General features: G+C 71.3%; 45 protein-coding genes and 5 tRNA genes (1 of these 50 running past the window's edge). 10 read left to right on the top strand and 40 right to left on the bottom strand.

Annotated features, from left to right (window positions below):
• Window positions 1–102: 102 nt before the first annotated feature.
• From tuf to ACWDCZ_RS06655, 7 genes are all read right to left on the bottom strand, one after another.
• A complete protein-coding gene (tuf, locus tag ACWDCZ_RS06625) occupies window positions 103–1,296 on the bottom strand; it encodes an elongation factor Tu (RefSeq protein ID WP_049649031.1) in 1,194 nt (397 codons plus the stop codon).
• Window positions 1,297–1,496: 200 nt separating this feature from the next.
• Window positions 1,497–3,602: an elongation factor G gene (gene fusA / locus ACWDCZ_RS06630; protein ID WP_049649030.1), complete on the bottom strand. Its 2,106-nt coding sequence runs from the start codon at window positions 3,600–3,602 to the stop codon at window positions 1,497–1,499.
• A gap of 39 nt (window positions 3,603–3,641) precedes the next feature.
• The gene (gene rpsG / locus ACWDCZ_RS06635; RefSeq protein ID WP_030055803.1) at window positions 3,642–4,112 is read right to left on the bottom strand and encodes a 30S ribosomal protein S7; all 471 of its coding nucleotides are present in this window, start codon (window positions 4,110–4,112) and stop codon (window positions 3,642–3,644) included.
• Between the two features lie 2 nt (window positions 4,113–4,114).
• The gene (rpsL, locus tag ACWDCZ_RS06640; RefSeq protein ID WP_014144289.1) at window positions 4,115–4,486 is read right to left on the bottom strand and encodes a 30S ribosomal protein S12; all 372 of its coding nucleotides are present in this window, start codon (window positions 4,484–4,486) and stop codon (window positions 4,115–4,117) included.
• Window positions 4,487–4,863: 377 nt separating this feature from the next.
• On the bottom strand, window positions 4,864–6,465 hold the full coding sequence (locus ACWDCZ_RS06645) for a DUF2142 domain-containing protein (protein ID WP_449815381.1): 1,602 nt from the start codon (window positions 6,463–6,465) through the stop codon (window positions 4,864–4,866).
• A gap of 47 nt (window positions 6,466–6,512) precedes the next feature.
• A complete protein-coding gene (locus ACWDCZ_RS06650; RefSeq protein WP_449815382.1) occupies window positions 6,513–8,201 on the bottom strand; it encodes a hypothetical protein in 1,689 nt (562 codons plus the stop codon).
• Window positions 8,202–8,387: 186 nt separating this feature from the next.
• On the bottom strand, window positions 8,388–8,939 hold the full coding sequence (locus ACWDCZ_RS06655) for a DUF1707 and DUF4190 domain-containing protein (RefSeq protein ID WP_375876152.1): 552 nt from the start codon (window positions 8,937–8,939) through the stop codon (window positions 8,388–8,390).
• A gap of 260 nt (window positions 8,940–9,199) precedes the next feature.
• On the opposite strand from ACWDCZ_RS06655, the gene ACWDCZ_RS06660 reads away from it, so the two are divergent.
• The 4 genes from ACWDCZ_RS06660 (at window position 9,200) to ACWDCZ_RS06675 (ending at window position 14,221) form a co-directional block, all read left to right on the top strand.
• Window positions 9,200–10,021 (top strand): ABC transporter ATP-binding protein, encoded by an 822-nt coding sequence (locus ACWDCZ_RS06660; protein ID WP_074003968.1) that lies wholly within the window; start codon window positions 9,200–9,202, stop codon window positions 10,019–10,021.
• 11 nt (window positions 10,022–10,032) lie between these two features.
• Entirely contained in the window at window positions 10,033–11,631 is a 1,599-nt protein-coding gene (locus ACWDCZ_RS06665; protein WP_387967123.1) for a transporter, read from the top strand.
• 92 nt (window positions 11,632–11,723) lie between these two features.
• Window positions 11,724–12,995, top strand: coding sequence for a DUF2786 domain-containing protein (locus ACWDCZ_RS06670; protein WP_449815383.1), 1,272 nt, complete (start codon window positions 11,724–11,726; stop codon window positions 12,993–12,995).
• Window positions 12,996–13,108: 113 nt separating this feature from the next.
• Window positions 13,109–14,221: an ADP-ribosylglycohydrolase family protein gene (locus ACWDCZ_RS06675; RefSeq protein ID WP_049660394.1), complete on the top strand. Its 1,113-nt coding sequence runs from the start codon at window positions 13,109–13,111 to the stop codon at window positions 14,219–14,221.
• Window positions 14,222–14,257: 36 nt separating this feature from the next.
• Here ACWDCZ_RS06675 and ACWDCZ_RS06680 read toward each other — a convergent pair whose 3' ends face one another.
• The 17 genes from ACWDCZ_RS06680 to ACWDCZ_RS06760 form a co-directional block, all read right to left on the bottom strand.
• Entirely contained in the window at window positions 14,258–15,577 is a 1,320-nt protein-coding gene (locus tag ACWDCZ_RS06680) for a serpin family protein (protein ID WP_449815384.1), read from the bottom strand.
• A gap of 47 nt (window positions 15,578–15,624) precedes the next feature.
• Window positions 15,625–16,647 carry an ADP-ribosylglycohydrolase family protein gene (locus tag ACWDCZ_RS06685; protein ID WP_449815414.1) on the bottom strand — a complete coding sequence of 341 codons (1,023 nt, stop codon included), beginning with the start codon at window positions 16,645–16,647 and terminating at the stop codon, window positions 15,625–15,627.
• Entirely contained in the window at window positions 16,644–17,858 is a 1,215-nt protein-coding gene (locus tag ACWDCZ_RS06690) for a cytochrome P450 (RefSeq protein WP_449815385.1), read from the bottom strand. Before ACWDCZ_RS06690 ends, ACWDCZ_RS06685 begins: the two co-directional genes overlap by 4 nt.
• Window positions 17,859–17,948: 90 nt before the next feature.
• Complete coding sequence (locus tag ACWDCZ_RS06695) at window positions 17,949–18,689, bottom strand: SIR2 family NAD-dependent protein deacylase (protein WP_375876148.1); 741 nt, start codon at window positions 18,687–18,689, stop codon at window positions 17,949–17,951.
• A gap of 130 nt (window positions 18,690–18,819) precedes the next feature.
• Window positions 18,820–18,893, bottom strand: a tRNA-Met gene (locus tag ACWDCZ_RS06700).
• A 190-nt stretch (window positions 18,894–19,083) separates the two neighbouring features.
• A complete protein-coding gene (locus ACWDCZ_RS06705) occupies window positions 19,084–22,977 on the bottom strand; it encodes a DNA-directed RNA polymerase subunit beta' (RefSeq protein ID WP_074003974.1) in 3,894 nt (1,297 codons plus the stop codon).
• Between the two features lie 98 nt (window positions 22,978–23,075).
• The gene (gene rpoB, locus ACWDCZ_RS06710) at window positions 23,076–26,552 is read right to left on the bottom strand and encodes a DNA-directed RNA polymerase subunit beta (RefSeq protein ID WP_074003975.1); all 3,477 of its coding nucleotides are present in this window, start codon (window positions 26,550–26,552) and stop codon (window positions 23,076–23,078) included.
• A gap of 699 nt (window positions 26,553–27,251) precedes the next feature.
• Entirely contained in the window at window positions 27,252–27,635 is a 384-nt protein-coding gene (gene rplL, locus ACWDCZ_RS06715; protein WP_198959424.1) for a 50S ribosomal protein L7/L12, read from the bottom strand.
• 85 nt (window positions 27,636–27,720) lie between these two features.
• A complete protein-coding gene (gene rplJ / locus ACWDCZ_RS06720; protein ID WP_045693068.1) occupies window positions 27,721–28,284 on the bottom strand; it encodes a 50S ribosomal protein L10 in 564 nt (187 codons plus the stop codon).
• Window positions 28,285–28,683: 399 nt separating this feature from the next.
• The gene (locus tag ACWDCZ_RS06725; protein WP_049651980.1) at window positions 28,684–29,562 is read right to left on the bottom strand and encodes a hypothetical protein; all 879 of its coding nucleotides are present in this window, start codon (window positions 29,560–29,562) and stop codon (window positions 28,684–28,686) included.
• Between the two features lie 163 nt (window positions 29,563–29,725).
• On the bottom strand, window positions 29,726–30,643 hold the full coding sequence (locus ACWDCZ_RS06730; protein ID WP_387967132.1) for a LolA-like protein: 918 nt from the start codon (window positions 30,641–30,643) through the stop codon (window positions 29,726–29,728).
• A gap of 104 nt (window positions 30,644–30,747) precedes the next feature.
• Window positions 30,748–31,527 carry a hypothetical protein gene (locus ACWDCZ_RS06735; RefSeq protein WP_049651982.1) on the bottom strand — a complete coding sequence of 260 codons (780 nt, stop codon included), beginning with the start codon at window positions 31,525–31,527 and terminating at the stop codon, window positions 30,748–30,750.
• 234 nt (window positions 31,528–31,761) lie between these two features.
• A complete protein-coding gene (gene rplA / locus ACWDCZ_RS06740; RefSeq protein ID WP_049651983.1) occupies window positions 31,762–32,484 on the bottom strand; it encodes a 50S ribosomal protein L1 in 723 nt (240 codons plus the stop codon).
• A gap of 77 nt (window positions 32,485–32,561) precedes the next feature.
• Window positions 32,562–32,996, bottom strand: a complete 435-nt coding sequence (gene rplK, locus ACWDCZ_RS06745; protein WP_049651984.1) for a 50S ribosomal protein L11 — start codon at window positions 32,994–32,996, stop codon at window positions 32,562–32,564.
• Between the two features lie 167 nt (window positions 32,997–33,163).
• Entirely contained in the window at window positions 33,164–34,057 is an 894-nt protein-coding gene (gene nusG / locus ACWDCZ_RS06750) for a transcription termination/antitermination protein NusG (protein WP_416873603.1), read from the bottom strand.
• Between the two features lie 209 nt (window positions 34,058–34,266).
• On the bottom strand, window positions 34,267–34,593 hold the full coding sequence (secE, locus tag ACWDCZ_RS06755) for a preprotein translocase subunit SecE (RefSeq protein ID WP_049651985.1): 327 nt from the start codon (window positions 34,591–34,593) through the stop codon (window positions 34,267–34,269).
• A 145-nt stretch (window positions 34,594–34,738) separates the two neighbouring features.
• Window positions 34,739–34,811 (bottom strand) — tRNA-Trp (locus ACWDCZ_RS06760).
• Between the two features lie 292 nt (window positions 34,812–35,103).
• Here ACWDCZ_RS06760 and ACWDCZ_RS06765 point away from each other — a divergent pair.
• Both ACWDCZ_RS06765 and ACWDCZ_RS06770 read left to right on the top strand, forming a co-directional pair.
• Complete coding sequence (locus ACWDCZ_RS06765; RefSeq protein ID WP_375876145.1) at window positions 35,104–36,351, top strand: pyridoxal phosphate-dependent aminotransferase; 1,248 nt, start codon at window positions 35,104–35,106, stop codon at window positions 36,349–36,351.
• 128 nt (window positions 36,352–36,479) lie between these two features.
• Window positions 36,480–37,544 carry an adenosine deaminase gene (locus tag ACWDCZ_RS06770; protein ID WP_049651987.1) on the top strand — a complete coding sequence of 355 codons (1,065 nt, stop codon included), beginning with the start codon at window positions 36,480–36,482 and terminating at the stop codon, window positions 37,542–37,544.
• Between the two features lie 5 nt (window positions 37,545–37,549).
• Here the strand turns inward: ACWDCZ_RS06770 and ACWDCZ_RS06775 are convergent, their stop codons facing one another.
• From ACWDCZ_RS06775 to ACWDCZ_RS06810, 8 genes are all read right to left on the bottom strand, one after another.
• Window positions 37,550–38,593, bottom strand: a complete 1,044-nt coding sequence (locus ACWDCZ_RS06775) for a UDP-N-acetylmuramate dehydrogenase (protein WP_449815386.1) — start codon at window positions 38,591–38,593, stop codon at window positions 37,550–37,552.
• A 77-nt stretch (window positions 38,594–38,670) separates the two neighbouring features.
• Window positions 38,671–40,116 (bottom strand): MFS transporter, encoded by a 1,446-nt coding sequence (locus ACWDCZ_RS06780; protein WP_449815387.1) that lies wholly within the window; start codon window positions 40,114–40,116, stop codon window positions 38,671–38,673.
• A 103-nt stretch (window positions 40,117–40,219) separates the two neighbouring features.
• Entirely contained in the window at window positions 40,220–40,783 is a 564-nt protein-coding gene (locus ACWDCZ_RS06785) for a TetR/AcrR family transcriptional regulator (RefSeq protein ID WP_234348396.1), read from the bottom strand.
• A gap of 98 nt (window positions 40,784–40,881) precedes the next feature.
• A complete protein-coding gene (locus ACWDCZ_RS06790; protein WP_049651990.1) occupies window positions 40,882–41,304 on the bottom strand; it encodes a MaoC family dehydratase in 423 nt (140 codons plus the stop codon).
• 5 nt (window positions 41,305–41,309) lie between these two features.
• Window positions 41,310–41,768 (bottom strand): MaoC family dehydratase N-terminal domain-containing protein, encoded by a 459-nt coding sequence (locus ACWDCZ_RS06795; RefSeq protein ID WP_117488252.1) that lies wholly within the window; start codon window positions 41,766–41,768, stop codon window positions 41,310–41,312.
• Window positions 41,769–41,885: 117 nt separating this feature from the next.
• The gene (rpmG, locus tag ACWDCZ_RS06800; RefSeq protein ID WP_006604855.1) at window positions 41,886–42,050 is read right to left on the bottom strand and encodes a 50S ribosomal protein L33; all 165 of its coding nucleotides are present in this window, start codon (window positions 42,048–42,050) and stop codon (window positions 41,886–41,888) included.
• A gap of 83 nt (window positions 42,051–42,133) precedes the next feature.
• Window positions 42,134–42,206 (bottom strand) — tRNA-Met (locus ACWDCZ_RS06805).
• 43 nt (window positions 42,207–42,249) lie between these two features.
• Window positions 42,250–42,322 (bottom strand) — tRNA-Thr (locus ACWDCZ_RS06810).
• A 279-nt stretch (window positions 42,323–42,601) separates the two neighbouring features.
• Here ACWDCZ_RS06810 and ACWDCZ_RS06815 point away from each other — a divergent pair.
• Window positions 42,602–43,870, top strand: coding sequence for an amidohydrolase family protein (locus ACWDCZ_RS06815; protein ID WP_074003979.1), 1,269 nt, complete (start codon window positions 42,602–42,604; stop codon window positions 43,868–43,870).
• A 269-nt stretch (window positions 43,871–44,139) separates the two neighbouring features.
• Here ACWDCZ_RS06815 and ACWDCZ_RS06820 read toward each other — a convergent pair whose 3' ends face one another.
• The 8 genes from ACWDCZ_RS06820 to ACWDCZ_RS06855 all read right to left on the bottom strand — a co-directional run bounded on the left by ACWDCZ_RS06820 (window position 44,140) and on the right by ACWDCZ_RS06855 (window position 54,908).
• Window positions 44,140–44,814, bottom strand: a complete 675-nt coding sequence (locus tag ACWDCZ_RS06820; protein ID WP_049652081.1) for a response regulator — start codon at window positions 44,812–44,814, stop codon at window positions 44,140–44,142.
• A gap of 69 nt (window positions 44,815–44,883) precedes the next feature.
• Window positions 44,884–47,490: an ATP-binding protein gene (locus tag ACWDCZ_RS06825; protein WP_449815388.1), complete on the bottom strand. Its 2,607-nt coding sequence runs from the start codon at window positions 47,488–47,490 to the stop codon at window positions 44,884–44,886.
• A gap of 122 nt (window positions 47,491–47,612) precedes the next feature.
• Window positions 47,613–48,248 (bottom strand): potassium-transporting ATPase subunit KdpC, encoded by a 636-nt coding sequence (gene kdpC, locus ACWDCZ_RS06830; protein WP_449815389.1) that lies wholly within the window; start codon window positions 48,246–48,248, stop codon window positions 47,613–47,615.
• Between the two features lie 20 nt (window positions 48,249–48,268).
• On the bottom strand, window positions 48,269–50,434 hold the full coding sequence (gene kdpB / locus ACWDCZ_RS06835) for a potassium-transporting ATPase subunit KdpB (protein ID WP_375877792.1): 2,166 nt from the start codon (window positions 50,432–50,434) through the stop codon (window positions 48,269–48,271).
• Window positions 50,434–52,098 carry a potassium-transporting ATPase subunit KdpA gene (gene kdpA, locus ACWDCZ_RS06840; protein WP_387822865.1) on the bottom strand — a complete coding sequence of 555 codons (1,665 nt, stop codon included), beginning with the start codon at window positions 52,096–52,098 and terminating at the stop codon, window positions 50,434–50,436. The genes kdpB and kdpA overlap by 1 nt, the downstream gene beginning before the upstream one ends.
• A gap of 1 nt (window position 52,099) precedes the next feature.
• Entirely contained in the window at window positions 52,100–52,189 is a 90-nt protein-coding gene (gene kdpF, locus ACWDCZ_RS06845) for a K(+)-transporting ATPase subunit F (RefSeq protein ID WP_045693083.1), read from the bottom strand.
• Window positions 52,190–52,588: 399 nt separating this feature from the next.
• Window positions 52,589–54,421, bottom strand: a complete 1,833-nt coding sequence (locus tag ACWDCZ_RS06850) for an APC family permease (RefSeq protein WP_449815390.1) — start codon at window positions 54,419–54,421, stop codon at window positions 52,589–52,591.
• A gap of 406 nt (window positions 54,422–54,827) precedes the next feature.
• Window positions 54,828–54,908, bottom strand: a tRNA-Tyr gene (locus ACWDCZ_RS06855).
• A 220-nt stretch (window positions 54,909–55,128) separates the two neighbouring features.
• Here ACWDCZ_RS06855 and ACWDCZ_RS06860 point away from each other — a divergent pair.
• The 3 genes from ACWDCZ_RS06860 to ACWDCZ_RS06870 form a co-directional block, all read left to right on the top strand.
• Window positions 55,129–55,617: a YajQ family cyclic di-GMP-binding protein gene (locus ACWDCZ_RS06860; protein WP_049652087.1), complete on the top strand. Its 489-nt coding sequence runs from the start codon at window positions 55,129–55,131 to the stop codon at window positions 55,615–55,617.
• A 298-nt stretch (window positions 55,618–55,915) separates the two neighbouring features.
• Complete coding sequence (locus ACWDCZ_RS06865; RefSeq protein ID WP_449815391.1) at window positions 55,916–56,326, top strand: hypothetical protein; 411 nt, start codon at window positions 55,916–55,918, stop codon at window positions 56,324–56,326.
• On the top strand, window positions 56,323–57,671 hold the start of the coding sequence (locus ACWDCZ_RS06870; protein ID WP_449815392.1) for an AAA domain-containing protein. The gene runs 2,386 nt beyond the window's last position; the window shows 1,349 of its 3,735 coding nt (coding positions 1–1,349); it begins with the start codon at window positions 56,323–56,325; its stop codon lies beyond the right edge, outside the window. Before ACWDCZ_RS06865 ends, ACWDCZ_RS06870 begins: the two co-directional genes overlap by 4 nt.

The following is a 57,671-nucleotide window of genomic DNA, read 5'->3' on the forward strand; positions in this document are numbered from 1 at the left end:
GGCGGGGGCTCGGCGGAGCCCATCACCGCGTCGGTGAGCAGGTCGAGGAGTTCCTGTTTGGTGCGGACGAGCCTGTACGAGGCAGGCAGGTCAGATCGTCAATTACTTGATGATCTTGGTGACCTGGCCGGCGCCGACGGTGCGGCCACCCTCACGGATGGCGAACTTCAGGCCCTCCTCCATGGCGATCGGCTGGATCAGCGCGACCGTCATGGCGGTGTTGTCGCCCGGCATGACCATCTCGGTGCCCTCGGGGAGGGTCACGACGCCGGTCACGTCCGTGGTACGGAAGTAGAACTGCGGGCGGTAGTTGTTGAAGAAGGGGGTGTGACGGCCACCCTCGTCCTTCGACAGGATGTACGACTGGGCCTCGAAGTCGGTGTGCGGCGTGACCGAACCCGGCTTGATGATGACCTGGCCGCGCTCGACGTCCTCGCGCTTGATGCCACGGAGCAGCAGACCGACGTTCTCACCGGCCTGGCCCTCGTCGAGCAGCTTGCGGAACATCTCGATGCCGGTGACCGTGGTGGTGGTCTTGGTCTCCTTGATGCCGATGATGTCGACAGTCTCGTTGACCTTGAGGATGCCGCGCTCGATGCGACCGGTGACGACGGTGCCACGACCGGTGATCGTGAAGACGTCCTCGATCGGCATCAGGAACGGCTGGTCCACGGCGCGGGCCGGGGTCGGGATGCTCTCGTCGACAGCCTTCATCAGGCCGAGGAGCTTCTGGCCCCACTCGGCGTCGCCCTCGAGGGCCTTCAGCGCGGAGACGCGGACGACCGGCAGGTCGTCGCCCGGGAACTCGTACTCGGAGAGCAGCTCACGGACCTCGAGCTCGACGAGCTCCAGGATCTCCTCGTCGTCCACCATGTCGGCCTTGTTCAGGGCGACAACGATGTACGGAACGCCGACCTGGCGGGCCAGGAGGACGTGCTCCTTGGTCTGCGGCATCGGGCCGTCGGTGGCGGCGACCACCAGGATGGCGCCGTCCATCTGGGCGGCACCGGTGATCATGTTCTTGATGTAGTCGGCGTGACCCGGGCAGTCAACGTGCGCGTAGTGACGGTCCTCGGTCTGGTACTCGACGTGCGCGATCGAGATGGTGATACCGCGCTGACGCTCCTCCGGGGCCTTGTCGATCTGGTCGAACGGCGTGAAGGGGTTCAGGTCCGGGTACGCGTCGTGCAGCACCTTGGTGATGGCCGCGGTCAGCGTGGTCTTGCCGTGGTCGATGTGACCGATGGTGCCGATGTTGACGTGGGGCTTCGTCCGCTCGAACTTCGCCTTCGCCACTGAGTCCTCCTGAGGACAGTTCCTGTACGCCGTGCTGACGCCAGTTGGTCTTTGATCGGTTTTGGTGCGGGTTGCCCGGAGGACATCCCGTGCCGTCCCGCTGGTGGGGGGGCCGGAGGCTCCCGGGAGGATCCGACCGGATCCTCCCGGGACGCCTCCGAATAGCCTAAGGCTTCGTAATCGTCCCGATTATCGGGACGTCACTCGCCCTTGGCCTTGGCGATGATGTCGTCCGCCACGTTCTTCGGAACCTCGGCGTACGAGTCGAACTGCATCGAGTAGCTCGCGCGACCAGAGGTCTTGCTGCGCAGGTCACCGACGTAGCCGAACATCTCGGAGAGGGGCACCAGCGCCGTGACGACGCGGGCACCGTGACGCTCGTCCATGGACCGGATCTGGCCACGGCGAGAGTTGATGTCGCCGATCACGTCGCCCATGTAGTCCTCGGGCGTGGTGACCTCGACGGCCATCATCGGCTCGAGGAGGACCGGCTTGGCCTTCCTCGCGCCTTCCTTGAAGGCCATCGAACCGGCGATCTTGAACGCGAGCTCGGAGGAGTCGACGTCGTGCGACTGGCCGTCCAGCAGGCTCACGCGGACACCCTGCAGCGGGTAGCCGGCGAGGATGCCGAACTCCATGGCCTCCTGGCAACCGGCGTCGACCGACGGGATGTACTCCCGCGGAACGCGGCCACCGGTGACCTTGTTGACGAACTCGTAGCCCTCGGCCTGCTCGAGCGGCTCGATCGCGATCTGCACCTTGGCGAACTGACCGGAACCACCGGTCTGCTTCTTGTGGGTGTAGTCGATGCGCTCGACCGCCTGGCGGATGGTCTCGCGGTACGCGACCTGCGGCTTGCCGACGTTGGCCTCGACCTTGAACTCACGGCGCATACGGTCGACCAGCACCTCGAGGTGCAGCTCGCCCATACCCGCGATGATGGTCTGGCCGGTCTCCTCGTCCGTGTTGACCTGGAAGGACGGGTCCTCCTCGGCGAGACGCTGGATGGCAACACCCAGCTTCTCCTGGTCACCCTTGGACTTGGGCTCGATCGCGACGCGGATGACCGGGGCCGGGAAGTCCATGGACTCCAGGATGACCGGGTTCTTCTCGTCGGACAGCGTCTCACCGGTGGTGGTCTGCTTCAGGCCCATGACGGCGATGATGTCGCCGGCGCCCACCGAGTCGATCTCCTCACGCTTGTTCGCGTGCATGCGGTAGATCTTGCCGATGCGCTCCTTCTTGCCCTTGACGGCGTTCAGCACCGAGGTGCCGGACTCCAGGCGGCCCGAGTAGACCCGGACGAAGGTGAGCTTGCCGAGGTGCGGGTCCGACATGATCTTGAACGCGAGCGCGGCGAGCGGCTCGTCGTCCGAGGCCTTGCGGGAGATCTTGACGCTGTCGTCGCCCGGCTTGGTGCCCTCGATGGACTCGATGTCCAGCGGGGACGGCAGGTACTTGACGACCGCGTCGAGCAGGGGCTGGACGCCCTTGTTCTTGAAGGCGGTACCGCAGAAGATCGGGGTGAAGTCCGAGTTCAGGGTGCCCTTGCGGATCGCGGCCTGCAGCAGCTCGACCGGGATCTCCTCGCCCTCGAGGGCGAGCTCCATGATCTCGTCGCTGACGTTCGAGACCGTGTCGATGAGCGCCTCGCGGTACTCGTCGGCCTGCTCCTGCAGCTCGGCCGGGATGTCGACGATGTCGTACATCTCGCCCTTGGCGGCCTCGGCGGACCAGACCAGCGCCTTCATGCGGACCAGGTCGACAACGCCCTGGAAGTCCGACTCGGCACCGATCGGGAGCTGCATGACCAGCGGGGTGGCGCCGAGGCGGTCCACGATGGTCTTGACGCAGAAGAAGAAGTTCGCGCCCGTGCGGTCCAGCTTGTTGATGAAGCAGATGCGCGGGACGCCGTAGCGGTCAGCCTGCCGCCACACGGTCTCGGACTGGGGCTCGACACCGGCGACACCGTCGAACACCGTCACGGCACCGTCGAGGACGCGCAGCGAACGCTCCACCTCGACGGTGAAGTCGACGTGACCCGGGGTGTCGATGATGTTGATGGTGTGGTCGGCGTCGTCGACCGTCCAGTGACAGGTCGTCGCGGCCGACGTGATCGTGATGCCGCGCTCCTGCTCCTGCTCCATCCAGTCCATGGTGGCAGCGCCATCGTGGACCTCACCGATCTTGTACGACACACCGGTGTAGAACAGGATCCGCTCGGTGGTGGTGGTCTTGCCCGCGTCGATGTGCGCCATGATCCCGATGTTGCGGACCTTGGCGAGGTCAAGGGAGGTTGCAGCCATTGTGGCTCGTTCTCTCTCTGTCTAGTGACGGGGTACGGACTACCAGCGGTAGTGCGCGAAGGCCTTGTTGGACTCGGCCATCTTGTGGGTGTCCTCGCGACGCTTCACGGAAGCGCCCAGGCCGTTGCTGGCGTCGAGGATCTCGTTCATCAGGCGCTCGGTCATGGTCTTCTCGCGACGGGCGCGGGAGTACCCGACCATCCAGCGCAGCGCCAGGGTGCTGGCGCGGCCCGGACGGACCTCGACCGGAACCTGGTAGGTCGCGCCACCGACACGGCGGGACTTGACCTCGAGGGCCGGCTTGACGTTCTCCAGCGCGCGCTTCAGCGTCACGACGGGGTCCGAGCCGGTCTTCTCACGGACGCCCTCGAGGGCGCCGTAGACGATCCGCTCAGCGGTGGAACGCTTGCCGTGCAGCAGGATCTTGTTGACCAGCTGGGTGACGACCGGGGAGCCGTAAACCGGGTCGATGATGACCGGGCGCTTCGGGGCGGGGCCCTTACGAGGCATTCTTACTTCTCCTTCTTGGCGCCGTAGCGGCTGCGAGCCTGCTTGCGGTTCTTGACACCCTGGGTGTCAAGCGAACCGCGGATGATCTTGTAGCGGACACCAGGAAGGTCCTTCACACGACCACCGCGCACCAGCACGATGGAGTGCTCCTGCAGGTTGTGGCCCTCGCCCGGGATGTAAGCGGTGACCTCGATCCCGCTGGTGAGGCGCACACGGGCGACCTTGCGGAGAGCCGAGTTCGGCTTCTTCGGGGTGGTCGTGTACACACGCGTGCAGACCCCACGGCGCTGCGGGGAACCCTTCAGCGCGGGAGTCTTGTTCTTCTCGACCTTGTCCTGCCGGCCCTTTCGGACCAGCTGCTGGATCGTAGGCACCGTTTCTCCGTTTTCTGTGTGCCAAGGCTTGGTGGAACTAACCTGCGGTGTCTCCCCTCACACACGGCCCCGTGGTCGACCCACGCGGTCGGGTGTGTTGGGCTTGTTACGACACGGAATCCCATGGCTGCTGTACAGCGACGGCGCTCTACGCGCGGGACGCTGGGAAGCGCTCCGGCTCGGCGCGGCGACCGGTGTGCATGCACGCACAAGGACCCGGGGACACCCCAGGCACAAGGTCAGAGCGTACCTAGCGCATCGGGCTCGGTCAAAACAAATGCAACGCCGCAGGTCGCGGGGCCGGCACCGGAAGCGGCCCGGGAACCGGGCCGGGGCGGGGCTCCCTACCACAACCGGGCAGCCCCCGCACCGCGACCCTACGCCTCCGCGTGGGCCCCGGCGAGCCGGGGCGGATCCTGCGCGGCACCGCCGTCGGCCGCCCCGGCCGACTGCGGCAGCGGACGGTCCCGGTTGTCCGACACCGCCGCGAACAGCCCCAGCGCGAACGCGGCCAGGGTGTACACGGCCAGCCACAGCATCCAGGTGCCGGGCGGGGACCAGTGGGCCGGGTTGATCAGCAGCGGGCCGGTGCTGCCGACCGTGTTGCGGCGCAGCGCCCAGAGGAAGGCCGCGGCGTTGACCAGGGACAGCGAGAAGCCGGAGATCACCAGCAGCCGGCGCCAGGCGAAGCCGCCCCAGGGCAGCCGCTCGTGGCAGATCGCGGCGCACAGGATCGGCAGCCCGACGGCGAACGGCAGCAGGTAGCGGCCCTGCCAGATCATGCCCAGCTTGGCCGCCTGCATGGCCTGCGCCACTATCGGTATCACCACGATGCCGACCATCACACCGACGATCGCCAGGGCGTCCCGGAACCGGGCGTAGCACAGGGCGAACATCGCCAGGGCGAGCACCACCCCGCACCAGACCAGCAGCGTCGCGGCCGGCGCCTCCGCGTCCAGCCAGCCGAAGTAGCCGATCATCTGCTTCATGTACAGCAGCCCGAAGTCGAAGGTCTTCCGGGCCGCGACCAGCGGGGTGAGGTCGCTCGGGGTGTTGATGATCGAGTTGTCCGGGTGGCTCGACGACCAGGCCAGGGCCCCGACGGCGGACAGGGCGCCCAGGCCGCCCCAGAGCCAGGTCACCTTGCGGCGGAGCACTTCGCGCACCGCGCCCTTCTGGCTCAGCAGCAGCGCGAAGAACAGGGCTCCGGCGAACCAGATCAGGCCCAGCGGGCGGATGCTGATCAGCACCAGCGCGCCGATGCCCAGCCGGGCCACCCGGCGGTTCAGCAGCTGCGGGTCCGGGTTCATCAGCATCGGCAGCCCGGCGCTCCAGACCAGGATGCCCGCCGCGATCTCCAGGCTGTTCGGGTTGACCATGCCGAACAGGAACAGCGCCATCGGCGTGGCCGCGGTGACCGTGCCCAGCAGGGTGAAGGACCGCCGCCGCCACTCGGCCGCCGAGACCACCGCGCTCGCCACCAGGGCGGAGCAGATCAGCGCCGACATCAGGCGCATCAGGTAGAAGCCCTTCGCCCCCGGGACCAGGAGGCTGGGCCAGCCCACCGCGAAGTAGTACGCCGGGTGGTAGCGGCCGGCCGCGGTGGTCACCAGGGCCTCGCCCGGCCGGTCGATGAGCCGCGGCGCGCAGGAGGCCGGGGTCTCGGGCTTGAAGACGTAGCAGGAGTTGACGTCCTTGAGCTCCTGGTAGATCCGCGGGAGCTCGACCCCGGTCTCGGCGAACTGGCCCTCGATGCCGCCCACCAGGTGCGGGACCATGACCTCGCGGCCCTCGACCTGCCCCCGGGCGACGGCCGCGGCCCGGATGAGGTGGGCGTGCTCGTCCGGCGAGGCGCCGATCGGGGTGGCGATCGACCAGGACGCACTCAGGGCGAACAGGATCGCGAAAGCCACTGCCCACAGACGCCTCGGCGAGGAGGCGAGCCGGTCGGCGAGGCTCTTGACGGCGGTGATCATCATCAGGATTGGGCCTTCGGGGTCAGTTCGGGCTCATGGGCGGGAACTGGTTACTTGATCATGCTGAGCCATGACTGGTCACCGGTCTTGGAGCAGTGCCCACCCGGCGCGAACTTCGGGCAGGTGCCGTCGAGGTTCTGCACGGTGTGCGACACCCACGGCAGGATGCGGTAGGTGTTCTCCTTGGCCGGCAGGTAGCGGTCCGACATCGACGACGAGACCGTACCGAACAGGAAGAGGAGAGCGAACAGCGTACCGACGACAGCCGCCTGCGGGCCCGGCAGGGGCGTTCCGGCGAGTCCCCCGGTCCCGGCGGCCTCCCCGGTCCCGTCGGCCCCCGCGACCCGGCGGTGCTCGGCCAGCCGGAGCGACACCAGGTGGACCAGCAGGGCGCACAGCAGCAGGCCGCAGTACAGCAGCTGGTTGTTGGTCCGGGTGTAGAGCTGGACCGTCTGCGTCTCGTACATGTGCGAGGCGATGTACATCCGCATCACCCAGGCGCTCGCGAACATGCAGCTGATGGTGACGACCACCGGCTTGCGGATGCCCAGCCAGAGGGCGGCGCCCAGTGCGACGAACATCACCACGGCGAACAGGTCCATGCCGCCGAACTCGCCGGGGATCGGCCAGTCCCCCACCTTGCCCGGCATGTCCGTGCGCCACATCAGGAAGTACGCCGGGTCGGTGAAGTTGTCGAAGCGGAAGTTGGGGTCCTTGGTGTCCTGGCCGTCGGTCAGCATGGTCACCAGGTAGCTGCCGCAGACCAGCAGGAACGCGGCCACGGTGGCGGCCAGGTAGACCAGGCCCTTGAGCCGGCTGCCACGCCAGGGGAAGTACGCCAGCGCCGCGACCACCACGCCGATGGCGCTCCACAGGAACCACCCGGAGTAGGTGAGGAACAGCAGGCCCAGCAGCGCGCCGAAGCCGACCGCCTTCAGCAGCAGCAGCCGCCAGCCGTCCGTCCCGCTCCGGCGCAGGTGCACCACCACGGCGACCAGGACGGGCACCAGGACGACCAGCACGGTCTGGCTGTACGGCTTGTAGGCGTCGATCAGGGCGAAGGCCGGCAGCACGCCGAAGGCGAGCGCCCGGACCGGGCTGAGCAGCATCCGCCACGAGAGGTAGACCAGCGGGCCGAACGCGGCGGCGCCGAGGATCTGGAGGTCCTTGAAGGCGTACGCGGTGTTGCCGCCGCGGAACCACTCGGCGTAGTAGCCCAGGGTGTAGAGCGGCGCCGGCGGGTAGACCGCCGAGCCCGAGGGCTGGCCGTTCGCCAGGGCGTGGGCCCACTCGACGATGCGCCCGCTGTCGCCGTTCAGGCCGAACATCGGCCAGGGCGTGCCGAGCAGCGCCATCACCGCGCCGGCCGCCACGAAGCCGCTGGCGAGGCCCGCGATGGCGGCCGCGGAGAACCGGGCCACCAGGCCGAAGTGCCGGCCCGAGCGGAAGCGCATCGCGAGCACGACCGCGCCGAGCAGGAGGAAGCCGATGACCGCGAACCGCAGCTGCAGCGCGGCGAGACCGCTCACCTGGGCGATCCGGTCCAGCGGGTCCATGTGGAACTTGCTCGCCATCACGGGGAGCACCAGGGCGGCCAGGAAGGCGATCAGGGCCTCACCCGCGAGCAGTGCCGGGGCCGACGTCCAGAGCCGAGCCGCGGAGCGGCGCGCGGATCCCGGGATCAGCGGACGCCCTCCGATCGGCGGGATCCTGGAGGCCTCTTGGGCACTGACTGTCACTGGTAACGGTCCTCAGCTCGTGGTCGCTCGCTCGGCCCGCCCCGCCCTTCGGCGTCGGCCGGTGACGGAGACCGTACTGCTTCCGGGCGCACGGCGGCAGCCCCGGGCATCATAGGTCCTACGCCTGAGGAAGACCCCATCGGGAAGATGGACGAACCGCCCCCGGGCCGCCCGGGCGGGCCCGCCTCAGGCGATGCCGATCAGGATCATCAGGGTCCAGAACGCGCAGCCCAGGTAGCCGATGACCAGGCCGAGGACGGCCGCCCAGTCGCCGTCCATGTTGCGGCGGCGGATCTCCGCGCGGGCGATGTGGCCGGTGACCACGGCGGGGGCGGAGAGGCCGACCAGGCCGGCCACCAGGGAGACCACGGCGAGCACGTTGGTCTGGCGGGCCTGGGGCGGCGGCGGGACCGGCATGAAGGTGGCCGGAACGGGCGTGGCCGCGGTGGGCGGCGGCGCCGTCATCGGCCCCGAGGGCAGGTCGGCCACCAGCACGGCCAGCTGGCCGTAGGTCTGCGCGGCGGCCACCGCCTCGTGGCGCTGCTCGTACTCCTGGACGGTGAGCCGCCCCTCGGCGAACGCGGCCTTGAGCACGTCCAGCGTGCGGTCCCGGTCCGCGTGGCCCGCCCGCATCGCGGCCTGCGACGCCACCGCGGGCGCGGGCGCCGGCTGCCAGCCACCCGCCGGCCTGCCGGGCGGATAGCCGGAACCAGGCTCGCCCCATGGTTGTACGGACATCCGCCACCTCCCGGTAGCGCGGCACCCCCGCGCACGTCACTGCTCCCTCATAGTGCAGGACGAACAGCCGAACTGAGTAGTTGCCAAATCGGCCCAGTAGTCGCCCGGACGAGGAAAACGGGCGGCGTGCCTCACCCGTTCGGCGGACACTCTCAGGGGATGCTCAACTCGGGCGACAGCCGGTCCGCACGGTGACAGGCTGAGCCCGGAGAGACCCCGCACCACGACGACGTCCACCACCACGAGCAGAGAAGGCCGCCATGCAGGCGTCAGCGCCGCCGTCCCCCGACCTCTCCGGGCCGGGAACCCCGTCCGCCGTCAGCATCCAGGGGCTCTGGAAGCACTTCGGCCCCCAGGCCGCGGTGGCCGGGCTGAGCCTGGAGCTGCCGGCCGGGGCGTTCATCGGCCTGGTCGGGCCGAACGGTGCCGGCAAGACCACCACGCTGTCGATGGTCACCGGGCTGCTCCGGCCCGACCAGGGCACCGTCCTGGTGCACGGCGCCGACGTGTGGGCGGACCCGGTCACGGTCAAGGCCCGGATCGGCATCCTGCCCGAGGGCCTGCGGATGTTCGAGCGGCTCAGCGGGCGCGAGCTGCTCCAGTACACCGGGCGGCTGCGCGGCCTGCCCGGCGCCGAGGTGGACCGGCGGGCCGAGGAGCTGCTGGCCGTCCTGGACCTCGGCCGGGACGCCGACAAGCTGGTCGCCGACTACTCCACCGGCATGCGCAAGAAGATCGGCCTGGCCGCCGCGCTGCTGCACAACCCGGACGTGCTGTTCCTGGACGAGCCCTTCGAGGGCGTCGACCCGGTCTCCGCCCAGACCATCCGCGGCGTGCTCAAGCGGTACGCCGCGGCCGGCTCCACGGTGATCTTCTCCAGCCACGTGATGGAGCTGGTCGAGCAGCTCTGCGACTGGGTCGCGGTGGTCAACGCCGGCCAGGTGATAGCCCAGGGGCCGCTGGACTCCGTCCGGGGCGGGCGCAGCCTGCACGAGGCCTTCCTGGAGCTGATCGGCGTCCGCGAGGACGACGGGCAGGCGCTCGGCTGGCTCGGCGGCGGGCAGGCCGGGGGCACCCTGTGAACAATGCCCCGGTGCCCGACGGGCGGACGGTGGTCCGTGCCCTGGTGGCGCTCAAGCTGCGGCTGCTGCGCAACGGGCTGCGGCGCAGCCCCGGCCGGACCACCGTCTACGTGATCGGCGGCGTCGCGGGCCTGGCCCTCGCGGCCGGTGTCGCCGTCGCCATGACCGCGCTGAACGGGCGCTACGCGGGCTCCGGGGACGCCGGGGTGGTGCTGCTCGGCGTGCTGACCCTGAGCTGGGCCGCGCTGCCGCTGTTCCTCTTCTCCAGCGACGAGAGCGCCGACCCGACCCGGCTGACCATGCTGCCGCTGCGCCCCGGCCCGCTGCTGCGCGGCACCCTGCTGGCCGCGCTGATCGGACCGGGGCCGCTGGTCAGCCTGGTGCTGGTGACCGCCGCGGTGCTGGCCGGCGCGACCGGCGGCGCCTCGGCCGCGGTCGCGGTGCTCGGCGTGCCGCTCGCGCTGCTCTGCCTGGTCACGCTCTCCCGGGCGGTCGCGGCGGGCAACGCCCGGATGCTCTCCAGCCGGCGCGGCAAGGACTTCGCGATCTTCGGCGGCCTGGCCTTCGCCCTCCTGGTGCAGGTCGCCAACGTCGGCTCGCAGAGCATCCTCGGCCGCCGGGGCGGGCCGATCGACCTCAGCCCGCTCAAGCCGATCGCCTCCGTGCTGCGCTGGATCCCGCCGATCAGCGCGGCGGACGCGCCGCGCACCGCCGGCGAGGGCCGGTACGGGCTGGCGCTGCTCCAGCTCGCCGCGGCCGCCGCGCTGCTGGCGCTGCTGCTGCGCTGGTGGCGGCGGAGCCTGCAGGAGCTGATGGTGACCGCCGACTCCTCCACCCTGGAGGTCGCCCGCGGGGTGCAGGACTCGCGCGGCTGGCGGTTCCTGCCCCAGGGCCGGACCGGCGCGGTGATGCAGCGGCACCTGCGGTACGCCTGGCGCGAGCCGCGGGCCAAGGCGGCGCTGTTCACCAGCATCGGGATGACGCTGGTGATCTGCGTGCTGTCGATGGTCCAGGGCTGGGCGAGCGTCTACCTGCTGGCGATGACCGGGGTGTTCCTCGGGCTGCAGATGCTCAACCTGTTCGGCATGGACGGCTCGGCGTTCTGGATGGTCGCCGCCACCCTGCGCACCCCGGCCGACGCCCGCTCCGAGCTGCGCGGCCGGGCGTACGCGGTGCTGTCGTACGCCGTCCCCGTGACGCTGCTGCTCGGGCTGGTCCTGGCGGCCGTCACCGGCCGGTGGAGCGAGCTGCCGTCCGCGCTCGGCCTGGCGCTGACGCTGCTCGGCTGCGGGATCGCGCTGGGCGCGATGTTCAGCGTCCTGGCGCCGTACACCATGCCGGCCGACAGCAACCCGATGCGCAACGCCGCCCCGGGCCAGGGCGGGCTGATCCTGCTCAACCAGTTCGGCTCGATGCTCGGCGTCGCCCTGCTGGCGCTGCCGGTCGGCGGCTACCTCGCCTGGGCCCTGGTCTCCGACGGCCCGAGCTGGCCGGTGCTGCTGGTCGGCCCGCTGTACGGCGCCCTGGTCGCGGCCCTCGGCGTCCGCCTCGCGGCGGCCCGCCTGCTGGACCGCACCCCGGAGATCCTCGCCAAGGCCGTCGAGCGCTGAACCGCTCTCCCGTCGGTCCCGCCGCTGCTCCGGCATCATGGGCAGGAGGAGCCGGGCCGTCGTGGCACCGTCGAGGAGAGCAGGGACACACCGTGGGCGAGCGCGCGCAGCAGGCCGGGACCGCCGGACCGCTGCTGGAGCAGGCGGTGCGGTCGGTGGTGACGGCCCCGGAGGAGGCGCTGGACCTCGCCCTGGACACCGGGGCCTCGCTGCTGGCCGCCTCGGCCGGGCAGTGGCCGGAGGTCGGCCGGGCGCTGCTCGGGTACGCGGACACGGCCGTCGGCCGCTGCTGGTCCGCCGGGTGGCGGCCGGCCGACCTGGCCCGGGTGGTGCGGCGCGAGCTGAAGCCCGTCCACCTGGCCCTCGCGGTGGACCTGATCGCCGCCGAGGGCCGCCGCCACCCCGCGGCCGCCCTGGACCGGCGCTGGCTGGAGCAGCTGCGCGAGCTGGAGGCCGAGGTGTGGTGGTCCGGCGACGACGAGTACCTCGGCGCCTTCGCCGACCGGCACCGGCTGGACCGCTTCGCGCTCGCCACCGCCGCCCTGGAGCTGCTGCGCACCTGGGGCCGGCTGCCGCCGATCGCCCCGGTGGGGCCCGCCCCCGGGCAGGCGGTGCGGCCGCAGCACGCGGGGCCGGTGAGCGGCGAGCCGCGGATGCTGGCGCGGATCCGGGCGCTGCTGGCCAAGGCCGAGTCCACCGAGTTCCCGGAGGAGGCCGAGGCGCTGACCGCCAAGGCCCAGCAGCTGATGGCCCAGCACAGCATCGACGACGCGCTGCTGGCCGCGTCCGGTGCCGACCGCGACACCCCGGCGGCGCTGCGGATCGGGGTGGACAACCCGTACGAGGGCCCCAAGACGATGCTGCTGGACGCGGTCGCGGCGGCCAACCGGTGCCGGGTGGTGTGGGCGAAGGAGTTCGGCTTCTGCACCGTGGTCGGCTTCGACGGCGACCTGGACGGCGTCGAGCTGCTCTACACCTCGCTGCTGGTGCAGGCCACCCACGCGCTCAACAAGGCGGGCTCCCGCAAGGACTCGCGCAGCAAGGCGTTCCGGCAGTCCTTCCTGGTCGCGTACGCGGCGCGGATCCGCGAGCGGCTGACCGCCGCGACCGAGCGCGCCACCAGCGCCGCCGCGGCCGGACGGCACCTGCGCGAGGACGGCACCGAGGAGCAGCTGCTGCCCGACGCGCGGCTGCTGCCCGCGCTCGCCGCCCGCTCCGAGGCGGTGGACCAGGAGATCGGCCGGCTGTTCCCGAAGCTGGTCTCGCAGCGGGTGCGGGTCAGCGACGGCGTGGGCTGGGCGGCCGGACGCGCCGCCGCCGACCGGGCCGCGCTGCACGGGCGCGCCGGGGCGATCCGCCGGTAGGCGGTCACGCCCCGGCGGTCCCCCGGCCGACCCGCGCAAGATCCACAGGAGTCGCCCCGCCTCCCGGGGGACCTGATAGAACGTAGTCCGCCACGAACAAAGGGGGGCTCGACGTGACGGAACCGGCGGCGGAGTCGGGGTACCGGGACCGGGTGCGCGGAACGCTGCTCGGCGGAGCGATCGGCGACGCGCTGGGCTGGCCGGTGGAGTTCCAGCAGCTCCACCAGATCCAGGACCGGTACGGGCCGCAGGGCGTGACCACACTGCCGGCCGGGTCCGGGCCGGTCGAGGTCACCGACGACACCCAGATGACGCTGTTCACCGCCGAGGGCCTGATCCGCGGCTTCGTCCGCGGCTGGACGGGCGGCGGCGGCTCGGTGCCGGAGGCCGTGCACGGCGCCTACCGGCGCTGGCTGCGCACCCAGTTCCAGGACGCGCCGGACACCGGGCCGCAGCCCCGCCCGTACGACGGCTGGCTGCTGAGCCGGCCCTTCCTGTACGCGCGGCGGGCGCCGGGCAACGCCTGCCTGAGCGGGGTGTCCGAGCACCCGGTGTTCGAGGCGCCGTCCGCGATCGGGCTGACCGGGCCGATCAACCCGGGTTCCAAGGGCTGCGGCACGGTGATGCGCTCGGCGCCGTTCGGGCTGGCCCGGCTGGGCGTCGAGCAGTCCTTCGGGCTGGCGGTGCAGTGCGCCCAGCTCACCCACGGCCACCCGACCGGCTACCTCGCCGCAGGCGCCTTCGCGGCGCTGGTCGAGCGGCTCGCGCACGGCACCGAGCCGTGGGCGGCGGTCGGCGAGACGGTGGAGCAGATCCGCGAGCTGCCGAGCTCCAAGGAGACCGTCCAGGCGCTGGCCCGGGCGGTGCGGCTGGCCCAGGAGGCCGAGCCCGCGGCGGAGACGGTGGAGCGGGTCGGGCTCGGCTGGATCGCCGAGGAGTGCCTGGCCATCGCCGTGTACTCGCTGCTGGCGGCCACCCTGGACCCCGACCCGGTGCGCACCGCGCTGCTGCTGTCGGTGAACCACTCCGGGGACAGCGACTCGACCGGCGCGGTCTGCGGCAACCTGGTCGGGGCGGCGTACGGCGCCGCGGCGCTGCCCGCCGAGTGGGCCGGGGCGGTCGAGGGCCGGGCGGAGCTGCGGCAGGTCGCGGACGACCTGCTGGTGCTGTTCGGCAGCCGCGACCCCCGGCACCCGGCGCTCGGCGGGCGCTACCCGGCCTGGTGAGCCCGGGGCCCCTCGGAGGCCGCCCCGGCCCGTCGGCTACTTCGCCAGCGGGTCGGTGACCTGGCCGAGGAACAGCGGCGCCCCGCCCCGGGCGTCCCGGATCAGGAACAGGAACGGCCGGTCCAGGTACAGCTGGACCGGCCGGTCGGCGTTCGGCGCCGCCGCCGCCTCGACCCCGGCACCGCTGCCGGCCGCCGCGACCGTCCCCTCCTCGTCGACCTCGACGGTGGCCTTCTGCACCACCGTGCCGACGACCAGCGGCTCCTTGGCGATGCCGGTGAGATCGGCCTTGTCGAAGGCCGAGGAGACGCCGAGCGAGCGCAGCGCGGGGGTGAGCTCCTTCGAGGTGCCGAAGCGGAAGCGCGGCAGCCGGAGGTCGACCGGCCGCTCGGCGAGGGCGCCGAGGACGCGGTCGAGCTGGGGCTGGTCCAGGCCCTTGGCGAAGGCGGCGAAGCCTCCCTGCGCGGGGACGATCAGGTCCATCACCAGTCCGCCGTCCGCGTACGGCAGCTCGACGGCCTGCCAGGGCTCGCCGAGGATCCCGCCGGAGCCGTCGGCGTACTTGAACTCCCCGGTCTGCGCCATCGTGGGGACGGCCGGGGTGGAGCCGTCGAGCTTGTGGAACGGGCGGTCGGCGGTGTGCGAGGGCTTGAAGGCGGCGGCCCACCGGGCCTTCAGGTAGAGCGCGTCGGTGAGCACCAGCCGGGTGCTCGGGGTGATCGCGTCCCGGCCGAACAGGTCCTTGATCCGGCCGTCGGTGGCCTTCTCCACGGCCGCGTTGACGGTCTTGCGGGCCCCGTCCGGGTCCTTGGCGAAGTCGGCCTGGTGCACGCCGGTGTCGAAGGCGGCGGCCAGGTCGGCCAGGTAGCCCGGCTCGACGGCCAGGCCCTGCTGCGTCCAGAGGTCGTCGCTGCGGCGCAGGGTGAGCCGGTCGGTGGCCGGGACCGGCCGGTTCAGCGCGCCGGTGGCGAGCGCGTACTGCAGCGGGTCGAGCTCGGTGTGCAGGGCCTTGGCCAGTTCCCCGGCGGTGGCGCCGCGGGCGCCGGGCAGCAGCATCGCGAGCAGGGTGGCCAGGCCGGACGGCGAGACCACGAGGTTGCCGCCGGCGGCGTCCGGCTGGGCGGTCAGGGCGTGCAGGAGGTCGAGGCCGAAGGCGTCGGTGGCGGCCGCGGTGGCGGCCACCTGCGCCGGGTCGACGGCCGGGCGGCTCGCGGGCGCGGCCGCCCGGAGCTCCACGGGCGCGGCGGCTCCGGTGCCGCCGCAGCCGGCGAGCAGCGGCGTGGCGAGCGCGGCGGCGAGGAGCAGCGCCGCCGGGCGGCGGAGGGTGCGACGGGTTCCGGTGCTGCGGTTCGTCATGGCCCTTCGACGCGCCGCCCCCGGATCGGGTTCCGGCCCGTACGGCGTCAGTCCCAGAGCGCCCCGAGCTCCAGCAGTTCGTCCCGGTGCTCGATCCGCTCCACCCAGTCGGCCGGCCAGGCCGCCTCGCCGTGGTGGGCGCCCGCGAAGGCGCCGGCCAGGCAGGCGAGGGAGTCGGAGTCGCCGCTGGAGTAGGCGGCCCGGCGGACGGCGGCGACCGGGTCGTCGGGCAGCAGCAGGAAGCAGAGCAGGCCGGTGCCGAAGGCCTCCTCGGCGACCCAGCCCTCGCCGGTGGCCAGGCAGGGGTCGGCCTCGACGTCGGGGGCGGCGAGGGCGGCCTCCAGCTGGTCGAGCACCGTGAGGCAGTCGTCCCAGCCGCGGGCGATGACGGCCTGCGGGGAGCTGCCGTACCAGCGGTCGGCGAGGTCGCCGAGCCAGAACTCGTCGTAGCGCTCGCGGCTCGCCAGCGCGTACGCCCGCAGCACCGCCGGCAGCCCGGCGGGCGGGACGCCCTCGGCCAGCTTGCGGACGGCGTACGCGGTGAGGTCGCCGGCGGCGAGCGCGGTCGGGTGGCCGTGGGTGAGCGCGGACTGCAGCTGGGCGGCGCCGGAGAGCTGCCGGGCGTCCAGTTCGCGGATCAGCCCGATCGGGGCGACCCGCATGTTGGCGCCGCAGCCCTTGGAGCCGACGTCGCTGGCCTGCTGCCAGCGGTACTCGTCGTGGCTGAGCCGCTCGCAGGCGCGCAGGCAGGTCATGCCGGGGGCGCGGTTGTTCTGCGGGGAGCGCCACCAGTCGACGAACTCCTCGCGGACGGGCCGCACCAGCCGGAGGGGGGTGAGCGGCCCGCGCGCCAAGGCAGTGCGCAGGCCGCGGCCGAGGGCGAGGGTCATCTGGGTGTCGTCGGTGACCAACGCCCGCTGCGGCAACGGGAGCTGCCGCCAGTCCGGCTGGTCGGCAGCGATCACCTCGACGCTCTTGAACTCGGTCGGCCGACCGATCGCGTCCCCGATCGCCAGCCCCAGCAGCGCCCCTGTCGCCTTGCCCACGGCCCTCTCCCCCTCAGTCGTCAGACCTCGACCAGCAGCTCCTTGAGCCCCCGGATCACGTAGCCCGGGTTCCACTCGGGCTCGCGGACCAGCCGCAGGCCCGGCGCCCGGCGCAGCAGGGTGCCGTAGGACTCGGTGAGCTCCAGTCTGGCAAGCGGGGCGCCGAGACAGAAGTGGATTCCGGCGCCGAAGGTGATGTGCGGGTTGTCGGTGCGGCCGAGGTCGAGGCGGTCCGGGTCGGCGAAGCGCTCGGGGTCACGGTTGGCGGAGCCGAAGAGCAGGGCGATCTCGGCGCCGCGCGGGACGGTGACGCCGCGCACCTCGATGTCCTCCAGCACCCAGCGCTCGAACATCTGCAGCGGGGTGTCCCAGCGCATCAGTTCCTCGACGGCGGTGGGCAGCAGTTCGTCCACCGAGCCGCGCAGCCGGGCGAGCTCCCCGGGGTTGCGGAACAGCGCCCACCAGCCGTTGCCGGTGGTGTTGACGGTCGCCTCGTGGCCGGCGTTGAGCAGCAGCACGCAGGTGGAGATCATCTCCTGCTCGCTGAGCGCGTCGGAGCCCTCCTGGGCCTGGATCAGCGCGCTGATCAGGTCCGTGCCCGGGTCCGCCCGGCGCTCGCGGATCAGGGTGCGCAGGTAGTCGGAGAACTCGGTGCTGGCGGTGACGGCCCGGCGGGCGGCCTCCTCGCCGGGGTTGAGCTCGAACATCCCGGTGATGTCGGCGGACCACGGCCGCAGCAGGTGCCGGTCGCCCTCCGGCACGCCGAGCATCTCGGCGATCACGGCGACCGGCAGCGGCTCGGCGACGGTGGCGATCAGGTCGCCGCCGCCGGCCGCGAGCAGCTCGTCGACCAGCTCGCCGGCCAGCCGCCGCACGGTGGGGCGCAGGCCCTCGACCATGCGCGGGGTGAAGGCCTTGGAGACCAGCCGGCGGATCCGGGTGTGGTCGGGGGCCTCCAGGTCCAGCAGCCCGTTGTCGTTGAGGGTGTGGAAGGGCTCGTGCGCCGGGTCGGGCTCGGGGCGGCCGAACTCCGCGTGGCTGAAGCGGTGGGTGTAGGTGCGGCCCAGCCGGCGGTCGCGCAGCAGGGCGCTGACGTCCTCGTGGCGGGAGACGAGCCACTGGTTCGTCGGCTCGAAGTACGTCACCGGCGCGTGCTCGCGCAGCTCGGCGTACGCGTCGTACGGGTGGGCCACGAACGCCGCCGACCAGGGGTCGAACTTCGCCGTCGTCGTCATCGGTCGATCACTCCAGGCCAGAGGGGGGAAGCCGGAAGGATCATCGTACGCACGCGGTACGTCCGGGAATATGACCCTTCCGGCCCCTGCTCAGGCCCGCTCCAGGACAAGTCGGCGCACCAGCTCCGGGAGCGCCCGGGAGATCGGCTCCCGGATCACCTCGGCCGCGGCCCCGTCGTACGGCGTCGGCTCGCCGTTCACGATGATCAGCTCCGCCCCGCTCCTCACCGCGTCGAGCGGCAGCGCCGCCACCGGGAACACCTGGAGGCTGGTGCCGACCGCGATGAACACGTCGCAGGCCCGAACGATCGCGTCGGCCTGCCCGAGCACCTCCGGGTCGAGGTTCTCGCCGAACATCACCACGCGCGGCTTCAGGATCCCCCCGCAGGCCCGGCACGCCGGGTCCGGCTCCCCCGCCTCGACCCGCGCCAGCGCCTCCGCCATCGGCCCGACCACCCGGCAGCGCAGGCACTGCGTCTCCCGGGCCGTGCCGTGCAGTTCGAGCACCTTGCGGGCGGGCAGCCCGGACTTCTGGTGCAGCCCGTCGATGTTCTGGGTGAGCACCCGCAGCGGCAGACCGGAGCGCTCCAGGTCGACCAGCGCCCGGTGCCCGGCGTTCGGCTCGGCGGCCAGCGCGCCCGTCTCCAGCCGCATCCGCCAGGCCCTCCGGCGCACCTGCGGATCGTCCCGGTACGGCCCGATGGTGACCAGCTCCTCGGCCGACGGGTCCTTCTGCCACAGGCCCTGCGGGCCGCGGTAGTCGGGGATGCCGGAGTCCGTCGAGATGCCCGCGCCGGTGAGCACGGCGATCAGGGGACGCTTCGCGTTCATACCCCGGACGGTACGGGCGGCGGCCCGGCCCCGGCCACCGAAATTCCGGGGGCGCCGGCCCCGCGAACGCCCCGGCCCGGGAAACGCCGAAGGGCCCGGAGGCTTGATGCCTCCGGGCCCTTCTTCTTTGTAGCGGGGACAGGATTTGAACCTGCGACCTCTGGGTTATGAGCCCAGCGAGCTACCGAGCTGCTCCACCCCGCGTCGGTAAACACGACTCTACGCGACTTCCGCCGAATGACCTAATCGGCTTCCGTCCGCCCCCTGAAGGCTCCCCGCCGCCCCCGGCGGGTCCGGCTGCCCGGCCCGCCCCGAAGGCCCCTGAGGGCCCCCGGGAACGCCGCAGGGCGGCCACCCCGTGAGGGGTGACCGCCCTGCGTCAGTGACGCGCGACTCAGCCGGTGTACGGGCCGTAGTCGTAGTCGTCCAGCGGGACCGCCTGGCCGGAGCCGGCGCCGAAGGGCGACAGGTCGTAGTCGTCGTAGCCGACGGCCGAGTACATCGCGGCCTTGGCCTCCTCGGTCGGCTCGACCCGGATGTTGCGGTAGCGGGGCAGACCCGTACCGGCCGGGATGAGCTTACCGAGGATGACGTTCTCCTTGAGGCCCAGCAGCGGGTCCGACTTGGCGTGGATCGCCGCGTCGGTGAGGACCCGGGTCGTCTCCTGGAAGGAGGCGGCCGACAGCCAGGACTCGGTGGCCAGCGAGGCCTTGGTGATACCCATCAGCTGCGGACGGCCGGAGGCGGGGTGACCGCCCTCGGCGACGACGCGGCGGTTCTCCTGCTCGAAGCGGCCGCGCTCGACCAGCTCGCCGGGCAGCAGCTCGGCGTCGCCCGACTCGATGATCGTCACGCGGCGGAGCATCTGCCGGATGATGATCTCGATGTGCTTGTCGTGGATCGACACACCCTGCGAGTTGTAGACCTTCTGGACCTCGGCGACCAGGTGGACCTGGACGGCACGCTGGCCCATGATGCGCAGGACGTCGTGCGGGTTGGTGGCACCCATGGTCAGCTTCTGGCCGACCTCGACCGCCTCGCCCTCGCTGACCAGCAGCTTCACGCGCTTCGAGACCGGGTAGGCGATCTCGTCGCTGCCGTCGTCCGGGGTGACGACCAGCTTGCGGGTCTTCTCGGTGTCCTCGATCCGGACCCGGCCCTGCGCCTCCGAGATCGGGGCCACACCCTTGGGGGTACGGGCCTCGAAGAGCTCGACGACACGCGGCAGACCCTGGGTGATGTCGTCACCGGCCACACCACCGGTGTGGAAGGTACGCATGGTCAGCTGGGTACCGGGCTCACCGATGGACTGGGCGGCGATGATGCCGACCGCCTCACCGATGTCGACCAGCTTGCCGGTGGCCAGCGAGCGCCCGTAGCACATGGCGCAGGTGCCGACGGCCGACTCACAGGTCAGGATCGAGCGGGTCTTGACCTCGCCGATGCCGTGGCGGATCAGCTCGTCGATCAGGACGTCGCCGAGGTCCGTGTTGGCGGTGGCGAGGAGCTTGCCGTCCACCGTGATGTCCTCGGCCAGCATGCGGGCGTAGACGCTGGTCTCGACGTCGTCGGCCTTGCGCAGCACGCCGTCCGGGCCCACGGAGCCGATCGCCAGCTTCAGGCCGCGCTCGGTGCCGCAGTCCTCCTCGCGAATGATGACGTCCTGGGAGACGTCGACCAGACGACGGGTGAGGTAGCCGGAGTCGGCGGTACGGAGGGCGGTGTCGGCCAGACCCTTACGGGCACCGTGGGTGGAGATGAAGTACTCCAGCACGGACAGACCCTCACGGAACGACGCCTTGATGGGTCGCGGGATGGTCTCGTTCTTGGCGTTCGACACCAGACCACGCATACCGGCGATCTGGCGCATCTGCATCATGTTTCCACGAGCACCCGAGTCGACCATCATGAAGATGGGGTTCGTCTTCGGGAAGTTCTCGTTCATGGCCTCGGCGACCTCGTTGGTCGCCTGGGTCCAGATGCCGATGAGCTCCTGCTTGCGCTCGTCGTTGGTGATCAGGCCGCGCTCGTACTGACGCTGGACCTTCTCCGCCTTCGCCTCGTAGCCCTCCAGGATCTGGGGCTTGTTCGGCGGGACGACGACGTCCGAGATCGAGACGGTGACGCCCGAGCGGGTCGACCAGTGGAAGCCGGCCGCCTTCAGGTTGTCCAGCGTCGCCGCGACGACGACCTTGGGGTAGCGCTCCGCCAGGTCGTTGACGATCGCGGAGAGCTGCTTCTTGCCCACCTCGTAGTCGACGAACGGGTAGTCCTCGGGCAGCAGCTCGTTGAAGAGCGCGCGGCCCAGGGTGGTGGTCAGGCGGAACGGCTCGCCGTCGAACCAGCCGGACTGGCCCTCCTCGTCCACCGGCGGGGTCCAGCCGCGCGGCGGGACGGTGCCGGCCGGCAGGCGCAGCTCGATCGGGGCCTGGACGTCCAGGTCGCGGGCGTCGAAGGCCATGATCGCCTCGGCGGTCGACGAGAAGGTGCGGCCGGCGCCCTTCACGTTGTCGCGGTCCGAGGTCAGGAAGAACAGACCGAGCACCATGTCCTGGGTCGGCATGGTGACGGGGCGACCGTCGGCCGGCTTCAGGATGTTGTTCGAGGACAGCATCAGGATGCGGGCCTCGGCCTGCGCCTCCGCGGAGAGCGGCAGGTGGACGGCCATCTGGTCACCGTCGAAGTCCGCGTTGAACGCGGTGCAGACGAGCGGGTGGATCTGGATGGCCTTGCCCTCGACCAGCTGCGGCTCGAAGGCCTGGATGCCGAGGCGGTGCAGGGTGGGCGCACGGTTCAGCAGGACCGGGTGCTCGGCGATGACCTCTTCGAGGACGTCCCACACGACCGGACGGGCGCGCTCGACCATGCGCTTGGCCGACTTGATGTTCTGCGCGTGGTTCAGGTCCACCAGGCGCTTCATCACGAACGGCTTGAAGAGCTCCAGCGCCATGGCCTTCGGCAGACCGCACTGGTGCAGCTTGAGCTGCGGGCCGACGACGATGACCGAACGGGCCGAGTAGTCGACTCGCTTGCCGAGGAGGTTCTGACGGAAACGACCCTGCTTGCCCTTCAGCATGTCGCTGAGGGACTTCAGCGGGCGGTTGCCCGGGCCGGTGACCGGACGGCCGCGGCGGCCGTTGTCGAACAGCGCGTCGACGGCCTCCTGGAGCATGCGCTTCTCGTTGTTCACGATGATCTCGGGGGCACCGAGGTCGAGCAGGCGCTTCAGGCGGTTGTTGCGGTTGATGACGCGGCGGTACAGGTCGTTCAGGTCGGAGGTCGCGAAGCGGCCACCGTCCAGCTGCACCATCGGACGCAGGTCCGGCGGGATGACCGGGACGCAGTCCAGCACCATGCCGTTGGGCTTGTTGGTGGTCTGCAGGAACGCGGAGACGACCTTGAGGCGCTTGAGCGCACGGGTCTTCTTCTGGCCCTTGCCGGTGCGGATGATCTCGCGCAGGCGCTCGGACTCCTCCGCCAGGTCGAAGGTCTCGAGGCGGTCCTTGAGGGCCGCCGCGCCCATCGAGCCGGAGAAGTAGGTGCCGAAGCGGTCGCGCAGCTCGCGGTAGAGCAGCTCGTCGCCCTCGAGGTCCTGGACCTTGAGGTTCTTGAAGCGGGCCCACACCTCGTCGAGGCGGTCGAGCTCGCGCTGCGCGCGGTCGCGCAGCTGCTTCATCTCGCGCTCGGCGCCCTCGCGCACCTTGCGGCGCACGTCGGCCTTGGCGCCCTCGGCCTCCAGCTCGGCCAGGTCGGTCTCGGCCTTCTTGGCGCGGGCCTCGAGGTCGGAGTCGCGGCGGTTCTCGATCTGCTGGCGCTCGACCGAGACGTGCGCCTCCAGGGACGGCAGGTCGCGCTGGCGGCGCTCGTCGTCGACCCAGGTGATCATGTAGGCGGCGAAGTAGATGACCTTCTCGAGGTCCTTCGGCGCCAGGTCCAGCAGGTAGCCCAGGCGGGACGGCACGCCCTTGAAGTACCAGATGTGGGTGACCGGGGCGGCCAGCTCGATGTGGCCCATCCGCTCGCGGCGCACCTTGGCGCGGGTCACCTCGACGCCGCAGCGCTCGCAGATGATGCCCTTGAAGCGGACGCGCTTGTACTTACCGCAGTAGCACTCCCAGTCCCGGGTGGGGCCGAAGATCTTCTCGCAGAAGAGCCCGTCCTTTTCCGGCTTCAGGGTGCGGTAGTTGATGGTCTCCGGCTTCTTGACCTCGCCGTGCGACCACTGGCGGATGTCGTCGGCGGTGGCCAGGCCGATGCGGAGCTCGTCGAAGAAGTTGACGTCAAGCACTGGTCGTCAAGCCCTCTTTCGTAAGTCGAGAGTCGTTCATGTGGTCTGAGGGGGGCCTGGGGGCGGGCCGGCCGCTGCTGCGGCCGGCCCAACCTCCGTCAGACCTCTTCGACGCTGCTGGGCTCGCGCCGGGACAGGTCGATGCCGAGCTCCTCGGCGGCGCGGAACACGTCCTCGTCGGAGTCCCGCATCTCGATGGACTGGCCGTCCGAGGACAGCACCTCCACGTTGAGGCAGAGCGACTGCATTTCCTTGATGAGGACCTTGAAGGACTCGGGAATGCCGGGCTCGGGGATGTTCTCGCCCTTGACGATGGCCTCGTAGACCTTGACGCGGCCGAGGACGTCGTCGGACTTGATGGTGAGCAGCTCCTGGAGCGCGTAGGCGGCGCCGTACGCCTCGAGGGCCCACACCTCCATCTCACCGAAGCGCTGACCACCGAACTGCGCCTTACCACCGAGCGGCTGCTGGGTGATCATCGAGTACGGACCGGTCGAGCGGGCGTGCAGCTTGTCGTCGACCAGGTGGTGCAGCTTGAGGATGTACATGTAGCCGACCGAGACCGGCATCGGGAACGGCTCGCCGGAGCGGCCGTCGAACAGCCGGGCCTTGCCGGTGGAGTTCACCAGGCGCTCACCGTCACGGGTGAGGGTGGTGTTGTCCAGCAGGCCGGTGATCTCGTCCTCGCGGGCGCCGTCGAAGACCGGGGTGGCGAGGTTGGTGCCGCCCTCGACCGTGTCGGCGCCGATCGCCTGGAGGCGCTGGGCCCACTCGTCGGCGAGGCCGGAGACGTCCCAGCCCTGCTTGGCGAGCCACCCGAGGTGGATCTCCAGGACCTGTCCCGGGTTCATTCGGGACGGGACACCCAGCGGGTTGAGGATGATGTCGACCGGGGTGCCGTCCTCCAGGAACGGCATGTCCTCGACCGGCAGGATCTTCGAGATGACGCCCTTGTTGCCGTGACGGCCGGCGAGCTTGTCACCGTTGGTGATCTTGCGCTTCTGGGCCACGTAGACGCGGACCAGCTGGTTGACGCCCGGGGGCAGCTCGTCGCCCTCTTCGCGGTCGAAGACGCGGACGCCGATGACCTTGCCGGACTCACCGTGCGGCACCTTCAGCGAGGTGTCGCGGACCTCACGGGCCTTCTCGCCGAAGATCGCGCGGAGCAGGCGCTCCTCCGGGGTCAGCTCGGTCTCGCCCTTGGGCGTGACCTTGCCGACCAGGATGTCGCCGGTGACGACGTCGGCGCCGATGCGGATGATGCCGCGCTCGTCGAGGTCGGCCAGGACCTCCTCGGAGACGTTCGGGATGTCCCGGGTGATCTCCTCGGGGCCGAGCTTGGTGTCACGGGCGTCGACCTCGTGCTCCTCGATGTGGATCGAGGAGAGGACGTCGTCCTGCACGAGGCGCTGCGACAGGATGATCGCGTCCTCGTAGTTGTGACCCTCCCACGACATGAACGCCACGAGCAGGTTCTTGCCGAGGGCCATCTCGCCCTCGTCGGTGCACGGGCCGTCGGCCAGCACCTGGTTGACCTCGACCCGGGCGCCCTCGTCCACGAGCACCTTCTGGTTGAAGGCGGTGCCCTGGTTGGAGCGGGTGAACTTGGCGGCGCGGTACGTGGTGTACGTGCCGTCGTCGTTGGCCACGGTGACGTAGTCGGCCGAGACCTCCTGGACGACACCGGCCTTCTCGGCGGTGATGACGTCCGCGGCGTCGACGGCGCAGCGGTACTCCATGCCGGTACCGACCAGCGGGGCCTCGCTCTTCAGCAGCGGCACCGCCTGGCGCATCATGTTCGAGCCCATGAGCGCGCGGTTGGCGTCGTCGTGCTCGAGGAACGGGATCATGGCGGTCGCGACCGACACCATCTGGCGCGGCGAGACGTCCATGTAGTCGATCTCGGAGCCCGGGATGTAGTCGATCTCGCCGCCACGGCGGCGGACCAGGACACGCGGCTCGGCGAAGTGCAGGTCCGCGGTCAGCGGGGCGTTCGCCTGGGCGATGACGTAGCGGTCCTCCTCGTCGGCCGTCAGGTAGTCGACCTTCTCGGTGACCACACCGTCGACGACCTTGCGGTACGGCGTCTCGATGAAGCCGAACGCGTTGACCCGGCCGTACGAGGCCAGCGAGCCGATCAGACCGATGTTCGGGCCTTCGGGCGTCTCGATCGGACACATGCGGCCGTAGTGCGAGGGGTGCACGTCACGGACCTCGAAGCCGGCGCGCTCACGGGAGAGACCGCCGGGGCCGAGCGCGGACAGACGACGCTTGTGGGTCAGGCCCGACAGCGGGTTCGTCTGGTCCATGAACTGCGACAGCTGGCTGGTGCCGAAGAACTCCTTGATGGAGGCGACGACCGGCCGGATGTTGATCAGGGTCTGCGGCGTGATCGCCTCGACGTCCTGGGTGGTCATGCGCTCGCGCACGACGCGCTCCATACGGGCGAGACCCGTACGGACCTGGTTCTGGATGAGCTCGCCGACGTTGCGCAGGCGGCGGTTGCCGAAGTGGTCGATGTCGTCGACCTCGACCACGATGTCGCGGCCCTCGTCGTCACGCCACTCGGTCTCGCCCGCGTGCAGCTTCACCAGGTACTTGATCGCACCGATGATGTCGGGCTCGGTGAGCACGCCGGAGTCCAGCGACTCGGCGTTGCCCAGCTTGCGGTTGACCTTGTAACGGCCGACCTTCGCGAGGTCGTAGCGCTTCGGGTTGAAGTAGAGGTTCTCCAGAAGCGTCTGCGCGGCCTCGCGCGTGGGCGGCTCGCCCGGGCGCAGCTTGCGGTAGATGTCCAGCAGCGCGTCGTCCTGGCCCTGGGTGTGGTCCTTCTCCAGGGTGGCGCGCATCGACTCGTACTCGCCGAACTCCTCGAGAATCATCTCGTTGGTCCAGCCGAGCGCCTTGAGCAGCACGGTGACGGACTGCTTGCGCTTGCGGTCGATGCGGACGCCGACCATGTCGCGCTTGTCGATCTCCATCTCCAGCCAGGCACCACGCGAGGGGATGACCTTGCAGGAGTAGATGTCCTTGTCGGACACCTTGTCCAGGGTGGAGTCGAAGTACACACCCGGGGAGCGGACCAGCTGCGACACGACGACACGCTCGGTGCCGTTGATCACGAACGTGCCCTTGTGGGTCATGAGCGGGAAGTCGCCCATGAAGACCGTCTGAGACTTGATCTCACCGGTCTCGTTGTTGGTGAACTCGGCGGTGACGAAGAGCGGGGCCGCGAACGTGAAGTCGCGGTCCTTGCACTCGTCAATGGAGTTCTTCGGCGGCTCGAAACGGTGGTCGCGGAAGGTCAGCGACATCGACCCGCTGAAGTCCTCGATCGGGGAGATCTCCTCGAAGATCTCCTCCAGACCGGACTTCGTGGGGACGTCCTGACCACTCTCCAGGGCCGCCTCGACCCGGGACTTCCAGGCCGCGTTGCCGAGCAGCCAGTCAAAGCTCTCGGTCTGCAGGGCCAGGAGGTTGGGGACCTCGAGGGGCTCCTTGATCTTCGCGAACGAGACGCGGAGCGGGGCGGTGGATGCGGCGGAATTGTTCGAGGCGTTGCGCGGCGCGGCCAAGAGGGGGGTCCTTCCGAGGGCTCGGAGCTCACTACGCGCGTACCAGCCGGGCCTTCACGGGCTTGGTCCCGCCTCCTCGCCACTGGCCTCCGCCGGGATCGAAGTCCCAGGTCAGAGCCGCTTTGCGGAGGCGATGCCAGACCCCTTCAGGGCAACGCAAACTCCGGGCGACGAGTCACGGAGCAGCTAACAGGCAGCGCAAAGGGACAGTGTAGCCAATGGCCACACTGCTGTCCAGCTCTGATTCGGAGACCGAATCGGAGACTCCTCCCGGTAGCCGGCGAGCGCGGACGCCCACCGGGTACTGCTCTAACTCACGTGGAGTCATTTCCCGCCGGAGCCACTGGTTATGCATCCAGTAGCGGACCAACCGGGCGGACTCGCGCCTTGAGAATCGCGCGCCCCGCCGGGTTCGTCAAGGGCCCGCCGACGGTGCGGGCCTCGACCGGTCTATCGACCGCGACCCCCTCGGCGTTACAGAAGCCGTGGTGGGGCCGCCCTCGACGACGGTGATCACCATACCGTCCGGCACCGACGGTGCCGAGTGGGCGTTCGGCCACACCGGTGGACCGGGCCGGCCGGGGGCGGCGGAACGGGGCCCCGCGCCCGGCCCAGGGGCCCGGGAACGCGAAAAAGCCGGGCCGACCACCCGCAAGGGTGATCGGCCCGGCTTCAGGCCCCCTCAGAGGGGGCGAGAAGTCACTTGACGGTGACCTTGGCGCCGGCACCCTCGAGGGCGGCCTTGGCCTTCTCGGCAACGTCCTTGGCAACCTTCTCCAGGACCTTGGCACCAGCGGTGTCAACGAGGTCCTTGGCCTCCTTCAGGCCGAGGGAGGTCAGGGTGCGCACCTCCTTGATGACCTGGATCTTCTTGTCGCCGGCACCATCGAGGATGACGTCGAACTCGTCCTGCTCCTCGACGGCCTCAACGGCGGCCGGGCCACCGGCGGCGGCAACGGCGACCGGGGCGGCAGCGGTGACGTCGAACTTCTCCTCGAAGGCCTTCACGAAGGCAGCGAGCTCGATGAGGGTGAGCTCCTCGAACTGCGCGAGCAGCTCGTCCTGGGTCAGCTTCGCCATGATGGCGTCCTTCCACTAAATCGGCAGGTGGTGCCGTATGTACGGGTTGGGCGGGCACGGGCCCGCAGCGAGGCGTGAGCCTGCCGAATTACTCGGCGGCCGCGTCCTCGGCGGCGGGAGCCGGCGTACCGGCACCGCCCTGCTCGACCTTGTCGCGCAGCGCGTCCACAGTGCGGACGAGCTTCGACGGCAGGGCCTGGAAGAGCGCGGCAGCCTGGGACTGCTTGGCCTTCAGGGCACCCGCCAGCTTGGCGAGCAGCACCTCGCGGGACTCGAGGTCCGCGAGCTTCTTGATCTCATCGGCGGACAGCGCCTTACCGTCAAGGACACCGCCCTTGATGATGAGAGCGGGGTTCTCCTTGGCGAAGTCACGCAGAGCCTTCGCCGACTCCACCGGGTCACCGGTGACGAAGGCGACAGCCGTCGGACCGTTGAACAGGTCGTCGAGCTCCGTGATCCCGACCTCATTGGCCGCAATCTTGGTCAGCGTGTTCTTCACCACGGCGTACTCGGCGTTGTCGCCGAGCGAGCGACGCAGGGTCTTGACCTGCTTCACCGAGAGACCGCGGTACTCGGTCAGCAGCGCCGCGGAGGAGCCACGGAACTTGTCCGTGATCTCGGCGACGGCGGCAGCCTTGTCGGGCCTGGCCATAGGCTTACGCCTCCTTCCGTGATGTCGAAGTCGGGCCGACCGCAAAAGTCGACCTGGGTCGCCGCGGACCGACTGGAGGGAAGGAAAGCTCCTGCGAAAACGCAATGAGCCCCGGTGCGCAGGCGCACGGGGCTCGTGACGACCTCGACGGGCGATCGCGCGAACGCGGACCCGGAAGTCGAAGCTCCAGACACACCTGCGCGGGCTGCCTGCGACGAAGCGCAGATCCTTCGGCCACCGATCCCTGACGGGCGCGGCGACAACCAGCGGTCTTTGGCTTCGGCAACAGTAACCGGAGCCCCTCACCAGGTGCAAATCGCCCTCGGACGGGGCGTCCCCCGGGGTCGCCGCGGCACGGGTCGTCAGTGCGGCGGGCCGATGGGCCGGCGGGCCGGCGGCTCAGCGGGCCAGCGGGGAGACCGTCCGGACGCCGGTGTCCACGGTGTCCGACTCGGCCGGCGCCTGCGCCGAGAGCAGCGCCCCGGCGAGGTCGGTGTAGAGCACCGAGTCGTCCTGCCGGCCGCTGTCCCCGGTGCCGGTCCGCTGGAGCCGGACCAGCTGGTCCTTGTCGTTGAGCCAGAGGTCCAGGGTGAGCGAGGCCGAGCCGCCGGGCGAGAGCGCGGCCCGCAGGCCGTCCCGGCGGGCCGCGGTCAGCTGGGCCTGGGCGGCCGCGTACTTCTCGGCGGTGGTGGCGACCCGGTAGTGCTCGACGGTCGAGTCCTCGAACTTCTCCTCGCCGACGAAGACCGGGTCCGTCCCCTCGGCGGTGGCCGCGGTCAGCGCCTCGACCGGGTTCAGCAGGTCGATCAGCCCGGCGTACGGGACCTCCTTGTGGCCGTCCGCGTCCGGCGGGACGGTGAAGCGCTCCCAGTGCCGGCCGCCCTGCCTGGCCGCGGTGGCGGCGTCCCCGCCCTGGTAGGCGACGGTGTCCACGACGATCAGCTGCTCGGCCTCGGCGGGGGTGGAGCGCTTGATCTGGAGCGCGGTCTTGGGCTGCCAGAACAGCGGGCCGGACCCGGCGTCCGGGCCCAGCCGGTAGCTGACCTTGGCCCGCCGGGCGGTCTGCATGGCCAGCTGGGCGGAGAGCAGCACCCCGTGCGGCGAGCGGTCGGTGGGCTTGGCCTGGGCGCTCGGGGAGGCGGTGGACGGCGAGGCGCTGCTCAGGCTCGGGCTGCCGGACGGCGTGGCGGACGTCTCCCCGCCCCCGCCGCACCCGCTCAGCCCGCTGGTCAGCAGGGCGACGACGGCCACCGCCGCCAAGCGCTGCCGTGCCGCCATCGTCCGTTCCCCTCTCGTCCGCCCCCGTCCGACGGCGGCCCCGTTCCGGCCACCTTGCCACCCGTCTCCGACCGGCCCGGTGGCGGCCCCCCTCGGGCGGGCGGGTCCACCGGGTCGGCCGAGCCCGGACCGGCGCCGGGGCTCCGGTCCGGGGCGGCGGGGATCAGCTGCCGGCGGCGGCCTTCTGGAGGTCGGCGAGGTCGATGTAGTCCACCGGGGTGGCGGCGATCACCGGGGTGCCGTAGTCCGAGTAGCTGACGGAGACGTTCACCGCGCCGACCTTGCTCTCGGCCTGCTCGGTCCGCTTGACCACGAGCTTGTCGGCGTCGACCCAGACGTCGACCTGCTCGCTGGCGATGCCGGCCGCGTCCAGGCCCTTCTTGATCCGGTCGGCCTGCGCCTGGGTGATGCCCTGGGTGGAGGCGATGGCCAGGTCCGCGGCGCTGATCACGCCGGAGTAGTGGGTGGTCGCCTTGCCGTTCACCGTCTCCGGGCCGACCTCGGTGACCTTGCCGCCGGCGATCAGCGTCCGGACGCCCTGCACCGGGTCCGCGCTCTGCAGCTGGTCGGTCGCACCGCCGGAGGCCTTGGCCATGTCGGCCATGGTGTAGCGCACCCAGCGCGGGCCGCTGTTCTGCAGCAGCTCCCCGCCGAGGCCCAGGAACACCGCGTCCTTGGTGTACAGGTAGTGCGCCTTCGGCCCGCCGGTGATCGGCGCCAGGACCTTGCCCAGCGGGGAGCCCGACAGGTCCATCGCGAGGTCGGCCTCCAGGCCGTCGGCCCAGGACAGCGCGCCCTGGCCCTTCATGGTGATCTCGCCGACCTGGATCAGCTCGTCGACCTTCGCCGACTTGGCCGCACCGGTCTTCTGGGTGACCTGCTCCAGGAAGACCGCCGGGCTGACCTTCTCCGGCTTCGCGCCGGTCGGGGCGGCGGCCGACGGGGTGGCCGGGGCGGCGGCCGTGGTCGGCGCGGCCGGGGCGGCGTTCTTGTCCGCCGGCTTGTCGTTGTTGCACGCGGTCGCGGTCAGCGCCAGGGCGGCGAGGACGACGGTGACGGCGGCCTTGCGGGTTCCAGCCATGACTTCCCCCCTCGAAGAGCTGATTGTCAGCTCTTCTCATGCGTTTCTCATCCGGACTCTAACGGATCGCCGGAAGCCCCACGCGCCGGATATCCGCTCCCCCGTCACCCGCCGGCGGCGGGCGTCGCGTCCGCCGCTCCGGGAGCCGAGACATCGGTCGTGGTGACCGTGGTTCCCGCGCTCCCCCGGACCGTCTCGCGCAGCCGCAGCAGCTGCATGCCGGGGCCGACCCAGACGTCGTAGCCGATCGCCGTCACCCCGTGCCGCTGGTACCAGTCCAGCGTGGCGGCCCGCCGCTGCGGGCTCAACTCGTCGTCCTTGCCGAACAGTTCGGCCACCGGCGCGGAGCCCCGGTAGTGCGCCACGGTCACCCCGGCCAGCTGCTCGCCGCCGAGCGAGGTGAGCTTGACGCCCTGCGCGACCTCGTACGCCCGGCTGCCCGGGTTGGTGATCAGCGCGGTCGTCCAGCCGCCCGCGAAGCCCTCCGGGTCGGGGCCCGCCGCGGGGTCGACCGACTCGGCGGTGCTCCGCTCCGCGTGCTTGGCCGCGCCGCCCTGGTAGACGAGGTCGAGCGCGCCGTCCTTCACGGTCAGCCGTCCGGTGCCCAGCTCGTCGGTGACGGCCAGCCCGGCCTCGTCCGCGGCGCCCCAGACCAGGGAGCCGCTCGCGGTGCGCCGGCCGGCCGGGCCCTCCTGGACCACGTCGATCCGGGCGCCGCCGGCGTCGTCCAGCCCCTGCGCGGCCGAGAGCACCACCTGCTTGGGCGGCACCGGCGCGGGGCCCCCGGGGGTGCGGGTGGTCGGGACGGCCAGCAGGCTGCACCCGGTGGTGGTGAGCAGCAGCAGGGCCGCCACGAGAACGGTGGGGCGAGGGGCGGGCAGCACGGCACACTCCGGCGGTCACAGGTGCTCCACATGGTCTGACCGGCAGAGCGTACGACGGTTCGGCCCGTCGTTCCCATCCGCCGGTGTCCCGATCCGGCAACCGTTCCGGCCCCTCGGCCCGACCGGCCCGCGCCGGGCCCCGTACCGGCTCCCTCCCCGGGAACGACGGCGGGCCCGCACCCCCGGTGAAGGGGGTACGGGCCCGTCGTACGGACTGCTCTAGAGCACTGGGGCTCAGACCGCGGCCGGGTCCTCCTCGGCGAGGAGGTTGCGGGTGCGGTTCGGGTCCACCAGGACGCCGGGGCCCATGGTGGTCGAGAACGCGGTCTTCTTGATGTAGCGGCCCTTGGCGGCGGACGGCTTGGCGCGGAGCACCTCGTCCAGCGCGGCGGCGTAGTTCTCGACCAGCTGCTCGTCGGTGAAGGAGGCCTTACCGATGATGAAGTGCAGGTTCGAGTGCTTGTCGACGCGGAACTCGATCTTGCCGCCCTTGATCTCGTTCACGGCCTTGGCCACGTCCGGGGTCACGGTGCCGGTCTTCGGGTTCGGCATCAGGCCACGGGGACCGAGCACGCGGCCGAGGCGGCCGACCTTGCCCATGAGGTCCGGGGTGGCGACGACGGCGTCGAAGTCGAGGCGGCCCTTGGCGACCTCGTCGATGAGCTCGTCGGAGCCGACGATGTCGGCGCCCGCAGCACGCGCGGCCTCGGCACGCTCGCCGGTCGCGAAGACCAGGACCCGAGCGGTCTTACCGGTGCCGTGCGGGAGGATCACGGTGCTGCGGACCATCTGGTCGGCCTTGCGCGGGTCGACGCCCAGACGCATGGCGACCTCGACGGTGCCGTCGAACTTGGTGGTGCTGGTCGCCTTGGCGAGGCGGACGGCCTCGAGGGGGGCGTAAAGGCGCTCGCGGTCGACCTGGGCGTCCGCGGCCTTCAGGGCCTTGCTGCGCTTCATGGCTGCTCCTGAATGATGAATGGAGTTGTGGTGTCACGGGCCTGCGCGGGCCCTACCACAGGGGACGAGAAGGGAACTCAGCCCTCGACGGTGATGCCCATCGACCGGGCGGTGCCGGCGATGATCTTCTCCGCGGCGTCCAGGTCGTTGGCGTTCAGGTCGGGCATCTTGGTCGTGGCGATGTCGCGGACCTGGGCGCTGGTGAGCTTGGCGACCTTGGTCTTGTGCGGCTCGCTGGAGCCCTTGTCGACACCCGCGGCCTTCAGGATGAGGCGCGCGGCCGGCGGCGTCTTCGTGATGAAGGTGAAGGAACGGTCCTCGTAGACCGTGATCTCCACCGGCACGATCATGCCGCGCTGCGACTCGGTCGCAGCGTTGTAGGCCTTGCAGAACTCCATGATGTTGACGCCGTGCTGGCCCAGCGCGGGGCCGACCGGCGGCGCCGGGTTGGCCGCACCGGCGTTGATCTGGAGCTTGATAAGCCCCGTGACCTTCTTCTTCTTGGGAGGCATGTCTCTCCGGGTCCTTCCGAGAGGTGATTGCTGGTGCGTGCGAAACCGGGGCGACACCCGGCCGCCAGCACACACATCGGACCAGGCTAACGCGTCAGCGCCGCTGGACCAAAACGGGTTCGGGGCGGAGGCTCCTCGCCCCCGCCCCGAACCCGAAGACGGTATGACTAGTTCTTCTGGATCTGGTCGAAGGAGAGCTCGACCGGGGTCTCCCGGCCGAAGATCTCGACCAGGCCCTTGACCTTCTTCGAGTCCGGGTTGATCTCGTTGATGGTCGCCTGGAGGGTCGCGAACGGACCGTCGGTGACGGTGACCGAGTCGCCGACCTCGAAGTCCAGCACCTGGATCTCGCTCGGCTTGATCGGCGAGGGCTTGCCGGCCTCCTTGGCCGCCTGGCGCTCGACGTCGGGGGCGAGCATCTTGACGACCTCGTCCAGGGTCAGCGGGTACGGGTCGTAGGCGTTGCCGACGAAGCCGGTGACACCCGGGGTGTTGCGCACGACGCCCCAGGACTCGGGGGTGAGGTCCATGCGCACCAGGACGTAGCCGGGGAGCTTGTTCTGGCGGATGGTCTTGCGGTCGCCGTTCTTGATCTGGACGACCTCCTCCTGCGGCACCTCGGCCTGGAAGATGTACTCCTCGACGTTCAGCGAGACGGCGCGCTGCTCCAGGTTCTGCTTCACCCGGTTCTCGTAGCCGGCGTAGGTGTGGATCACGTACCACTCGCCCGGCATGAAGCGCAGGTCCTCGCGGAACTTGGCGACCGGGTCGACCTCGTCGGCCGACTCCTCCTCGGCCTCCTCGGCGTCCTCGGCCTCCTCGGCGTCCTCGACGGACTCCTCGGCCTCGGCGTCGCCCTCCACGTGCAGCGCGGCCTCCTCGGCGGGCTCGCCGGCCTCGGCCTCGTCGTACGCCTCGACCTCGTCCTCGTCGCTGTCCGCGGCGTCCACGATCTGCTCGGCGGACTCGGCGTCGTCAGCCGGCTCGGCCGCGTCCAGCTCGGCGGCGCCATCCGCCTCGCGGACGGTCTCGTCGGCGTCGTACAGGGGGGACTCAGACACGGTGGCGGCTTCTTTCCTGGAGATGGTGAAGGTGGCGCGCTCCTCGACCGGCCCGGCGGACGGCCGCTCGCGCGGGCGCCAGGTGAGGTCTCGGAGACTTCAACAGTACCGAGTCCACGGTAGCCGCGCGTACGTCCGGCGCCGACAGCTCGACCCGGGCCGAGTAATCGGCCCGGGTCGGGAGGCTGTTCGAGAGGTGGGGCGGCCGGTCAGCCGAAGACCAGGAGGCTCAGCTTGGAGAAGCCGTAGTCCAGGCCGGCCACGAAGGCCATCATGACCACCACGAAGGTGACGACCACGGCGGTGTAGTTGGTGAGCTCGCCGCGGGTCGGCCAGACGACCTTGCGCAGCTCGGCGATGATCTGGCGGTAGAAGAGGGCGGTCCGTGCGAACAGGCCCTTCTTGGCCCGCTTGCCCGACTTCTTCTGCTTGCCGGACTTCTTGTCGCCCTCGGCCGATGCGATCTCGGCAGCGCCGTCGGCACCCTCGGGGTTGCCGCTCTCAGGCGTTGCGGTGGAGCCCGTGGTCTCCGTCACTCGTCCTCACCTGAATCCGGGTCCTGCCGGCTTCGCCGCGCACCCGGTGGGGGCGGCCAGTCGGCTAGCGGTGCTGATCGGTGCCATCTCCGCATCAAGCCCGCTCACTCCTGTGGAGCGAACGGGCTGAAAACGGATCTAGCAGCAGGGCAAGAGGGACTCGAACCCCCAACCGCCGGTTTTGGAGACCGGTGCTCTACCAATTGAGCTATTGCCCTACGGTGCCTCGCGGCTCCGGTGGCGACCAACCTACCGTATCTCCCCCCGCTGTCTGTACAGGCGGTGAAAGCTCCGGTTCTCGGCGGGCCGTCGAGCAGCGAGTGTACGTGGTCGAGGGGTGTTTGGTCGAACTTCTTCTTCCGGCTTCTCTTCCGGACCGGCCGCTCCCCCGGCGGACGTCCGGTCCGGCGGGACCCCTTCCGACGGACCGTCGGGCCGCGATTCGGACGGGAACGTACGGATGCCGATACCCCGATGCCCGGTAGGTCCCGGTTCTGCGACGATGCAGGCATGAGCGCTTCCACCCCGCAGCCCGACCAGTCCATCCGCCCCGCCGACCGCCGGGTCTCCGCCCGGATCGGCGCGATCGCCGAGTCCGCGACCCTCGCCGTGGACGCCAAGGCCAAGGCCCTCAAGGCCGCCGGCCGCCCGGTCATCGGTTTCGGTGCCGGCGAGCCCGACTTCCCCACCCCGGACTACATCGTCGAGGCGGCCGTCGAGGCCTGCCGCGACCCGAAGAACCACCGCTACACCCCGGCGGGTGGCCTGCCCGAGCTGAAGGCCGCGATCGCCGCCAAGACGCTGCGCGACTCCGGCTACGAGGTGGACGCCTCCCAGGTGCTCGTCACCAACGGCGGCAAGCAGGCGATCTACGAGGCGTTCGCGGCGATCCTGGACCCGGGCGACGAGGTCATCATCCCGGCCCCGTACTGGACCACCTACCCGGAGTCGGTCCAGCTGGCCGGCGGCGTCCCGGTGGAGGTCGTCTCCGACGAGACCACCGGCTACAAGGTCTCGGTCGAGCAGCTGGAGGCCGCGCGCACCGAGAACACCAAGGTGGTGCTGTTCGTCTCGCCGTCCAACCCGACCGGCGCGGTGTACACCGAGGCCGAGGCCGAGGCGATCGGCCGCTGGGCGCTGGAGCACGGCCTGTGGGTGCTCACCGACGAGATCTACGAGCACCTGGTGTACGGCGACGCCACCTTCACCTCGCTGCCGGCCCTGCTGCCCGAGCTGGCCGAGAAGTGCATCGTGGTCAACGGTGTCGCCAAGACCTACGCGATGACCGGCTGGCGGGTGGGCTGGGTGGTCGGCCCGAAGGACGTCATCAAGGCCGCGACCAACCTCCAGTCGCACGCCACCTCGAACGTCTCCAACGTCGCCCAGCGCGCCGCCCTGGCCGCCGTGGCCGGCGACCTGGACGCGGTCGCCGAGATGCGCGAGGCCTTCGACCGCCGCCGCAAGACCATCGTGCGGATGCTCAACGAGATCGAGGGCGTGCTCTGCCCCGAGCCCGAGGGCGCCTTCTACGCCTACCCGTCGGTCAAGGGCCTGCTGGGCAAGGAGATCCGCGGCCGACGCCCGCAGACCTCCGCCGAGCTGGCCGCCCTGATCCTGGACGAGGCCGAGGTCGCGGTCGTCCCGGGCGAGGCCTTCGGCACCCCCGGCTACCTGCGGCTCTCCTACGCGCTCGGCGACGCCGACCTGGTCGAGGGCGTCAGCCGGGTCCAGAAGCTGCTCGGCGAGGCCCGCGACTGACCTCGGGTCCGTCCGCCGACGTCAACCCGACGCCAGGGTTTCACCCGACGCACCGCCCCCTTTCACCCCTTCAGGGGATGTAGAGGGGGCGGTTCCCGTTCAGGGGCCGTATACGGCAGTATCGGTGAATGGAACGCCTGTTGAACCCGCGAGACGTCAGGGGCCTCCCGAAGGCCCACCTGCACCTGCACTTCACCGGCTCGATGCGGCCCGCCACCCTCCTGGAGCTGGCGGACAAGCACGGCGTCCGGCTGCCGGAGGCGCTCAGCTCCGGCGAGCCGCCCCGGCTGCGGGCCACCGACGAGCGGGGCTGGTTCCGCTTCCAGCGGCTGTACGACACCGCCCGCTCGGTGCTGCGGGACGAGGAGGACATCCGCCGGCTGGTCCTGGAGACCGCCGAGGACGAGCGGCGGGACGGCTCCCGCTGGCTGGAGATCCAGGTCGACCCGACGTCCTACGCGCCCCGGCTGGGCGGGCTGATCCCCGCCCTGGAGCTGATCCTGGACGCGGTGGAGCACGCCGCCGCGGCGACCGGGGTGGGCATCCGGGTCCTGGTCGCGGCCAACCGGATGAAGTCCCCGATGGACGCCCGGACGCTGGCCCGGCTGGCCGTCCGCTACGCCGACCACGGGGTGGTCGGCTTCGGCCTCTCCAACGACGAGCGCCGGGGCCTGGCCCGGGACTTCGACCGGGCCTTCGCGATCGCCCGCAACGGCGGGCTGCTGGCGGCCCCGCACGGCGGCGAGCTGTCCGGCCCGGAGTCCGTCCGGGACTGCCTGGACGACCTGGGCGCCGCCCGGATCGGCCACGGCGTACGGGCCGCCGAGGACCCCCGGCTGATGGAGCGGCTGGCGGACCGGCAGGTCACCTGCGAGGTCTGCCCGTCCTCCAACGTCTCGCTCGGCGTCTACGAGCGCCCCGAGGAGGTGCCGCTGCGCCGGCTCTTCGACGCCGGGGTGCCGCTCGCCCTGGGCGCGGACGACCCGCTGCTGTTCGGCAGCCGGCTGGCCGCCCAGTACGAGCTGGTCCGGGACGTGCTGGGCTTCTCCGACGCCGAACTCGCGGAGCTGGCACGGCAGTCGGTGCGCGGCTCGGTCGCGCCGGAGGCCGTCCGCAAGGAGCTGCTGGCGGACATCGACGCCTGGCTGGTCGGCGACCGCGCCCCCGCGGAAGCGGCCGCCGTACCCGCCTAGCAGTGCTAGAGCTTGACGCCCACCATCACCGGCTCGTTCACCAGCTCCACCCCGAAGGCCGCGCGGACCCCGTCCCGGATCTCCCGGGCCAGTGCCAGCAGGTCCTCGGCGGTGGCCGAGCCGCGGTTGGTGAGCGCCAGGGTGTGCTTGGTGGAGAGCGTCGCCGGGCCGCCGCCGTAGCCCTTGCCGAAGCCCGCCCGGTCGATCAGCCACGCCGCCGAGGTCTTGGTGCAGCCCTCCGGGGCCGGGTAGGCGGGGGCGTCCTCGGTGCCCGGGCGGGTGCGGAAGGACTCGTACTGCGCGGCCGTGAGCACCGGGTTGGTGAAGAAGGAGCCCGCCGACCAGGTGTCGTGGTCCGCCGGGTCCAGCACCATGCCCTTGCCGGAGCGCAGCAGCAGCACCGCCGTCCAGGCCGTGCCGACCGCGACCCGGGCGCCCGGCTCGACGCCCAGGTGCCGGGCGGTCTCGGCGTAGCGGACGGGGGTGGAGAGCCCGTCGTTGTCCTCCAGGCGGAACCGCACCCGCAGCACCACGTAGCGGTCCGGCTCGGCCTTGAAGCGGCTGTGCCGGTAGGAGAACCCGCACTCGGCGTTCGGGAGGGTGACGACCTCGTCGGCGGTGCGGTCGTACGCGACCACCTCGGTGATCGACTGGGCGACCTCCTGGCCGTACGCGCCCACGTTCTGCACCGGGGTGGCGCCCGCGGAGCCGGGGATGCCGGCCAGGAACTCGATGCCCGCCAGCCCGTGGTCGCGCACGGTCCGGTGGACCACCTCGGACCAGGTCTCGCCGGCCGCGACCTCCAGCGCGGTGCCGTCCAGGGCGAAGCCCTCGGTGGCGATCCGCAGCACGGTGCCGGGGAAGCCGGCGTCGCCGATCACCAGGTTGGAGCCGCCGCCGAGGACGAGCAGCGGCTCGCCGGCCGCGTCGGCCTCGCGGACGGCGGCGATCACCTCGTCGTCGGTGTGGGCGGTCACCAGGCGGCGGGCCGGGCCGCCGAGCCGGAGCGTGGTCAGCGGGGCGAGGGGGGCGTCGTTTTCTACCAGCACGCCCACCAGCGTACGGGGGAGGGGTCCGCCGACCGGAACGCGATTCCCGTCGGCGGGCCCCTCCCCTACGCCCCCGTTCAGACCCGGGCCGGCTCGGCCCGGTCCGCCGCCTGCTCCCCCGCCGCCGCGACCGGCGCCTTCCGCCGCCGCGGGATGAACACCGCGGCGAGCGCGCCGAGCCCGACGGCGGCGGCGCCGACGTACAGCGCGGGCACCAGCCCGTCCGTGAAGGCCCGCACCGACTGGTAACCGCCCTGCCCCGAGAACACCGCCGCGAGCACGGCGACCCCGAGCGCCCCGCCGACCTCGCGCAGCGCGTTGTTGGCGCCGGAGGCGATCCCCTGCTCCTGCGGCCGGACGCTGGCCATCACCAGCTGGGCGGTCGGGCCGAAGTACAGCGACATGCCGATCCCGCAGATCACGGTGGCCGGTATCTGGGCGACGTAGTCGAGGCCGGTGCTCCCGTCCACCACCAGGCCGTACAGCGCCAGGCCCGCGGCCTGTAGCGCCAGCCCGGCGACCACGATCGGCCGGCCGCCGATCCGGTCGGAGAGGATGCCCGCGATCGGCGAGACCAGCAGCGGCATCGCCGTCCACGGCAGCATCCGGATGCCCGCCTCCTGCGGGCTGAAGCCGCCGACGCCCTGGAGGTACTGGCTGATCAGGAAGATCGAGCCGAACATCCCCAGGTACATCAGCAGGCTGGCCGCGTTGACGGCGGAGAAGGCCCGGCTGCGGAACAGTCGCATCGGCAGCATCGGGTGGGCGGCGACCCGCTGCTCGTACCGGACGAAGGCGGCCAGCAGCAGGGTGCCGCCGATCAGGGCGCCGAGGACCAGCGGGCTGGTCCAGCCGTCCGGGTTGCCGCGGATCAGGCCGAGGACGACGCCGAACATCCCCAGGCTGACCAGCAGGGTTCCGGGCACGTCCAGGGCCCGGCCCGGGCCCCGGCTCTCGCCGAGCCGCAGGTAGGCCAGCGGCAGCAGGACGAGGCCGACCGGGACGTTCACCCAGAAGATCCACTGCCAGGAGAAGTGCTCGGTCAGCGAGCCGCCGATCAGCGGCCCCGCGGCGACGGCGAGGCCGCTGACCCCCGACCAGATGCCGAAGGCCATCCCCCGCTTGCCTTCGGGCACCGCGGCGGTGAGCAGGGTGAGGGTGAGCGGCATCATCACCGCGGCCCCGGTGCCCTGGACGGCGCGGGCGGCGATCAGTTCGCCGATGCCCGGGGACAGCGCGGCCGCGGCGGAGCCGGCGGTGAAGACCGCCAGCCCGACCAGGAAGATCCGGCGGCGGCCGAAGCGGTCGCCGAGGGCGGCGCCGAACATCAGCAGCACGGCGAAGCTCAGGGTGTAGGCGCTGACCGTCCATTCGAGGTCGGACAGTCCGCCGCCGAGCTCCTCGCGGATCGACGGCAGCGCGGTGGTGACCACCAGGTTGTCCAGGGCGGCCATGAAACTGGCCGCGCTGACGATCACCAGGGTCCAGACCGCCGCTCTGCCCATGGCAGGTTTCTCCGTCATGACGTCCCCCAGGTTCCTTAGGTAGTTATTGCTCAATAACTTCTTTGGGCCGAAAAGAGGCCGCACGGACACCCCGTGCGGCCCGTCCATCCGGGCGGCGCGCCTACTCGGGCGGCTCGCACCCGTCGAAGCCGGCCCAGATCCGGTGGTCCGGCGGATAGCCGAGCGCCACCAGGGTGTTGATCAGCATCCCGTACGCGAAGAACTGCGTGGCGTCCTTCATTCCGCCGCCGATCCGGATCCTGACCCGGTCGAACAGGTCCTCCCACAGCAGCCGGGCGGTCTCCCCCACCTCGTCCTCACCGGCCGCCCTGGCCGCGGACGCCGAGACGTAGAGCTGCATCTGCATCATGAGCTGGTCGCCGTTCTCGACCAGGCCCAGGTACGCGGTGGACATCGCCTCCGCGGCCGCCTCGCCGGACAGCCCGGCCGAGGCCTCGTCGAACACCCGCCAGGTCTCCTCGACGCAGCGCTCGGCGGCCGCGGCGAAGATCGCCTGCTTGCTCGGGAACAGCCGGAACAGGTACGGCTGCGAGACGCCCACCCGGCGGGCGATCGCCTCGGTGGAGGTGCCGTGGTACCCGCCCCGGGCGAACTCGGTCAGGGCGGCCCGGACGACGCTCTCGCGCCGCTCCTCCGCGCTCATCCGGATGCTCGACTTCGCCATGGACCCCAAGTTAGTGGCCAATCACTATCTACGCAAGGCCCGCGCCGGCGGCCGGAGATCCCGTACGGGACCCCGGCCGCCGCGACCCCCGGGGCCGCTCAGCCGAGCCGGACGACGGCCCGGGACATGCCGAGCACCTTCTGGCCGCCCGTGGTGGCCAGCAGGTCGACCTGCACCCTGCGGTCGTCCAGCTTCTTGGCGACCTTGGCCGAGACCTCGACCACCGCACCGACCCCGTCGTTCGGCACCGGCACCGGACGGGTGAACCGCACGCCGTACTCGACCACCGCGGCCGGGTCGCCGACCCAGTCGGTGACCACCCGGATCGCCTCGGCCATGGTGAACATGCCGTGCGCGATCACGTCCGGCAGGCCGACCTCCAGGGCGAACTTCTCGTTCCAGTGGATCGGGTTGAAGTCCCCCGAGGCCCCCGCGTACCGCACCAGTGTGTCGCGGGTCACCGGGAAGGACTGCGCCGGCAGCTCGGTGCCGACCTCGACCTCGTCGTAGTCGATCGCCATCGCGCTCACTCCCCCGCCTCGTCGGCGGCCCGGGCCACCAGGGTCATGACCGACGTCACAACGTGCCCGCCGGTCGCGTCCGTCACCTCGCCACGCACGGTGAGCACGTCGTTGCCCGCCAGCGACTTGATGTTGTCGATGGTCACCGTGACCGACAGCCGGTCACCGGCCCGCACCGGGCGGGTGTAGGCGAACTTCTGGTCGCCGTGCACCACCCGGCTGAAGTCCAGGCCCAGCTCCGGGTCCTCGACCACCTGGCCGGCCGCGCGGTAGGTGATCACGAACGGGAAGGTCGGCGGGGCGATCACGTCGGGGTGCCCCAGCGCCTTCGCCGCCTCCGGGTCGGTGTACGCCGGGTTGGCGTCGCCGACCGCGGTCGCGAACTCGCGGATCTTCTCCCGGCCGACCTCGTACGGCTCGGTGGGCGGGTAGCTACGCCCGATAAAGGAGGGGTCGAGCGCCATGGCGGCTCCTCGGAACGCGGGTGGATACGAAAAAAACTCCGGGCCGCACCCCCTGTGAGGGATGCGGCCCGGAGCAAGAGACCTGAATTCACACAGGCCCGTCGCCCTGCAAGAGGGTCAGCGGGTCTCGCGGTGCGCGGTGTGCGAGTTGCAGCGGGGGCAGTGCTTCTTCATCTCAAGACGGTCCGGGTCGTTACGCCGGTTCTTCTTGGTGATGTAGTTCCGCTCCTTGCACTCCACGCAGGCCAGCGTGATCTTCGGGCGGACGTCGGTGGCAGCCACGGGAGTGCCTTCCTTGGACAACGAATAAGAACACAACAAGAGTAGCCGACCGGGAGTGCGATCTCCCGACCGACTACGCGGGGTAGCGGTGACCGGACTTGAACCGGTGACACAGCGATTATGAGCCGCTTGCTCTACCAACTGAGCTACACCGCCACAGTGATCCGCGGCACAGCCGGAGCTGACCGCTTCTCACCAGAGCCCCCATGCGGAATCGAACCGCAGACCTTCTCCTTACCATGGAGACGCTCTACCGACTGAGCTATAGGGGCGAACGAGGAAGAGATTACACGTTTCGCGCCCGGAGGTGAAATCCGTATCCCGCGGCGAAGACCGCAGGTGGGCGAGGGGTACGGACGGACGATCCAAGGCCCGGCGTTCGATCGGCCCGCGAGCCGCACGGCCCGACCCGATACGACTATTGCCCGCCTCCCGGCGACCCGCCCCCCGGGCCCATAGGCTCGACGCTCATTGATCGGGAGGACTGGCCGGCGGTACGGGCCAGCCGTACGGGGCCGACCGCACGGGCCGGCCCGAGAAGGAGCCGGGCGATGGACAGCGCAGCCGCCGACGGGCCGCACTCCGGGCCCGGCCCGGCGGCCAACCCGCTCGGGCACGGCCCGGTCCTGCTCCTCACCGGCGCCCGGCTGGCGGACGGGCGGGTGGTGGACGTCCGGATCAGCGGCGACCGGATCCAGGCGGTCGGCACCGTCGGCAGCCTCGGCCCGCTGCCCGCCCTGCCCGGCGCGCCCACCGTCACCACCGGCGCCCGGATCGACCTGCGCGGCTACCTGCTGCTCCCGGCCCCCGCCGAGGCGCACGCCCACTACGACACCGCCTTCTCCGCCGCCCTGCCCACCCCGCCGCCGGACACCCCGGCCGACCTCACCCGCCGGGTCACCGAGGCCGCGCTGACCTCGCTCGGCTACGGCGCCACCGCCCAGCGCACCCACGTCCGGATCGGCGACGTGCACGGGCTGCGCCGGCTGGAGGCGGTGCTGACCGCCCGGCAGGCGCTGGGCGGACTGGCCGAACTCCAGGCGGTGGCGATGCCCCGGCTGCTCACCGGACGGGCCGGCGCGGACGGGCGGGCACAGCTGCGCGAGGCGCTCAAGCTGGGCGCCACGGCGGCCGGCGGCTGCCCGGAGCTGGACCCGGACCCGGCCGGGTACGTGCAGCTGCTGCTGGAGGCCGCCCGGGAGGCGGACTGCCCGGTGGACCTGCACACCGGCGCCGGCGACGCCGCCCAACTCGCCCGGATGACCGGGGCGTTGGCCCCGCTGCGACCCCGGGTGGCACTCGGCCCGTGCGGGGCGCTGCCCCGGGGCGCGTCGACGGTGCTGGCGACCAGCGGGGTCCGGGTGGTCTGCCTGCCGCAGAACGGCTGCTGCACCGGCATGGAGGGCCGCTCGGCGGGCCTGCGGCCGGGCCTGGTACGGGAGTTGGCGGCCGCCGGGGTGCCGCTGGCGGCGGGCAGCGGGGCGCTGCGCGACCCGTCCAACCCGGTCGGCCGGGCGGATCCGCTGGAATCGGCCTACCTGCTGGCGGCCGGTGGGGAGTTGACCCCGGAGGCGGCGTACGACGCGGTGGCGAACCAGGCCCGGGCGGCGCTCGGCCTGGCACCCGTCCGGGTGGACGCCGGGTTCCCGGCGGAGCTGCTGGCGGTGCGCGGGGACAGCCTGGCCGGGGCGCTCGCGGGCGGGCACAGCCGGCTGGTGGTGCACAGCGGCCGGGTGGTCAGCCGGACCAGCGCGGTCCGGGAGTTCGCGGACACGGTGGCGCTGGCGCTGCCCCGGCAGTCCGGGGGCGGGGACGGCTGAGCCGGTCCCGGAGTGGGCCTGATGGCCCCTGACGGCAGATGGGGGCGCGCGACTGGTGTCGCGCGCCCCTCCCCCACCTGCTGGCCGCCTCGGGCGGCGGCTGGAGCGGCCCCGGACCTCCCCCACACGGAGCAGGGGCCGCTCGTTCGACACCGACACTACGCCCGCGGAACACCGCCGCCGAGCGGCCTTGACGCCCCCCTGTCGCCCACCGGGCCGCTCTTGACGGCTCGTTGACGGGGGCGCGCCGGCACCGGTGCGCCGGTCCGTCACGGCACGTACCGGTACCCGATCCCCGGCTCGGTGACCAGGTGCCGCGGCCGGGCCGGATCGCGCTCCAACTTGCGGCGCAGCCCCGCGAAGTAGACCCGCAGATAGTTGCCGCGCCCCTCCTGAGCCGGGCCCCACACCTCGCGCAGGATCTGCCTCCCGGGCACCAGCCGGCCCGGGTTGGCGAGCAGCAGGGCGAGGATGCGCCACTCGGTCGGGGTGAGCCGGACCGGTCCGTTCGGGCCGTGCACCGCGGTGGCCGCGAGATCCACGGTATGGTCGCCGATCACCGGCCGGCCCAGCGGCACGTCGCCCAGCGGCCGGCGCAGCACGGCGCGCAGCCGGGCCAGCAGCTCGTCCATCAGGAACGGCTTGGTGAGGTAGTCGTCGGCGCCCGCGTCCAGGGCGCCCACCTTGTCGGCGGCGTCCGTCCGGCCGGAGAGCACGATGATCGGCACCGCGCTGTGGGTGCGCAGGCCGCGCAGCACGTCCATGCCGTCGAGGTCGGGCAGGCCGAGGTCGAGCAGGACGGCGTCCGGGGCGCTGTGCGCGGCGCGGTCCAGCGCCTCCCCGCCGCTGGCGGCGGTGCGGACGGCGTAGTGCCGGGCGCTGAGGTTGATCCGCAGGGTGCGCAGGAGGGCGGGTTCGTCGTCGACGACCAGAATCTCACTCATGCGCCCGCCTCGCTTCGCTCGGCAGTCGCTTCGCGAGACACGCACCTTTCGATGGTTCGTTCACTTCGTTCACTCATGTGGAGGTTCCTCCCCGAAAGCTCCAGGCTCAGTGGTGCTGGGCTCGGTTGTGCCGGGCTCGGTGGTGCTGGGCGCGGTGGTGGCGGCGGGCAGGGTGAGCAGCATGGTGGTGCCGCCGCCCGGGGTGTCCTCGACCTCCAGGCTGCCGCCCATCGCCTCGGCGAGGCCGCGGGAGAGGGCGAGGCCGAGGCCGACGCCGGTGGTGTTGTCGGTGTCGCCGAGGCGCTGGAAGGGCAGGAAGACCCGGTCGCGGTCCTCGGGGGCGATGCCGGGGCCGCGGTCGATCACCCGGATCTCCACCTGGTCGGCGTGGTGGCTGGCGGTGACCAGGACGGGCGCGCCGGGGGCGTTGTACCGCAGCGCGTTGGTGATCACGTTGGCGAGCACCCGCTCCAGCAGCGGCGGGTCGGCGAGCACCGGCGGGGCGGTGTCCAGGTCGAGCGGCTGGACCGGCGCGTACGGGTCGGGGAGGCTGTCGAGCGCCCGGGGCAGGATCTCGTCGAGGTGGGTCTCGGTGAGGTGCAGGGTGAGCGCGCCGGCCTGGAGGCGGCTCATGTCGAGCAGGTTGTCGACCAGCCGGGTGAGTTTGACCAGCGACTCGTCGGCGGTGGCGAGGAGTTCGGCCTGGTCCTCGGGCGAGAACTCGACGTCGGGGCTGCGCAGCGAGCCGACCGAGGCGCGGGCGGCGGCCAGCGGGGTGCGCAGGTCGTGGCTGACGGCGGCGAGCAGGGCGGTGCGCATCCGGTCGGCGGCCTTGATCGGCTCGACCTCGGCGGCGACCACGGCCAGCCGGTCGCGCTCCAGCGCGGCGGCGACGTGGGCGGCGAAGGCGGTCAGCACCCGCTGGTCGGCGGCGGGCAGCCGGCGGCCGGTGAGCACCAGGAGGGCGTCCGCGCCGACCGGGACCTCGGCGGTCTCGTGCGGCCCCTCGCCGTCGCCCTGGTGGTCCCCCTCGCTGTGCGCGAGCACCTCGCCGTCGCCCCGGGAGAGCAGCGCGACGGCCCGCATGCCGAAGGCCGTCCGGGACTTCTCCAGCAGGGCGGGCAGCGCGTCGGCGCCGCGCAGCACGCTGCCGGCCAGGGTGGAGAGGGTCTCGGCCTCGGCGGTGGCGCGGGCGGCCCGGCTGGTGAGCCGGCCGGCGTGGTCGACCACGGTGGAGACGGTGAGCGCGATCGCGGCGAAGACCACCAGGGCGACGATGTTGTTGGTCTCGCCGATGGTCAGGCTGTGGACCGGCGGGATGAAGTAGTAGTTGAGCAGCACCGAGGCGACGACCGAGGCCAGCAGGGCCGACACCGCGCCGCCGAGCAGGGCGACGATCACCACGCCGAGCTGGAAGATCAGCGCGTCGGTGGTCAGGTTGATGCTGTGGTCCGCCTGCGAGAGCAGGACGGTGAGCAGCCAGGGCACCGCCAGGCCGGCCAGGTAGCCGGCGATGGTGCGGCGCCGGGAGTGGCGGCGGCCGAGCGAGGGCAGCCGGCCGCGGCCGGTGAACTCGTGGGTGACCATGTGGACGTCGATGTCCTCGGAGTCGTCCACGGTGGTCTGCCCGGTGCCGGGGCCGGTGAGGAAGCGGTTGATCCGGCCGCGGCGGCTGGTGCCGAGCACCAGCTGGGTGGCGTGGTGGGCGCGGGCGAAGGTGAGCAGCGCGGTCGGGACGTCGTCGCCGACCACCACGTGGTAGCTGCCGCCGAGGGTCTCCACCAGCTGCCGCTGCTGGGCGAGGGCGCCGGAGGAGGCGCCGGCCAGGCCGTCGCTGCGGGAGACGTGGACGGCCAGCAGTTCGCCGCCGGCCGTGCGGTCGGCGATCCGGGCGGCGCGGCGGATCAGGGTCTCGCCCTCGGGGCCGCCGGTGAGGGCGACCACGACCCGCTCGCGGGTCTCCCAGACCCGGTCGATGTTGTGGCTGGCCCGGTAGTCGCGCAGTCCCTCGTCCACCCGCCCGGCCACCCAGAGCAGGGCGAGTTCGCGCAGGGCGGTGAGGTTGCCGACCCGGAAGTAGTTCGAGAGCGCGGCGTCCACCTTCTCCGCCTTGTAGACGTTGCCGTGGGCCATCCGGCGGCGCAGCGCCTGCGGGGCCATGTCGACGAGTTCGATCTGGTCGGCCCGGCGGACCACCTCGTCCGGGACGGTCTCCCGCTGCGGGATGCCGGTGATCTTCCGGACGACGTCGTTCAGCGATTCCAGGTGCTGGATGTTGACGGTGGTGACGACGTCGATCCCGGCGGCGAGCAGTTCCTCGACGTCCTGCCAGCGCTTGGCGTGCCGGCCGCCGGGGATGTTGGTGTGCGCCAGCTCGTCCACCAGCACGACGGACGGGCGGCGGGCGAGCACGCCGTCGAGGTCCATCTCGTCGAACCCGGCGTCCCGGTAGTCGCGGTGGACGCGGGGCACGACCTCCAGGCCCGCCAGCATGGCCTCGGTGTGCGGTCTGCCGTGGCACTCGATGTACCCGACCACGACGTCGGCCCCGCGCTCCTGTCTGCGCCGGGCCTCGTCCAGCATCCGGTACGTCTTGCCGACCCCCGGCGCGGAGCCGAGGTACACCCTCAGCCGGCCGCCGCGGATGCCGGTGCCGGGGGTGAGGTCGCGGGCCATGGGCACTGCTCTTTCCATCGGGAGGTGGTGCACGTCTGCGGACGCGGGTCGGCCGGCCCGGGCGCGGGAGGCGTGCCCCCCGTGCCCGGGCCGGCCCGGTCACCCGTCTGTACGAGGTGGTGTCACTTCTGCTCGCTGAGCGCCTTGTTGAGCAGCACGACGTTGACGCCCTCGTTGCCGAGGAAGCCGAGCGAGCGGCTCTCGGTGTACTTCTCGACCAGTTTGCCCACCGTCTCCACCGGCAGGTCGCGGTGCTTGGCGACCCGCTCGACCTGCTCCTTGGCGTACGCGACGGAGATGTGCGGGTCGAGGCCGGAGCCGGAGGCGGTCAGCGCGTCGGCCGGGACGCTCGCCGGGTCGACGCCGTCGAACGCGGCGACGGCGGCGCGGCGGTCGTTGACGGCCTTCAGCAGGTCCTCGCTGTTCGGGCCGAGGTTGCTGGCGCTGGAGGAGGACGCGTCGTAGCCGGTCCCGGCGGCGGAGGGGCGGGGCTGGAACCACTTCGGGTCCGGCTGGGCCTCCTCCTTCGGGTCGTCCGGGTTGGTCTTCGGGAGGTTGAAGCTCTGGCCAATCAGGCTGGAGCCGACCTCCCTGCCGCCGGACGTCACCGGCGAGCCGTTCGCCTTGTCGGTGAAGGCGACCTGGGAGACACCGGTGATCAGGAGCGGGTAGACGACCCCGAGGATCACGGTGAGCACCAGGAGCGCTCGCAGGGCCGTGAAGTGGGTGCGGAGGATCGTCGGCAGGGGCTTGGACATGGTTTTCTCTCCTTCCCGCTTCAGCTGAGGCCGGGGATGAACTGGACGATCAGGTCGATCAGCTTGATGCCGACGAACGGCACCACCAGGCCGCCGAAGCCGTAGACGCCGATGTTGCGGCGCAGCAGCGAGCTGGCGTCGGACGGGCGGTAGCGCACGCCGCGCAGGGCGAGCGGGATCAGGCCGATGATGACCAGGGCGTTGAAGATGATCGCCGAGGTGATCGCGGACTGCGGGCTGTGCAGGCCCATGATGTTGAGGTGGCTCAGGCCCGGGTAGACCCCGGCGAACATCGCGGGGATGATCGCGAAGTACTTGGCCACGTCGTTGGCGATCGAGAAGGTGGTCAGCGCGCCGCGGGTGATCAGCAGCTGCTTGCCGATCTCCACGATCTCGATCAGCTTGGTCGGGTTGGAGTCCAGGTCGACCATGTTGCCGGCCTCCTTGGCCGCCATGGTCCCGGTGTTCATCGCGACGCCGACGTCGGCCTGGGCGAGCGCGGGGGCGTCGTTGGTGCCGTCGCCGGTCATCGCGACCAGCTTGCCGCCCTCCTGCTCCTTCTTGATCAGGGCCATCTTGTCCTCGGGCGTGGCCTCGGCGAGGAAGTCGTCCACGCCGGCCTCCTCCGCGATCGCCTTGGCGGTCAGCGGGTTGTCGCCCGTGATCATGATGGTCTTGATGCCCATCCGGCGGAGCTCGTCGAAGCGCTCCCGCATGCCCTCCTTGACCACGTCCTTGAGGTGGATGACCCCCAGGACGCGGGCGGGCGCGCTGCCCGTCTTCGCGGCCACGACCAGCGGGGTGCCACCGGCGGCGGAGATCCCGTCGACCAGGGTGGAGACCTCGTCGCCGACCGAACCGCCGTTCCCGGTCACCCAGTTGGAGACCGCACCGGCGGCGCCCTTGCGGACCTGGTGGACGCCCACCCGTCGCCCACCACCGCCCTTGTCCGAGTCGCTGCGCTCCGCCCCTTCCATTTCCTCGTCCAGGTCGACGCCCGACATCCGGGTCTGGGCGGTGAACGGGACCCAGGTGGCGTGGGTCAGCTCGCCCTGGGCGCGGGCCCGCAGACCGTACTCGGTCTTGGCGAGGACCACGATCGAGCGGCCCTCCGGGGTCTCGTCCGCGAGCGAGGAGAGCTGCGCGGCACTGGCCAGGTCCTCGGTGGAGACGCCCGGGGCGGGCAGGAACTCGGCGGCCTGGCGGTTGCCCAGGGTGATGGTGCCGGTCTTGTCGAGCAGCAGGGTGTTGACGTCGCCGGCGGCCTCGACGGCGCGGCCGGACATCGCCAGCACGTTGCGCTGCACCAGCCGGTCCATGCCGGCGATGCCGATCGCGGAGAGCAGCGCGCCGATGGTGGTCGGGATGAGCGCGACGATCAGGGCGACCAGGACGATCATCGACTGCGGGGCGCCCGCGTAGGTGGCCATCGGCTGGAGCGTGACGACCGCGACCAGGAAGACGATGGTCAGCGAGGCCAGCAGGATGTTGAGCGCGATCTCGTTCGGCGTCTTCTGCCGGGCGGCGCCCTCGACCAGGGCGATCATTCGGTCGATGAACGACTTGCCGGGCTCCGAGGCGATCTTCACCACGATCCGGTCGGACAGCACCTTGGTGCCGCCGGTGACGGCGCTGCGGTCGCCGCCGGACTCCCGGATGACGGGCGCGGACTCGCCGGTGATCGCCGACTCGTCGACGCTCGCGACGCCCTCGACCACGTCGCCGTCACCGGGGATGACCTGCCCGGCCTCGACCACCACGTGGTCGCCGAGCCGGAGCGCGGTGCCGGGCACCTCCTCCTCGGCGCCGGTGGCCGGCCAGTCGGTGAGCCGACGGGCCATGGTGTCGCTCTTGGTCTTGCGCAGGGTGTCGGCCTGCGCCTTGCCGCGGCCCTCGGCGACGGCCTCGGCCAGGTTGGCGAAGATCGTGGTCAGCCAGAGCCAGACGGTGATGGCCCAGGCGAACACGGACGGGTCGGCGATCGCGGCGACGGTGGTGACCACCGAGCCGACCTCGACCACGAACATCACCGGGTTCTTGACCATCACCCGGGGGTCGAGCTTCTTCACCGCGTCCGGCAGGGACGCGAGGATCAGCTTCGGGTCGAGCAGGCCGCTCGACACTCTGTGCGGCGCGGCGGGCTCCGCCTTGTCGGCCGGTGCGGGGTTGAGCGTAGGGGTGGACATCAGGAGGACAGACCTTCCGCGATCGGCCCGAGAGCCAGGGCCGGGAAGTAGGTGAGGCCGACGACGATCAGGATCACGCCCGACAGCAGGCCCACGAACAGCGGCTTGTGGGTGGGCAGGGTGCCCGGGGTGGCCGGGACCGGCTGCTGCTGGGCGAGCGAGCCGGACAGCGCCAGGACGAAGACGATCGGCAGCAGCCGGCCGAAGATCATCGCCAGGCCGAGCGCGGTGTCGTACCAGTCGGTGTTGACGGTGATGCCGCCGAAGGCCGAGCCGTTGTTGTTGGCCGCCGAGGTGAAGGCGTACAGCACCTCGGAGAAGCCGTGGGCGCCCGAGTTGAGCATCCCGGCGCGCTCACCCGGCAGGGCCATCGCCACACCCGTGCCGACCAGCACGATCGTCGGCGTGGTGAGGATGTACAGCGAGGCGAACTTCATCTCCCGGCCGCCGAGCTTCTTGCCCAGGTACTCGGGGGTGCGGCCGACCATCAGGCCCGCCACGAACACCGCGATGACCGCCAGCACGAGCATCCCGTACAGGCCGGAGCCCACACCGCCGGGCGCGATCTCGCCCAGCATCATGTTGAAGACCGTCAGCCCGCCGCCGAACGGCGTGTACGAGTCGTGGAAGGAGTTCACCGCGCCGGTCGAGGTCAGCGTCGTCGAGGCGGCGAACAGCGAGCTCGCGGCGATGCCGAAGCGCTGCTCCTTGCCCTCCATCGCGGCGCCCGCGGCCTGCAGGGCGGTGCCGTGGTGCTGCGACTCGGCGAGGGTCAGCAGGGCCACCGAGGCGGCCCAGAACAGGCCCATCACGGCGACGATCGCGTAGCCCTGGCGGTTGTCCCCCACCATCCGGCCGAAGGTCCGCGGCAGCGCGAACGGGATCAGCAGGATCAGGAAGATCTCGACCAGGTTGGTGAAACCGGTCGGGTTCTCGAACGGGTGCGCCGAGTTGGCGTTGAAGAAGCCGCCGCCGTTGGTGCCGAGCAGCTTGATGACCTCCTGGGAGGCCACCGGGCCGCCCGGGATCTTCTGGACCTCGCCGGCCAGCGAGGTCACCTCGTGGAAGCCGTGGAAGTTCTGGATCACGCCGTTGGCGGCCAGCACCAGGGCGAAGACGATCGAGACCGGCAGCAGCAGGCGCAGGTTGATCCGGGTGAGGTCCACCCAGAAGTTGCCGATCCGGTCCGTCCGGTTGCGGGTGAAGCCCCGGATCAGCGCGGCGACGACGGCGATGCCGACGGCCGCGGAGACGAAGTTCTGCACCGCCAGGCCCGCCATCTGCACCAGGTGGCCCATCGCGGACTCGCCGCCGTAGGACTGCCAGTTGGTGTTGGCGACGAACGAGATCGCGGTGTTCCAGGCCTGGTGGCCCTCCATCTGCGGAACACCCAGGTTCAGCAGCAGGTAGCCCTGGAGGCGGATCAGGCCGTAGAGGAAGAGGACGGAGACGGCCGAGAAGGCCAGCACCGAGCGGAGGTACGACGGCCAGCGCTGGTCCGCGTCGCCGTCGACGCCGATCAGCTTGTAGATGCCGCGCTCGACTCTGAGGTGCTTGGCGGAGGTGAGGAGCTTGGCGATGTAGTCGCCGAGGGGGCGGTAGCACAGGGCCAGCGCGCCGACGAGGGCGATGACCTGGAGCCAGCCCGCGAGAGTGGATCCCATGTCAGAACTTCTCCGGGAAGATCAGCGCCACGACGAGATAGCCGACGAGCGCGACGGCCACGACCAGACCAGCGATGTTCTCGGCGCTCACAGCTTCTCCACCCCCCGCGCGATCAGGGCGATGACGGCGAACACGGCGACCGTGACACCGACGTAGATGAGATCGGACATGGGCTCCACCAGAGTGGTTCGGGAGATGCCGCGACCTGGGCCGAAGGGGCTCGCGCGGCGCCGGCGGACGACCGGCAGATGCAGCAAACCAGCCGTCAGCGGCGCGTTATGGGGCCCTGACGCCCTCCATACGGGTGACAGCGCGACGTTGACGCGGCCTTGACGGGCGCTTCACCGGACCGAGACCGTCGTGATCGGGCCGAGACACGGCGGCGGGCCGGGGGCGCGTTCGGCGGCGGGCCGCCGGGGGCACGCCCGGGTACGGAACGGCCCCGGGCGGCGGGCTGCCGTCCGGGGCCGTTCCGTACCCGTCCCCTGATCACATCCGCATGCGCAGCCGGCAGACCACCGCGTCGGTGTGCCGCCGCAGGGCGCGGTCGATCACGGCGCCGCGCCGGTTCTGGAGCGCCCGCTGCCACCAGCGGGCCGGCTCCACCTCGGGGATCAGCACGGTGAGCCGGTCGTAGGCGTGCTCCGCCCCCAGCTCGTTGACGAAGTCGGCGATCGGCCGGCCCAGCCGGCGGTGGACGTCCGGGATCTCCACCAGCGGCACGCCGGGCCGCCACAGCTCCCAGTCCCGGCGCAGCGCCTCGGCGGCGGCCGGCTCGTGCACCACGGTCACCGCCATCACCTCGTCGCCGAGCGAGAGCGCCGCCGACAGGCCGTCCCTGGTCAGCCGGGTGATCGCGGTCACCGGGACGACGACCAGGCTGCGCTGCCTGGTCACCGGGCCGGGCACCCGGCCCAGCTCCAGCCGCTCGCCGATCCGCCCGTAACTGCGGTGGACCGCCTCGAACAGCACCACCAGCAGCGGCAGGGCCACCACGATGCCCCAGGCGCCCTCGGTGAACTTGGTGCCGGTGACGACCAGCGCCGCGACGCCGGTGAGCAGCGCCCCGAAGCCGTTCAGCGCGGCCTTCCACCGCCAGCCGGACGGCCGGTGCAGCAGCCAGTGCCGGACCATGCCGACCTGGCAGATGGTGAAGCCGACGAACACGCCGATCGAGAACAGCGGCACCAGGCTGTTGACGTCCCCGCCGGAGCCGGCCAGCAGCGCCGCCGAGACCGCGGCCAGGAACAGCACGCCGTACCGGTACACCTGGCGGTCGGCGCGCAGCGCGAACAGGTGCGGGAGGTGGTTGTCCCGGGCGAGCAGGTCGAGCAGCACCGGCAGCCCGCCGAAGGAGGTGTTGGCGGCCAGCCCGAGCAGCACCACGGTGGCGAACTGGACGACGTAGAAGCCGAAGCCGTGGCCGAGCGAGGCGTCGGCGAGCTGGGCGAGCACGGTGACGCCCTCGACCGGCTGGAGGTGGAAGCGGCCGATCAGCACGGCCAGTCCGATCAGCATCACGCCGAGCAGGGCGCCGAGCGCGACCTCGGTGTGCTGGGCGCGCTTGACCCGCGGGGTGCGGAAGGAGGGGACGGCGTTGGCCACCGCCTCCACCCCGGTCAGCGCCGAACAGCCGGCCGCGAAGGCCTTGAGCAGCAGCAGCGCGCCGACGGTGGTGGCGTTCTCGGCGAGCGTCGAGGCGTGGCCGGCGGCGGCCGCGGTGCTGGCCGGGGCGTCCCGGAACAGGCCGACCACGACGATCGCCAGGATGGAGAGCACGAAGACGGCCGTCGGCGCCATGAACCAGCGCGCCGACTCGGCGATCCCCCGCAGGTTCACCGCGGTGACCAGCGCGAGCACCCCCAGGCAGAGCCAGACCCGGTCGTCGTACAGGCTCGGGACGGCCGAGGTGAGCGCGGCGACGCCGGCGGTGACCGAGACCGCGACGTTCAGCACGTAGTCGACGACCAGCGAGGCGGCCGCGGTCAGCGCGGTCCGGCGGCCGAGGTGCGCCTTTGCCACCGCGTAGGCGCCGCCGCCGTCCGGGAACGCCGCGATCACCTGCCGGTAGGAGGCCACCAGCACCGCCAGCAGCAGGGCGATCGCCGCGGTGACCGGCAGCGTGAAGCCCAGCCCGTACGCCCCGGCGGCGGCCAGCACCAGCACGATCGACTCCGGCCCGTACGCGACCGAGGCCATGGCGTCCAGCGAGAGCGCGGCCAGCCCGCCGAGCGCGCTGAGCCGGTGCCGCTCGTCTCCCGCGCCGGTGCCAGGCGGCTCGGAGTCGGCCGTGACGGCCGGGGTGGTGATGGCGCTGGACATCGGACGGGACCTCCGCAGTCGGTAGTTGCTCCGATCCTGCGGTCCGCGCGCCCGTCGCCCGCCGGGCCCCTACGCGTTCCTGACGCCGCCACGAGCGGCCTTGACGTGCCCTTGACGCGGCCGTCACGCCGCGTCGGCCTCCGTCGGGTGGCTGTTGGCGGGGGTGGGGCGAGCCGTTTGTCCCGGCGGTCGCCGGCTGGGAAGACGATCAGCTCTGTCGAAGGACTCCCACCCCCGGGCCCCACTCTGCTGCCTGGCACCCGTAATTGCAAGCAATGTGCAATAAGTCGGCCCGGCACCCGCCCTCCCGACTCCCCGCTCCCCCGCCCCCGGCAAGGCCACCCCGGCAAAACGAAACAGCCCCCGATCCGCGTTTCCGCAGATCGGGGGCTGTTTCTCTATCCTGTGGCTGGTGCAGGGTTCGAACCTGCGTAGCTTGCGCGACAGATTTACAGTCTGCTCCCTTTGGCCGCTCGGGCAACCAGCCAGGATCTTCGTTTCCCGGGGTGTTCACCCCGTTCGACTTGGTAAACCATACCCGATGCCGGGGGGTGCTCCGCCACTCGATAGATCACGCGACGATCAAGAAACCGCGGGCGCCCGCTACGGGCGGGGCCGGTGTGGCGCTGGATAGGCTGGGGTCGCGGGCGCCCCCGAGGGGCGGGCCCGTGCCAGTGAAGACCAGAGCATCAAGGAGACCAATACCCATGGCCGACTCCAGTTTCGACATCGTCTCGAAGGTCGAGTGGCAGGAGGTCGACAACGCGATCAACCAGACCTCCCGCGAGATCGCGACGCGCTTCGACTTCAAGAACGTGGGCGCCGAGATCAGCCGCTCGGGCGAGAAGATCGAGATGAAGGCGAACGGCGAGGAGCGCGTGCGCGCCGTACTCGACATCCTCCAGACCAAGTTCGTGAAGCGCGGCCTGTCGCTGAAGGCCCTGGACGCCAACGAGCCCCAGCTGTCCGGCAAGGAGTACAAGATCTTCGCCAACGTCAAGGAGGGCATCACCACGGAGGACGCGAAGAAGGTCGCGAAGATCATCCGTGACGAGGGCCCGAAGGGCGTCAAGGCGCAGGTCCAGGGCGACGAGCTGCGCGTCAGCTCGAAGAGCCGCGACGACCTCCAGGCCGTGCAGGCCCTGCTCAAGGGCAAGGACCTGGACTTCGCGATCCAGTACGTGAACTACCGCTAGCAAACGCCGCTGACCTGCGGGAACGCTAGCTTTTCGGCCCGGGAGGGCACATCGAGGGCACAACGCTGGACGATGCGCACAGCCAGAAGCGTGTCGAAGCAGCTCCCCTCGATGTGCCCCCCGGGGCGTCGACACCGGCCAGCGCATTCGGTGTCAGTCCACGCCCTCTTGACGCCACGCACCCCGGGAAAACCACCTCCAGGAACCCCTATGTGATCAAACGGTCACGCAGAACCATCGAGCGGCGTAGCCTGTCCTCGGCCTGCAGGGTGGCCTGTTGGCGAGGATGGGGGGCAACGTGAGCCAGGAGCAACCGCTGTGGCGGCTGGAGGTGCTCGCTGGCGGCGACACTCTCCGCCAGGAACGTCTCACTCGGGACCTACAGGACGCGCTCCATCGCGCCGGCGCACCCGAGACGGCCTACCTGACTGCCGAGACCGCACCCACAGACGATGGCCGCAAGGGCGGGGCGCTCACCGAGATCACAGCCCTGGGGCTCGCAGCAGCCGCTGCTCGGCCGGCGTCCCGCGTCCTGATCGAGTTGATCAAGGAATGGTGCGCCAAGGACCGCCATCGGAAAGTCGAGATCACTGACGGGGAACGGTCGCTCACCGTGACTGGTCGGCCGGACGAGACCCAAGAGCGGATCATCCGAGCCTTCCTCAACCAGGCCGACGAGCCGGGCACCTCCGAGGACGAACAGGCGTGACTCGCTTGGTGCGGCGCCGCGCTCTGCTGATCGCCAACGAGAACTACGACGACGGCCGCTTCGGTCGCCTGCCCTCCACCAAGGCGGACATCTGGCACTTGGGGCAGGTACTCGAACACCGCAGCATCGGTGCCTTCGTCTCGGTGAAGACGGTCACCGACCTCACTGCGGACGACATGCAGTACGAGATCAGCGAGTTCCTCGAAAGCTGCGATCAGGACGAACTCGCACTCCTCTATGTCTCCGGCCACGGCACCAGGCTCTCCGCTCGCGCGGGTGGAGAGTTCCACTTCGTCGCCAAGGACACCGACTACGACCGGGTCGCCGCGACCGCGGTGGGCGCGGGCTTCGTCAACGAGCGCCTGGAGTCCTGCTGGGCGCGGCAGAAGGTCGTGATGATCGACTGCTGCCAGAGCGGTGGTTTCGCAGTCGGCCTGCGAACCACGGACCAGCCGAGCACACCGGCCGCGAAGTCGGGTGCGGACTCGCCCCTGCGGAGTCACGGCGTGTACGTGCTCTCGTCCTCGCGCGTCGGTGAGGACTCGTTCGGCGGCTCCGAGATCGGTGGCGTGATCGAGCCGTCCGCCTTCACCGCGGAAGTAGTCGAAGCGCTGCGCACCGGCAAGGTCAGCAAGAGCGGGACTGGAGAGGTCTCCGTCGGCGACCTGTTCGACTACGTCGTCCGACGCATGCGCGCCAAGGGGTCGGCGCAGATCCCAGTCAAGTCCGCCCACGGTGTCGACGACCGCATGATCCTGGCCAGTTGCCCTGTCGGCAGCGCCCCGCGACTCGCACCGCTCAATCGGCGGGCTTCTTCCGAGACTCCACCGACCGAGCAGACTCCCAAGGCCGCCTCTCCGGGCCGGAGCCAACCCGGGTGGAGCGAACTCCTCGACTACTACCGGGAATGTGTGCTCTCGGACGAGGCCGACACACCGCTCCTGTCCGTCCATGACCACGGCACCTCCTACGTCTGTCTCACCGGATCGGAGCGTTTCCTGTCCGGCGAGTTGGACGAGGACGACTGCACCGAAGTGCCAGCGGAGGCGGTGGAACTGATCGAGGCCGCCACGGCCCAGGACGCGGACCTCTGGGCCGGCTACCCCGTTGTCCTCCTCACCGGCCCTCGCACCGGAAGGAGCTGGGCAAATCCGAAGTTCGCCCCGCTGCTTGTACGCCGGGTCGAGGTGGTGCATCACGAGGACAGCATCCGGCTCAAGCCCTACGGCCCGGTCATGCCACACCCCCGGCTGGCCGAGGAGTGGCTCGGCAAGGAGCAGGCCGCCGAGCTCTCGGAGACCTACCATCCGACCTGGCATGCGGGACAGCATGATCGGATGGCTGT

The organism is Kitasatospora sp. NPDC001225 (assembly GCF_053597855.1).

Bases quoted from the DNA above. Each gene is read 5' to 3' on its own strand.
- fusA (WP_049649030.1), bottom strand. From the start codon at position 3,602: ATGGCTGCAACCTCCCTTGACCTCGCCAAGGTCCGCAACATCGGGATC.
- rpsG (WP_030055803.1), bottom strand. From the start codon at position 4,112: ATGCCTCGTAAGGGCCCCGCCCCGAAGCGCCCGGTCATCATCGACCCG.
- ACWDCZ_RS06645 (WP_449815381.1), bottom strand. From the start codon at position 6,465: ATGATGATCACCGCCGTCAAGAGCCTCGCCGACCGGCTCGCCTCCTCG.
- ACWDCZ_RS06655 (WP_375876152.1), bottom strand. From the start codon at position 8,939: ATGTCCGTACAACCATGGGGCGAGCCTGGTTCCGGCTATCCGCCCGGC.
- ACWDCZ_RS06660 (WP_074003968.1), top strand. From the start codon at position 9,200: ATGCAGGCGTCAGCGCCGCCGTCCCCCGACCTCTCCGGGCCGGGAACC.
- ACWDCZ_RS06680 (WP_449815384.1), bottom strand. From the start codon at position 15,577: ATGACGAACCGCAGCACCGGAACCCGTCGCACCCTCCGCCGCCCGGCG.
- ACWDCZ_RS06690 (WP_449815385.1), bottom strand. From the start codon at position 17,858: ATGACGACGACGGCGAAGTTCGACCCCTGGTCGGCGGCGTTCGTGGCC.
- ACWDCZ_RS06695 (WP_375876148.1), bottom strand. From the start codon at position 18,689: ATGAACGCGAAGCGTCCCCTGATCGCCGTGCTCACCGGCGCGGGCATC.
- rplJ (WP_045693068.1), bottom strand. From the start codon at position 28,284: ATGGCCAGGCCCGACAAGGCTGCCGCCGTCGCCGAGATCACGGACAAG.
- ACWDCZ_RS06725 (WP_049651980.1), bottom strand. From the start codon at position 29,562: ATGGCGGCACGGCAGCGCTTGGCGGCGGTGGCCGTCGTCGCCCTGCTG.
- ACWDCZ_RS06730 (WP_387967132.1), bottom strand. From the start codon at position 30,643: ATGGCTGGAACCCGCAAGGCCGCCGTCACCGTCGTCCTCGCCGCCCTG.
- rplA (WP_049651983.1), bottom strand. From the start codon at position 32,484: ATGAAGCGCAGCAAGGCCCTGAAGGCCGCGGACGCCCAGGTCGACCGC.
- rplK (WP_049651984.1), bottom strand. From the start codon at position 32,996: ATGCCTCCCAAGAAGAAGAAGGTCACGGGGCTTATCAAGCTCCAGATC.
- ACWDCZ_RS06765 (WP_375876145.1), top strand. From the start codon at position 35,104: ATGAGCGCTTCCACCCCGCAGCCCGACCAGTCCATCCGCCCCGCCGAC.
- ACWDCZ_RS06770 (WP_049651987.1), top strand. From the start codon at position 36,480: ATGGAACGCCTGTTGAACCCGCGAGACGTCAGGGGCCTCCCGAAGGCC.
- ACWDCZ_RS06780 (WP_449815387.1), bottom strand. From the start codon at position 40,116: ATGACGGAGAAACCTGCCATGGGCAGAGCGGCGGTCTGGACCCTGGTG.
- ACWDCZ_RS06785 (WP_234348396.1), bottom strand. From the start codon at position 40,783: ATGGCGAAGTCGAGCATCCGGATGAGCGCGGAGGAGCGGCGCGAGAGC.
- ACWDCZ_RS06790 (WP_049651990.1), bottom strand. From the start codon at position 41,304: ATGGCGATCGACTACGACGAGGTCGAGGTCGGCACCGAGCTGCCGGCG.
- ACWDCZ_RS06795 (WP_117488252.1), bottom strand. From the start codon at position 41,768: ATGGCGCTCGACCCCTCCTTTATCGGGCGTAGCTACCCGCCCACCGAG.
- ACWDCZ_RS06815 (WP_074003979.1), top strand. From the start codon at position 42,602: ATGGACAGCGCAGCCGCCGACGGGCCGCACTCCGGGCCCGGCCCGGCG.
- ACWDCZ_RS06820 (WP_049652081.1), bottom strand. From the start codon at position 44,814: ATGAGTGAGATTCTGGTCGTCGACGACGAACCCGCCCTCCTGCGCACC.
- ACWDCZ_RS06825 (WP_449815388.1), bottom strand. From the start codon at position 47,490: ATGGCCCGCGACCTCACCCCCGGCACCGGCATCCGCGGCGGCCGGCTG.
- kdpC (WP_449815389.1), bottom strand. From the start codon at position 48,248: ATGTCCAAGCCCCTGCCGACGATCCTCCGCACCCACTTCACGGCCCTG.
- kdpB (WP_375877792.1), bottom strand. From the start codon at position 50,434: ATGTCCACCCCTACGCTCAACCCCGCACCGGCCGACAAGGCGGAGCCC.
- kdpA (WP_387822865.1), bottom strand. From the start codon at position 52,098: ATGGGATCCACTCTCGCGGGCTGGCTCCAGGTCATCGCCCTCGTCGGC.
- ACWDCZ_RS06850 (WP_449815390.1), bottom strand. From the start codon at position 54,421: ATGTCCAGCGCCATCACCACCCCGGCCGTCACGGCCGACTCCGAGCCG.
- ACWDCZ_RS06860 (WP_049652087.1), top strand. From the start codon at position 55,129: ATGGCCGACTCCAGTTTCGACATCGTCTCGAAGGTCGAGTGGCAGGAG.